Below are 44,600 nucleotides of genomic sequence, written 5' to 3'. Positions count from 1 at the left end.
CGATTTTTCAATCCAGCGTCAGTTCCGATGATTGCGAATCGAAAACTGCTTCCGAGCAGACCGGTGAAAATATGTACCCGTAACAAAATTGCCTTCCCACTTGAAAACCATATGGCAGTCTTCAAAATGCGTGAGCGAGGGATACGTAAAAGAGAATTGATGGCGTTGGATCCCTCGCTGACGCATCGGGTTACGATTAAATCAACAGCCCGGTAGTCCACCGCCTCAAGGCGGCTACGGTCGAATCGTTCCATGCGCGATGCCAGTTTTCTAGCTGCGCATGGCAAACCAAAGGGCCACGAACTCACGTTTAGCCGGTCTCTCCTGCTCGTGCTCAGCCCTCGGCGGTACTCGTGCTCGTGCTCGTGCTCAATATTGTGTTTCGAGTACAAGTCCCATTTCATCAAGCACAAGTACGTTCGACCCGCAACCAGCGGAACTTATAAACGCGTCAGCCGAGTGGATCGCTTCGTTCCGCGAAGAATGAATTTGGCACCTTTCACTTCACCTCAATCGTCCGGCAAGATAAGATACCCCAGGGTAGTCAATACCCCCCTTCATTCAATCTTCATTGAAAGAGTCTGGGATGTCATCTATTTCGCCAGGAGCCTACGACCAAGACGGTTCTTCGTCTTCAACGTCGATCCGGTCTTGCGATTCAGACTCGCCGACTGCGGCGATGCCTTCGACGAAACCCGGGAACGTCTCGGGGGCGATCGACGATAGTTGGTCGGTCGACCATTCGTCTTTGGACGAACGGTATCCCAGTAACCTTCGATCGATCGCTCACTTAAGCGTCGGTACTCGCCTGGACCGATATCAGATCGTGCGGTTGCTAGGGTCGGGTGGTTCATCAGACGTCTATCTCGCTCAGGATCAAAACCTCGGACGCCGCGTTGCGATCAAGATTTTGAGAATGCGATTCGATGCCAGCGACCCATCGAACCTCCGGTTTCGTCGTGAAGCCGAATTGTCAGCGATGCTCGATCATCCGCACCTGATCCGGGTCTTGGACGCGAACTTGATGTCGGATCCGCCTTACATCGTTTCGGAGTTTTGTGAGGGGTTGACGCTACGACAGTGGTTGAGCGAACAATCCGGCGGAACGCTACATCATTCTCTCGTCGCGAAGTTGGCGAGGCAACTTGCCGATGGGCTCGACACGGCGCATCGGCTGCATTTGATCCATCGAGATATCAAGCCGTCCAACGTGATGATTTCACAAGACTCGGACGGAAGCCTTTCGGCGAGACTGATGGATTTTGGGTTGGCTTTCAGTCTTTCGGCAAGCCGGCACACACGCACGGGCATTTGCGTCGGCACGGTCGCTTACATGTCCCCCGAGCAAGTGCTGGGGAACCAAACCTATCCGGCCAAAACGAGCGATGTGTATAGCCTCGGCGTGTTGATGTATGAGTGCCTAACAGGCATCTCGCCATTTGTCGCTGATTCTCCCGCCGCGATGCTTGATCGAGTACGTCGACACGAGCCGACGCCGGTTCACCTCGTTCGTCCCGAGATCCCGAAAGATCTTTCCGCGATCTGTCATCGTTGTCTCGACAAATCGCCCGAACGGCGATACCTCGATGCCGCTGAACTGAGGGCGGATCTTGATCGATATCTCAGCGGCCGCTCCACCGTCGCGCGGAGTTTAGGAGCTTGGGGGCGATCGGTCCGTTGGGCGAGGCGGAATCCGGTCACGACTCTAGCAATGACGATGGTGCTGATCAGCCTGATGACCGGAACAATCAGCTTGGCTTTGTTTGCCTACACCAAATCGAATGTGGCAAGTCGCTTGACCGAGCAAAGTGAGGCTTTAAGTTTGGCGTTGGAACAGGTTCAACTGGCCGAATCGAAGGTCACCAAGCAAGCCTATCAAGCTGACATGCAATTGGCATACATGCGATATGCCGATGGCCAATTCGGCGACGTGGAAGAGATCTTGTCGCGTCATCCGAATGACCGTATCGAAGCCCAATTACTCAAGAAGGCGATTGTCGACCAGTATCGAACGCTATCGATCCAACCTGGTCCCGTGCACGATTTGGTGGTGACGCCGCAACTCGATCGCTATGTGACGGTAGGCGAGGACGGTTACCTCCGTTATTGGGATCTCGAAACAGGAAAGCTGATACGCCAAGCCGGCGGGATTCGCTCTTCCCTCCACTCGATCGATTTGCTCGACAATGGCGATGAACCACCGATTCTGCTCTTGGCCGGGCATTCATGGCCGTGGGGTGGACGCCATCTGATCAAACTGGGGTTCGATGACCACGCAATCAAGCGAGTGCTTCAGTACCACCCCACGACCATCGAATCGATCCGAACCAGCTACGACCAATCGATCATCGCTTCACAATGTCGATACGAAGGGATCAAAGTATGGCACGAAGACACCAAGCGAGAAGTCTTCATTAAGAGTCATCAACGGGGCGAGTCTTTCGGGCTAAGTCCCGACGGGAAATGGATCGTGACCGGAAAAAAACACTACAAGGAGTTGCAAGTGTTTGATTCGCATACCGGGTCGCTTTCTCATCGATACGCGGTCGGTTGCGTCAGCAATCTCGCCTGCTGCGGGAATCGTTTGCCAATCGCCGCGTTCCATTTAGACGGCAAGAATGAACTCGGCTTGGTGGACTACACCGATCCAAATAGCGAGGTCGAAATCTTGGCGGTATCGGATGAAGTATCGCAGATCGCTTTTTCGCCAGATGACCGGTTTTTAGCCGTCGCCGGATTGAGATCCGGCGTCGAATGTTTTCGTCGTGATCCGTCCTCGCCATCGAAATGGAAGCGACTCGGCACGTTCCGTGGCACGCTTTCGCGTGTCAATTGCTTGCGTTTCATTGACACGGATCGTTTGCTCGTCGGGCTGCAAAACGGGCACGTCGAGATGATCTCGCCTGAAGATCAATCCGCCTCGATATCGGATTCTCATACCACCGTGTTCGAGCATTATTACCAAGCGTTGCACCAAGAGTTCGACTTAAACGAAGACATGGTGTCGCCGGGAGGGCGATGCTATTGGATGCCCCGAGATTCGGCGATGGTTTTAACGACCAAGCAAGACAAGCATCTTTTTGCCTACGAGCGTCGCGGTGACCGTTGGATCCCTCGCTTCGACGTCTCGTTCGACAAACAAGCTCAGAGCGTGGGCTGTTATGTCGCGGCTCAGGAGATTTTCGTCGGCACCGAGAATGAGATCGTCATTTTGTCGTTTGAAGGGAAGGTTCTTCGTCGACGTCCGGTTGAATCGCTCGTTCGCGCGATGAAAATCGGCCCGCATGAAGAGAGTCTTTGGATGACGCTGGACGACGGAACCATTCATCGACTTGATCCCGTTACGCTACAAACACTCGAAATCCTCCATGACCGTGACCAGCGAGGGCATTCTGTGGCGTGCTATAGCATCGCGTTTTGGGGCGATGACCGAATGCTAGCCTTGGATATGTATGGGCATCTTCAAGTTTGGGACCTCGACACCGGATCGAAGTTTGGAAGCATCCCCTGGATTCCATCGACGATGGCGTGTGATCGCGATTTCATCCAAACCGATCCTCAGACAGGAACGATTCAAACCGTGTTTCTACGATCCGACGGACGGTATCAACGTAACCGTTGTTCGTTGAACGGAGTTGAATCGACCGATCAATGACACCCAGCCTGTGTCCGGCAACCACTCGCTCCTTCTTTGGTTGTTCGTCGCGTTCCGCTGCTCTAGGCAACTCGGAATCCAGAATGGATCAATCCGATAGGCGATCAACGTAGGCATAGTAAGCCTCGACATTTTCATTTCCTTCGGCATCCAGGAAAGTGGCTCCCAGCTGACGTGGGACGCTTTCCAAATGCATCGCGTCAACGGAAAATTCTCCACTCGGCTCCATACCTTGGTCTTCCGTCATGATCACAATGACATTGGGTTGATCGGCAACCGCCGATGATGCGAAAGCGGCAGCCAACGCGATTAAGGCATACATTGAGAGACTTGAATTCATCATTGTGCTGATGTTGCGAGGGGTTCGGTTCGTATTCGCTTGACGTGATCGATCGCAAAACGCACCATTGTCTCAAGGCCGTTCGTCATTTCCGGATGGGCACTGAAACATACGACACGGCCCTGGCCAAACCGTCCCTCGGCGATTGCGGTTGTCCCCCTCATGACTCCCTGCGGCGCGCCTTTCTTGGCGATTTCAGTCTCGAATTTTGCGATCGGTTGGTAGTCGTCGATGTCTGGTTGGTTTCCGGGTGCTAAGAGTGGTCCCTGTGCGTAGTGAATTGGAAGCATCCGTTCTTCGGTTTGCAGTAGCTGTCGGCCCCAATCGCTGATCGCAATATCTACGGTTCCGGTTCCCCGATTCCAGTGCTCTGTATCAACAACCATTGCATCAAGAATATGAAGCGACCACGGGTAGTGCGAAGATGCCAGATACGCCCCCGCACAAATCCCGATAAAACCTCCACCTTCGCGAACGAATTTGCGGATCGAAGCTCGACCAGTCTCGCCGAGCGTCCGCCCCTGCCCGCGACCGCTACCGCCGGGCAGCATCAACAGATCCAGCCCGTCGAGTTGGCCGGATTGAACGTCGTAAGCCGTCAGTCTCTTAATCGAGACATCTTCATATTTACCAAGAACAAACAACAAATCATTGACGCTCGGGCCCGCACCTTCGTCGACGTAGACTCCGATGTTGATCGGTTTTTCGGCTGCTCGGTGCGATGCGGTACGATTGTCAGTGATTCTGACGTCGTCGATTGCAAAATCGGCGGTCGATCCGGTGATACCGAAATAGAGAGTGTCGAACGCAAGCGTTGGTGACAGCGTCGACGTTCCGGTCAATGCGTCTTCATCTCCGGTTACATTGTTCTGAAGGCTTACGTCAATGGTGCCTCGAGAGTTGCGCGTCAGTGTTAACGAATACGTGTAGTTCTTTTCGCGAGTGAACATCAGAGGGTCACGATTCTTGTCAGGGGCATCGAAGGCGATTAGCCCGCCATTAGCCAAACGTTCGTCGGTGAAGTTATTGGTTTCACGGATGACGGCCGAATCGAAGGTCGTGTTGATGCCGAGATCGAGCATGACGAAATATCCACGGTCATCGAGCGAAACAGGCTCAGAATCTTGGTCACCGTCGTCCGTAAATCGTGTTCCGCTTGAATGAAACAAACCGAAGCGAAACCCGCGATTGATGAAACCGCTGTGGTTGTGTCGGGCGTTGAATCTTAGCTTTATAAAATCGCCGGTCCGTTGAAGAGTCACCTCATCGAAATGAGCCGCAAACGACTTGAGTGACGATTCGTCTGTGGCGGAAAAACTCAGCTCTGAGGAACTTCCCATTTGTCCGCTTCTAGACTTCACCGAAAGGGTTGACGAATCATCATCAAGCTCGAACCAGCCGTCGCGATCTGAATCCGTAAAACGGTCGGCGAAAACGGATGCATTCTTTCGGTTGGAATGCGTCTCGGTTGTTTCGAATGGCTGGCGTGTTGATGTTTGCTGTGTCTGCTGAACACTTTGTTCCTCGCTCGGCATATATTCCTGCGCGAAAGATGCGATCGCATTGGCCATCTTTTCTGCCACCGCCGGTCTGGCGTCGAAAGAGCGAAGATTCCTGCCTACCTCCAGTTGAATTGCATCCATCGTCCCGCCTTTACCGCTTCCATACTTACTTACGATGAAACCGCCGTTGTAGGCTGAATGTTCACGTTCGGCCGAATCAACTTCCGGCACTACCGATAGGGCTTGTTGCGCGATCTGCCCCAACAAACTTCGATCGCCTATCAGGGATTCCAGCCCAAACCGACTCACCAAGTGCGTTGTCGTTCTACCATTGACCGTTCCGCGAAGAATGGCATCGGGTACCTCGGATTGACCATGAATATCTAGCAACAAACCTCGACCCCATCGGTGGATCACGTCCTGACGTGCCTGAGACAACGCCTCGTGGTAGGCGTGGTAGGCTCGCGCGGATTCTTCCGACTCGTACGCCCTTTCTTCGCTTCGATTGGCATCGACAAACTTGCGATGAAATGAAGCGACCACGATGTAAGGTCGTTTGCCTGTCTGCCGCTCGAGAGCGCCGGCGGTCTGTAGTGCAAGCTTTTTGGTACCAAAGTCCATTGTGTTGCTAAACGACCGAACGCCTATCCCTTTGCGAGGCAACGCACCGGGAATCAATTCATTGCCACCATGCGGGGCCGAAAGAATAATCGGCAAGTCGCCTGTCTCGAAGATGACGTGGTTGCTTAACGTCTGTGCTTCCACGTGTTGCAATCCGGCCATTGCAATGAGATGGAAACTGATGCAAACAACCGTGGCGACGTTTGGTCGTGTTTTCATTCGCTTGATTTTCATTGAACGCCTCCGTCGAATTGATGTTGACCGTTGCTTTTTTGTCAACAGGTCGTGTTCGATCACTCGAACGGGTTTTCATCGGATCGTTCTTGCGAGGATAAGAAGTCCTGGTCGGTTTGGCTCAAACGTTCCCGTGGCAATTTGACCGTCTTTCCGGCGTCGGTTAATAGAGTCACCGAATCGGACGATTGCTCTATCAGTCTTGCCGATACTTTGAAACGGCCGGTCGAGTCGGTCCAGATGCGACTGGCTGATTCCTGCGGGGCCTCGCTGCCCGTTGTCGCGAGCAGTGACTTCTTGATGATCAATTCGCTGCGTTTCATCCGGCAATCATAAGCCGCTCCGTAATCATCCCAGCGAACGGTCAGCGTCCCATCGGGATAATGCGAGAGAAACGTGATCGGATTCCATTTCCCTGCATAGCATGCTTGAAGCTTTGTTTGGGCGGGCAGCGTCGCACTATCAGGAATGAACTGAGAATCCGCTGGGACGGTAATCGAGACCGGATAATCCTTCAAGGGCTTGGCTTCCATCGACGTCGACGAACCGGAACCATCGACTGAACCGGATTCACCACCGGTAACGAGAGAGGGATGAACGTCGGGGAACTTACCCTCGGGATGTTCGGCCAATCGTGTCAAATCGGCTTTCGCGATCACGAGTTCCTCGCGAAGCATATTGCAGTCATAGCTTTCGCCCCATTCGTCCCATCGAACAAAAACCGATCCATCCGCGTTTTCAGCAAGCGTCGTAATGGGTGACCATTTTGACGAGTAACACGCTTTCAGTGGAGTTCCTTTGGTCAGTTCCGCAGTGAGAGGAACGGTGACGAATTCAGGCGGCACATCAATGTCGACATTGTATCTTTTGACAGTTGTGGGTTTGGCGTTCAGGTATTGGTTGTAACCCTGCGTTTCCGCATCGGTCCACGGACGCGGTGTGGTGGTGGTCCCTGGATTTCCGATCTGTACGGCGTTGGAAACCATCGAATACAGATACTTTTTTTCACCGATGGTATGCATGGTGACAAAGTACAGCTCGAGATCGATCGGCGAAGACGAATTGGCCGGAAGGAACGACCGCAGGGTGACGATGTCTTCTTCCGCGTACGGGTTCACGGTGGCCGTGATCGAAATCATTCTTCCTTTCGAACGGCCTTGCATGAACACGGTTTTGAATCCGATTGCTTTTTTGGTTCGTTTGAAATTGAACAACAACGAATTGTCTTCGCCACGTCGCAGGTTGCTCAATTGAAAGAACGGATCGGATTCGATTGGCGTAACCACATCGGTCGCAAAGGAGGGTGCGGTCAATAACACGAACAGACAACCGGCACCGAAGAACTGAAACAATCTGTTCATGACTTGATCCTAACGAATGACAATACCTCAGGTCATCTTTGCGATCGGCAACGACGATGGCCGAAAAACGACTGGGGGAGTGTACACCCGGCGACGGCGACGATCAACTTTTCACCGATTGTTGGGATCGAAGTTGGGGTTGGGACATAGCCAAAGTTGCCGAGACTTGTGGCGATTGGTGGTTCAGGCCGAAACTCTTGACGAGTTTCGCTACCTGAAGAATGAGTTCCAGTACTGCACTGGTGGGAACACTCGCTTGCGAGTTTTGACATTGCACTTTTGCTTGTGGCATTGGTTTTTAGTAACCCGCTGCGTAAACGAGGGATGAGTCAATCTCAATGATCCCTCGCTTACGCAGCGGGTTACGAATAAAGTGCAACTTCAAAACGCGCGCGTCGAGCTTGTAACGGGACGGCTTTCGTTGGTTCAGTGTCCTTCAGTATCCGTATCGCTCGAAGTATTCGTTCCAGCGCTTGAGTAACAGCTGTTCTTCGTCGGTGGAGAGTTGGTGGGAGTTGGTTTGGTAGGCTTGGTGTTCGGTATCGGCCCAGGTTTGCAGTTCGGATCGGACGGTTTCGAAATCGGCTAGGCGTAACGATTCATAGATCTTTTGCAGTGTGGCGATCGGGTCGGCGATCAAGTCTTCGTATCGGATGTCGATGATGTGATGCGGTGCGACTTGGTCACGATGAGCGTGAAAAGCGGCGTACATCTGTTCCAAACAGGCCAACACGTATTCATCGATCGGTTCGCTCGCCGCGTCGTCGTGATGTTGGTCCGGTGTGACCGCCTGCAAGCCTTGAACGGCGTCGAGGCTGCGCCACAAGCGGCATGTGCTAGGAAATAATGCCCGAGGGTCGCGTGTAATGTGGATGAATTTTGCGTGAGGAAATGCTTTGGCTAAATGCCCGATCCGCCCGGTGTGGGTGGGGCTCTTGATGACCAGAGGCCGCGTCGTCGAGATGCTGACCCGGTGCAAAAAATCTTTGAGCGTGTCCAGCCAGACCTGTCGATCCTCGTCGCTGATGTTGTCCAGGTCGAGGTATTCCATATCAACCCGGCCTTGATTGGGAAACGCGATCCGACGGTACGGCGACGGCAAGCCCAAGTTGACCAACGCGAATTCATCTTCCTGAGGTCGATCCCATCCGGTGTCCATGTTGTCCATCGGACGTTTGCCCGGCAACAACCAACGCAAGAACGTGCGAAAGAACCACTGCGTCAGTAAGAAGTGCGACGGGGCGAAGCACTGGTAGGTGGTGGGACTGCTAAATCGTTCGTCGCGGACCATCAATTCGTGAAGCAGTGTCGTGCCGCTGCGCCAATGTCCGATGATGAAAACGGGAGGCCCGTGCAATTCCGCTTCCCGCAACTTTCGTCGGAAAAGCAAGCCTTGAATCCACGTGAAGGCCGTGTTGAAAACGGTCGCGATCGAAATGATGATCGCCATCGGCCAGCGTGAGGGGCTGACCTGGAAGTTCCCTTTTTTGAGCAGATTCCACCACGCCCTCGGACGCATCCCGTGCCAAAATCGGGGGCAGTAGAACGGATAGCGGTTGAGCGAACGGTCAGACATGAATCACGGGAACCTTGATCTGAAAGCCTACCGAGAAGGGGGCTGACCCTTTGGAGGCGAGTCGTTATCTGCTGGTTGGACGGCGTCGACCGGTCGAACCAAACCGGCCCGACCTGCGTCGTGTGACCAACTTAACGGTTTTGGAGCGTTTCCGCATTGGATCAATGCGATTCCTCGGGGAGCCTTCGACGGGCTTCGAGGGGCATTGATCAGACCAGCCAGTGCTCACGTGAACCAGTGCCCTCGTGCCGCCCGGTGTGGCAGTTAGAATACCTGACTCCCCGGTATTCAGGGGCAACCTCATTTATCGCGACCTATTTGGCCAACCCCCCGATGGCGAAAACGAACTCCCCCAACGACCTTTCGATCGAGGATCTGCAGCAGCACATTCGTCGGATGTACTACGAAAAAGACGTCGCCCGGGGAGTCGACGGGACGTTCATGTGGTTAATGGAAGAGGTCGGCGAGTTAGCTTCGGCCCTTCGCGGCGACGACCGCGAAAATCTCAAGGAGGAATTCGCCGACGTGATTGCTTGGTTATTTACGATCGCCAATGTGGCGGACGTGAATTTGGCCGAAGCCCTCTCGGCAAAATACGGCAACGGTTGTCCCGGATGTGGCAAATTTGAATGCTCGTGCAGCATCGAGGAAAAGCCATGAGGGTCCAGGCGAATTTCTTCGCTGTCGCGTTTGCCGTTTTCTTATCAGTCATCTTGGGGCTGTCTGCCGGTGCAACGGATTGGCTGGGAATCCAAGGTCACTACCGCGCCGGGCATTGGACGGCGGTCCGACTCGACGGGATGTTGGATGGGACCGGATCAGAGCCATCCGAATTGCCCGCCGGTCCGGTGATGCTCGAGACGACCGACGGCGACGGAGTGGTGGTCCAATACGAACAATCTTTCTTGGCGGCCCCTGATTCATCCGGTGCCCGGTTCGGGTACTGTGTCCCCGGCACCGAAGCGGCCTCGTTGGTGGTTCGGTCGGATGAATCGTCGGCGAGCGAGCAGGCCGAAAACGCAGTGCTGTTGAAGACTCGATTTCCCGAAGTCGGCGTTCCGGCAGACGGGCCGTCGATGATTCCGTTGCAGATGCCTTGGGTGCTTGTCTTCGGTGATCCGATGGGTATTGAAACGATCGGCGCGAACGAACTGCTCGACCGCGATGCGTCGGTCGCGGTGACGCGGTTGACTAGCGCGAAGCCGCTGCCAGATCACGTCTTGGGTTTTTCCGGCGTCGACATGATCTTGGTTACCAGTTCCGGACACGACGTGCTCGAACAACTTTCCCCGGCGCAGTCTCTGGCAATCGCGGGGTGGGTCAAGGCGGGAGGTCGGCTGATGGTTACGCTCGGTGCCACCGCCAAGCAAACCCTTGCCGCCGCGCCTTGGCTCGCCGAGCTACTGCCCGATTCAGTCGTCGAGGCCTCCGTGATCCAGCTGGACCCGTCGGGGATGGAGACGTTTACCAACAGCCAAACCCGCTTGAGCGTTTTCGACGGATTGCGGTTGCCTAAGATCACATCGTTGACCGGCGGTCGATCCTCGCAGATCGGCGAAACGCTGATCGCCGGTCGGACGGCGCGGCGGATCAGCTTGCCGCTTGCCGCTCGTTACGTGTCAGGTTTCGGAAAGATCACCGTGGTGGCGGCTGACTTGGATCAAGCACCGTTTGTCGATTGGCCCGAACGTTTTGACCTCGTGACCAAACTCGCTGGCAAAGATCTTTCGGACGAGCGGGGTGACGTCAGCAGTAGCATTCGTTTGAGCGGTTATTCGGATCTGGCGGGCCAAGTCCGTCGTTCGCTGGATCGATTCGACATCAAACGAGGATTGAATTTTTCGGTGATCGCTTTGGTGATCGCTGCGTTGGTGGCCTTGGTCGCGCCGCTGGATTACTTCTTCGTCAAGCGTTGGCTGGGGAACCCGTTGCTAGGTTGGTTGACGTTTCCGATCGTGGCCGTGTTGATGTCGATCGGCTTGGTAATGGCGGCCCGGCCGCAACTCGAAGCGTCCACGGAGACGTCGGATACCGGTTCGATGTTGCGTTCCAATTCGATGGAGTTTTTGGACATCGACACATCAACCCATACCGGTCGTTTGTTGCGGTGGTCGTTCTTGTATTCCCACACCGCCGAGCAGCTCGATGTCCGATCCCGCGTTGGCGAGTCGCTCGGCGAAATTACCAAATCGGTCGAATACCAAACGATGCGTCCCTTCGGTGCCCCCGGTCAATCGATGGGGGGCATCCAAATCGACGCTTGGAGCGAATCGGTAGTCGTTCCGCTCTCGGAGATCCAATCCAGCTCGAAGGAAAATGCCGATTCGAACAGCGCTTCGTCGCTGACAGGAATCGAGAGTCGCGTCCAATCACTTTCGATCGATCCTCGAGGCAGCAAATCGTTGGCTTTGTCAATGCAGTTCGCCACCAGCGTTGAGGCCGAAACGGTCAAGCGACGAGGTGGCTCGGAACTATTGCAAGGTAAACTGACCAACCCATTGGACGTCGATTTACTCGACGCGATGTTGATCTACCAAAACTGGGTCTATCTATTGCCAACGCGTTTTCCGGCCGGGGCAACGGTGGAAGACGTCGACCGCTTGCGACAAAAGAATTTTCGTTGGCAGTTGTCCCGTCAACGGGCATTGGAAAGTTCCTCCGAAGGCGAAAGCTGGGACGTGACCCGCATCGATCAACCCGAACGTCTGGCCGAGATGCTGATGTTCCACGACGCGGTCGGGGGCACCCGGTACACCGGTTTGCATCATGAAGTACTCGGAACGCTGGACCTGAGTGAACTGTTGACCGACGACCGTTGTTTGTTGGTCGGTCGTTGCCCAGAGCCTTGGACGACGCTTCAGGTCGCGCCTTCGGGCGCATCGGACTCGACCGGTGGTTCAGTTCCGGCTCAATTCAAGTCATCCGAGCCTGCGGGCGACACGTCGTCTTGGGTGCGTGTTTTGATGCCGGTCGAAGAGCTGCGTCGATAAACCAATACATTATCCTTCTTTATTCCCGTTTACTGTTTTGCAAGCCAAGTGATTCGTCGTGATTAAAACCGTTGACCTGACCAAGAAATATGGTGATGCGTTTGCCATTAAGTCGATCGACTTGAACTTGGAAGCCGGAGACCTGTTCGGGTTCATCGGTCCCAATGGAGCGGGCAAAACGACGACCATGCGGATCATCGCGACCCTGCTCGAACCGAGTTGGGGCGAAGCCTACGTGTGCGATCACAGCGTCCACACGAATCCCAAGGAGATCCGCCGGTTGGTCGGTTACATGCCGGACTTCTTTGGCGTCTACGATGACATGACGGTCGTCGAGTATCTCGAATTCTTCGCCGCCGCGTATCGAATTTCGGGCACCGACCGTCGCAAACGAGTCAACGAGATGTTGGACGTCGTCGACTTGGATTTCAAACGGGACGCGTTCGCCAACACATTGTCCCGTGGCCAAACGCAACGTCTCGGTTTGGCCCGCACGTTATTGCACGACCCGCAGGTGTTGTTGCTCGACGAACCCTTGTCGGGTTTGGACCCAAGAGCGCGGATCGAGATGCGCAATCTGTTACGACGACTCGGCGAGATGGGAAAGACAGTGATCGTCAGCAGCCACATCCTGCCGGAACTGGCGGACGTTTGTAACAAAGTCGGGATCATCGATCGGGGTGAATTGAAACAGAACGCCAAGGTCACCGAAGTCATCCGGATGGTCCGCGAGCACACGGTGCTGATCATCCAACCAAGCCAACGTGATCAAATGCAAGCGATCGCGGATTTATTCACCGGACATCCTCTCGTCCAAGCCACTCAGCCCGGTGACGACTCCGTGCGGGTGATCTTGAATAGCGACACGGACGACTACAGCGAACTGCCAAGACTATTGATCGAAAATGGCATCAATTTAAAACGGTTTGCCGAGGAAGAACTCGACCTTGAGTCCGCATTCATGGCGTTGACCAAAGGCACCAGCACGCGGATGTAACCGACTTATGTCTAGCTTACGAACCTTATTCACCCACGAGACGAGCTCGTGGGGGTCAAAAAAGATGTGGAGTATAAAGAGGGCGGGAACCTGGCAAAGAGTTTCGGGTAACCGCACGTAATCGCGTTGCGGCTGATGACTAGACGGGTGAACCACCGATGCCTTCCGCGGTCGCCCAGAATCCGCCTCGGCTGTGATCGAAATGGGGTTTGGTGCCTCGGGCGGATTCATCGAAACCTTCGGCGACCGACCAGACCGATTGCCCGGCGACAAGGGTCAACACCGGCCATCCCGTCAAACGCTCGCCGTGCCAAGGACTCCAACGGGTCTTGGTATGTTGTTTCTCATCTTCGATCAAGCGTTCTTCGTTTAAATCAACAAGCACTAAGTCGGCGTCGTAGCCTTCAGCGATGCGGCCTTTTCCCGTGATGCCCCAAACGCGAGCGGGGGCGTCGCTCATCCAGTGCGCGATCTGCGGCAACTGCACGCGGCCCCGGTGCACTTCATTGAGCATCAATGCGAGCGAATTTTCAACCGCCGGTAATCCCGACGGGCTCGCCGGGTACGGTTGGGATTTTTCTTCGAGCGTATGCGGGGCGTGGTCGGTGGCGATGACTTGGATGACGTCGTCGATGAGCGCTTGCCATAACCCGGCGTTGTCCGCCGCCGTCTTGATCGACGGGTTCATTTGAATACGGCTGCCCAATCGAGCGTAATCCTCGACGTTGAAGAACACGTGGTGAAGACAAATCTCGGCCGTCAAATACGGCGACGGGTCTTGCAGGTAAATCAGCTCAGCGGCCGTCGAAACATGCAACACATGAAAACGATGCCGATGGCGAACGGCCAATTCGGTGGCCCGCTTGGTGGCGATCATCGCGGCTTTTTCGTCGCGAATGCGTGAGTGATCGGTCAGGTCGTTGGTCGGCGACAAGCGTTCGGAGTTGGCGCGAACGGTCGTTTCGTCTTCGCAGTGGGCACAGATCGGCAAAGTCGTTTCCGCAAAGATCCGCTCGAGTGCTTCCTGTTCATCGACGAGTAGATTGCCCGTGCTGCTGCCGATGAAGATCTTGATGCCCGGCACATCGGTGGCTCGGGCGAGTTCGGCCGCGTTGTCGGGAGTCGCTCCGATATAAAAGCCATAATTGACGAGCGATTTTTGGGCCGCAATGCGTTCCTTGTCCCGCACGCCCTCGACGGTGATCGCGGGCGGTTTCGTGTTGGGCATTTCCAGGAACGTCGTCACGCCGCCGGCCGCGCAGGCGTGGCTGGCCGTCGATAGGTCTTCCTTGTGAGTCAGTCCGGGTTCGCGGAAATGGACTTGATCGTCGACCACGCCGGGCAACAAGTGCAAGCCGTCCGCGTCGACCACCCGATCGGCGGTGACCTGGTCAGACGCATCGACGTCGATAATCTTTCCGTGGTCGATGAAAATGTTTCGCTTCTCAACGCGGCCCGAGGCGGATGCGAACCCGTCGCCGGGCAGGACCACGTTCGCGTTGCGGATCAATGTGCGTGTCATGATGGCGTTCCGGAAAGGGTCTCGGGTGGTGGCCTGTTTCGACGATGGCCTTGGGGCCGGGCCTTGGGCCACAGAGGAGGAAACGGGGCAATCAGATCGGAGCCATAGTCTGGGAAGTTGTCGGCGGATCGCAACCCACGGCCGATCGAAAATTTTGAGCGGTTTCGCTACGCTATGGGCCAAACCTATCTACCCCCTCGAGCAGAGACCACGCATGTTTTTTGAAGGAAAGAAAGGGATCGTTTTCGGAATCGCCAACGACCGATCCATTGCCGCCGCGATCGCCAAGGAAATACACGACCAGGGTGCTCAGATGGGCTTCACGCACCTGCCCGACTCCGACCCAGAGCGACCCAAGATGGCCAACCGGCTCAAGAAAGTCGTTGGCGATTGGGGCCCTGCCTTCATGTTGCCATGCGACGTCCAAAGCCCGGCGGATTTGGATGCGATTTTTTCCGAGGCTGTGTCGAAATTCGGCAAAATCGACTTCATGTTGCACTCGATCGCTTACGCGCCGTTGAACGAACTCAAGGGACCGACTCACGAAGTCACGCCGGAAGGTTTCGGGGTCGCGATGGGGATCTCGGCCTACAGTTTCATCGATTTGGCCAACCGAGCTCAAGCGATCATGAACCCGGGCGGATCGATGTTGACGATGACGTATTACGGCGGCGAAATGGCCGTGCCGGGTTACAACGTGATGGGCGTGTGCAAGGCGGCGCTGGAAAGTTCGGTGAAATATCTCGCCAATGAGTTGGGTCCCAAAGGCATCCGGGTCAACGCGTTGTCGGCCGGATACTTGAAAACACTCGCCTCGTCGGCGGTCGGTGAATCCGAAAAGATGAAACTCCTCTACGAAAACTTTTCACCATTGCGGCGAGCCGTCGATGTGACGGAAGTCGGCAAAGCAGGAATGTTCTTGTTGTCCGATTTGGCGTCGGGCATCACCGGCGAAAACCTGCACGTCGATTGCGGCTACCACATCATGGGTGCCCCACCGGTCGATTTGCAGTAGCACCCTGCGTTCAGTTATCGCCGCATTCGGTGTTTTAGTAAGGCAATTGATACAAGCCCGACTCGCGATGGTCTGTTGATTGAATCGTATACCGAATAACAACCATTAGCCGATGGGCGTTAGCCCCGGTTGGCGTCCGATTAACCGCTGCTTACGCGGTACGGCTTTGACCCCCACGAGCTCGTCTCGTGGGTGAATAAGGTTGGCAAGCTAGACAACGACGCCCCCCCAACCATCCGGTTTTCACTTGTGCTCGCCGCTTCAAGCGGCGAGCACAAATGACAATCGGATGGTTGGGGGAATTGCGGCTCGTGTCTAGCTTGCCAACCTCGGCTTCCTGCCAGACGAGCTGGCAGGGGAGCAATACATGAGGACTTGCGGGGTATAAAACAGCTTCCAGCCTGTGGAAACAAAAACACAGGCTGGAAGCCTATGCCACTTTTATGATGCGGCAGTTAATGATCTCGCGATGCTTAACGGCGATAGACCGCCGCGCCGACGACGCGAGCTCGAGGGTTGGTGATTTCTTCGGTGTCGGAGTCCATTTCGATGGGTTCGATTTGAAACTTCCCTTCGTCCGATCGGATCACGACGAATCTCGCGTTCGATGAAGTCGCGCCGGAAATCACCTCGTCGGTTTCAGGCGGCATCACGGTCCAGCGGTCGTTGTCACGAACGACCCAGCCGACCCATTGTGGGGCGGGGGAGCGCGGTTTGCGAAACTCTTGAAAACTTTCACGCATCGCCTTTTCGCGGTTCGCCCAGTCGTCCGTCGTCGGAAAGACCGACGACGCGGCGCGGCGGGATTGATCGACGAGTGGATCACTGTTTTCGGGTGACAACCAATTGCTCGTCCAATCCACATCACTCGCGTCAAACTCATCGATCAAACCGCCAAATGCGATTCGCAGTGGCTCGCTCGCCGGCGTCAGCGTTTCAAGCAGACTACGCAACAACAGCCCGCGAAAGATGGGGTCGATCGTTTGCGGATCGACTTGGCGCAACGAATTGATCAAACGATAGCCCGTTGGTGTGAAGTTCAATTGACCGGACGGCTCGTCGAACGACTGGATCCATTGCGTCGCTTGCTGGGCCCACTGGGTATGTCCGGCGATGATCACGTTGGGAAGAACCATTGTATCGTATCGCAAGCCAAAATTCTTCGACTGCGTCAACAACAACGGATCGGCGTAGTACTCCACGATGTGGGGTGTTTCGCCTTTGTGATCGGGCGGAAGCGGGGAATAGTATTTCGCCTGCGTGCCGGCTTCGGGATAGAGGTACATGGGGCGTTGCAACAACGGCGTTGCTATCAGTTCTTTCAAATCAGTAATTGCCGAAGATCGGTTTGCGATGGCTTCGTAGTAACGCATGAATTGTTCGGGTTGTTCCACCCAAGGGTGATCCGGTGCGAGATCCTTGGCGTTAGCAAACAGCTTCAACCAAGCTGAACTATCCGTCGAATCGGCATAGGCGGGTTTGCGGTAGGCGGTAGCGGATAACACGTCGATCCAAGCTTGGTTCGCGAGCGTTTGCGATCGCGTTTGGTTGACGTCCAGTCCGACGGTCATCGGGTCGTCCGGATGATCTTCGACGAACGCTTCGATTGCGGCGTTGTAGGCGTCTAGGTTACCGATCGCTTGGGTGATCCTTTCAAGCGATTGTTTGCGGTCGATGAGTTGATCGAGGCGTTTGCGTTCGGCGTCGAGAAGTTTGCCAAGCTGGGCGGCCGACGCGGCGGTGTTCGGGTCAGAGGCTTGAAACCGCGAAACGATCTTGGCGACTTCGGTTTGCAGGCTTAGTAATTCGTTTCGTTTGGTATTGACCTCTGAGTCACTTTGAAAGAACGCATCGATGCTGGACTGCAGTTCCTTCATTGCCTTCGAATTGGTTTCGCTGGAGATTTCTTTCTCCTTGAGTCGTAGATCCTCGGCGATCGCCTCCTGCAAGGCAACCTCGTTTTGTTCTTCGTCGGTTTGGGCAAGCTTTCGCAACCGGCTGATCAGTGCGTAGTTGGGGCGATCGGATGGTTCCGCCTTCAGTTGGTCGAGCACTTCGGTAAACGCGCGTTTTCGTTCTCGCTCAGCGTCGAGTGCTTGCCGGATCGTTTGTTGTCCGGCCAAGAACACGGCTCGGTTGCGAGTCGAGTCATCGATCGAATTTAAAAATCCTTCGGCCGCCTCGAATTTTTCGGCCTCGATCAGTTCGGTTAACGTGGCCTCCAAGTCGGCGATGCGGGCGGTTTCGCGTTTTTGAGTGACAACCCAACCGATGCCACCGGCGGCAGCGGCGAGGACCAACACCCCGGCGGCGATCGCCATTGCGGTGCGTCGACGAGCAATCATCTCGAACGAATCAATCCGTTCACGTGCCCGCTGGACCAACCGAACCGGCAACCGTTCCCCTAGACTTTCGGCGGCGGCGAGGCAGCGGGCCAAGGTATCGCGATCGGCATGGCGATCCAGCGCCGATTCCAAGGAACGGATCAAGCCGGCGGCCCGTTGCTCGTCGGCTCGCTCGGCCAACTGTTCGTCGATCCAAATCAGCGCGGGTTGAGCTTCTTGCATCAACGGATCGGCGGCCGCGATGTTAAGTTCGGCTGATGCGGCGCGGACACGATCGGCGATCACGATCGCTTCGTCGACTTCGAACCCAGCGTATGCATTCTGTAATCGATGAATCTCATCTTGAAGTGCAGCACGTCGTGATTCGTTTCGGAACCGTAGCTTGGCGTGTTGAACTTTTGTTTTCAAAGGTTTCGGGACGTCGACCCACCACTTCCCGTGATGTAGTTCTTTGTCGATGGCGTCGAGCGTCAGTTTGTCTTCGGCGGCGATCGCCGATTCGATCTGTTCTTTCAATTGTTCGACGCGAGCTTTTTGAAGAGCAGTGGCGTCGGCCGACCAAATCGGATTCTGGGGGTCTTTCGTATGCAACAGTTGTAACACGGCGATTCGTTGGCTCAGCGGTGCCCGTGATAAATTGAGCAATCGGTGCTGGCGTAAGATCGGCGTCAGTTCGGTTAACCGCGCGTGCGCGGAATTCAGCTTGGTTCCCGATTCGTAGTCCAACGGCGGTGGAAATTGCAGACCGAACTGATTGATGAATACGAGCCATTGGTCGCGTTCGGGGAAATCGATCAGCGCAAACAGTTCGAGTAAGTCACCATTGGCATTGGAAACCTCGATCGCGTCGTCACGAAACCCGCGATCGATCAAAGAGGCGACTTCCGCCAATCGGATGTTCACATCATGGCACAGATCGTTGTATTCGACCGATTCGTCGCGAACGAATTGCGAGTCGGCAGCGTCAGGCGATTGCAGATAACTCTGCATCGTTCGAATCAATTCGCGGACGTGGTGATAGGAAGTGGCCATGGGTTATTTGAACGCGAGCCTGAACTGCGACAACGTCGTCGTGTAATGGCGAGTTTGCCAACGAAACTCGGCGATCAAGTCGACATCAATGTGATTGGCGGGCAACTCATTGCGAGCGGTCTGGACCGAGCCGAGATCGAGTTGATCGGCCGGCAACGCCGAGGATTGACGGCGAGCCTTCTCGCCCGGCTTTTCAACGGTGGCGTTGATGAGCAATCGGGGTTCTTCATTGCGTCTGAGTCGCACGTTGACGCTGACTCGTGTCGGCGGAGCGTTCAATTGTTGCCGCTTTCCGAAGGATCGTTCCAATTCGATTCCCTCGTCAATCCGAACCGATCGCCAGCGATCCGGCTGAGACGAACGCAACGTCACGTCGGCGAGTGAAAGCAGCCCCGGATTGATCGCGCCCAAAGGTACAACGACGGAAGCCTTGTCATTTTGTAAATCCAAATTCACAGTCAGCCGTTCGTTCATACCCGAGACAGGTGTGTCGGCCCCCTGAAGCGTTAGCAATGTTGATTCGTCATCTGCGGTGGCGAACAAAAATCGGTTTCCGATGCGTTGGGCATAGTTCACCTGCAAGATGACTTGACCGGGCTCAAAACGAATGACTTTTGAGGGCGGTTGCAGTATCCCTCGATCTGGTTCGCCCCACACAACGGTGTGAGTTTTGGAGTTGTAGTTGAACTTTTCGTCGACGGTCATTTCCCCATCCGAAGCGAGCGTCAATACTTCAACGGTTGTGGGCGGGATCATTTCCAAGGGGCGGCGGTCGACCGATTGATCCTGATTCCACTGTTCGCCGGACCGTTGCCACTGTCGCCACATGGCCGGTTCCAGCAGGTAAACCAAGCGGATCGATTCTGGGAGTGGTTCGGGATCCGATGTCGGTGGTGGAGGAAGGGAAGGTTTTGGATCCGCAACCAAATCAGATGGGTTAACCGGCAACTCGATGGCGGATTGCGTTTCTGTGTCGGCACTGGGAATCGCCATGGTTGCAGCGGGAATCGCCATGGTTTCATTGGGAATCGCCATCGTTGCGTCGGCCGTGTCGACGGTATTGGGTGGTTCGGAAGTTTGCGGCTCGCTGTCGGGTTTTATTTCGAGTTCGCTCGTTGACTCCGGCGCGGTGATCGATCGCGTGTCCCGTTGCACGATATTCGGATCGGCGGGTCCCTTGGTGATCGGCTCGATGCTCGATGGATGGACGGTGTGCCATATCGCGTACCCGCCAACAACCATGGGGGCCAACAACATACTTGCAACGAAGGCGATCCAAGGCAGCCGAGATTTTGGTCGACTTCGCGATGTCGTCACGATCTCTTGATTGATGATGTTTGTGGCGAGGTCCAATTGAGGAGGTTGATCGTTGGCAAAAGAGAGTCCTTCTCCGCCCGGGATATTCGGATGATTCGATGCGATACCCGATTCACGAGATTGAGGTCGTTTTGTTGGTGCGTCGCCGGAGTGAAACGGCTCGATGCGATCGACAGCCGCCAAAGCGGAAAGTTCGCCTGCCGATACGGCGTCGCCGGTGCGAGCATATTGAACCAACGGACCATCAGGAGCCGCAGCAAGGCTGGCCGTCAAGTCGATGGTGACGACTCGGTTGTGTGGTGGAACGAGGCGATGTTCAGGCGAGCCTTTCAAGATCCCTCGCCACTGGCATGCCATACCCGGTGGTAGTTTGCTGAAGAACGTATTGAACGTGACTTGCCATCGGTGCGAAGGCGGCAACAGCGCGACCGCTTCATCAAAAAGTGCCAGGATTTGATGCTCTTGACCCGCTCCATAAATCACATAGCACTCAGGTTGAGTCGGAGCTTGAGCGGCTTGAGCCAAGACGCCGGCCCAACCCGCGTCGCCGGTCAGAGCGTTCCAAGTCATCGCCGGAATGGAAGCGGGTTTGCCGGGATCCAGTGTGCCGCCGTGGGGGTTGCGCGCGGTCAACCATCTCGCCGGACCCTGCCAAGTCGTCAACAGGTTTCCGTCCTCCCGCAACATCGCGGTAGGCCCCGCATCAGTGCGTTCGTTCGATGACAAGAGCACGTGATGGGCGATTTTATTGGACCGGCCGGAATAGTCCAGTCCTGCGTCGGCGACGCGACTGAGCAACGAATCACCGCCGGAAGTATGCAGGTGCATCCACGCGGTCGGGTTGGCGGGGTTGGGCGATTCGTTGGGCGGAAAGGCATGCCGGTACCCCGACAACGATTCCAGTAAGGTGACCGTACGCGGGGCGATGCCGTTGGTCGCGGCGATGGTGCAGAATCCCTTGCTTCCTGGTTTCAGCCCGGAAGCGGCGGACGTGTAGACGAGTTCTTGCGTCATGGATTGATTGTCGCCGATGAAGAACCCACAAACGGAATCAAGCCCGCCCCGTGTTTGGCCAAGACGGCGAGCAGCGGAACGTCGCACCAAACCGGGGCAACGTCTCGCGGGCGCACTCCGATGATTCCAGTCAGCGGGTCTTTCTCCGGTGCACGCCCGGTAGCGCTGACGGGAATGAACATGACATTGCGGCTGAATGATTCGGCGGCTGACACCAACTCGGGTGTGAATTGAAATAGCAGTTTGCGTACCTGGGCACCGATGAGGTCGACCATGTTCATGTCGATTGCTGATAAACTTCCGTCCGGTTTGGACTTGATCGGCCGAGGAAGTTTTAAACCGGGGCAAAGTGATTGCCAACTGTCCGCTTTGGTCACGATGATGACCACGGGCTTCTCTGTCACGGTTGTCTGGGACGTACCGGTGAGACGACGATACCGTTCGGTCATCTCGTGGAAAACGATTTCTTGTCGCGCCGTGACGGTCTCTTCGACGATTTGGATGTCGTTGGATTTTCCTCGCAGTTGTGCTCGCATACGTGGGTCTTGCGTCGGGTCGAAGCAAAAGAACAACGCGGTTGCTTCGCCGAGGTGACGGGTGACCGGGTTGCTGACCGCGTCGCGTCCGGGCAAGAACGACTCTCCGGCGTTATCGTACAAACACAATAACCGTGAAACCTGATGGGATTGTTCAGCATTGGGATGGCCGGGCATCGGCCGGATACCGAACAGGAACGGCTTGGGATGCAAGATAATCTGGTCACCCATCCGCACGGCAACATAGTGTTCGCCTTGTTCTTCGGTCTTTCGCAGGCGAACGGGGGTATCGCGATCGGCGTTGAAGAATTGCTGTTCTTCATAGTCGTTCAAGATACGATTGCACTGAGGGTCCGCGTCGGTGATCGAAACAGAAAACTCCGACGGCAGATTCTGTCTCAATTGCCAAGCCATCGATGCTAAGAAATACGATTTGCCGCATGACGGTGTCCCGGCAATCGAGAGCATCAATGGTGGTAACTCGGTCGAAGCCCTGGGTAGCAAACGGTGGCAGTGCGGACACGCCAATTCGTTACAAATCGATCCTTTCCGATCGATCGCATTGGCCTGCACGTTGAAACTTGTTGGCAAAAAACGGATCGCCTCATTCTCGCCCAGTCGGGAATCGCCGACCAAGTCCGGATGCGTCGCCACCCATTTGACATCTTCGGGTGCAAAATGATGCCAGCATGACGGGCAAACGACTTCCCGCAACAACTCAACGCGATTGCGAGTGGGACGAACCGATGGAGTCGCGTTCACTCGATGACCACGTTCTGCGACATCACTGAACTTCGCAGCGCCGCCGGCGAGATGACTCCGGCCCCTTCTCGATCGAGCCGCTCGAGGATGCGATCGAGCTGAATTCTCATCGCTTCGATATCTGCGGCAAGGGCCTCTCCATTCGTTCCCTTCGCCTGTCCCATGGCGACGACTTGGGCAGGCGACGGAATCGATTGTCTCGCGGCGATGGCGTCCGTCAATGCCGTTTGGGCTTCATCACCGGACGACTCACGATCGGTTCTTTCGACAACGGCCCGCAATGATTCCGCCAACTCTTCCAGGGACACATCGCCATCACGGTCAGCCGATCCTGACTTGCCGACCGCACGTTGAACCTCAGCAGCCGATTGCATCGAAGGCGACTCGGGTCGCGGCGGTCTCGATTCCGACCCCGAGCGAACCGGATCGGCGGGCTTCGGTTCGGCGGGCTGCGGATCGACCGGCTTCGGATTGGCCGACTTCGGATTGGCCGACTTCGGATTGACCGACTTCGGATTGGCCGGCACGACATCGGACGACTCAATGGTTTGCGATGTTTGCGTTGACTCGGCTTGTTTTTCTTGGCAGCCACTGATGCCGACGATCCACCACGCGAAGCTGATCAAGCCGATGAAGTGGAGTCGTCCGGTGAAGCGACTCGAATGCCCGTGTTGGCTTATCATACCCGCATCGCCTCATGGGGAAGGTTCAGTTTTGACTGAAGTGCAACTTCAACGCTCGATCTTGGCTGAGCGGATTGCGGACGTATTTTTCATAGCACTCTTCGCAGAGATCGAAGTTTGCCGGCAACGAGTTTGTCGGCAAGCCGACCGGCTCATCTTCTTGTCGCGGAGGCGAATGCATGTGGTCGACGAGGTCGTGTGATTTGCAGTGCGAATCGTCACCTCGGCAGAGCAATTCGTTGAGGTAGTCGAGGCTCTGTTCGTGGTCGTCGTCTTCGTCGCCCAAGAAACTGTGATGGGCTTCGGTTTCAAGAGTGTCGTTAAGATCCGAAAGATAGTCGACGGCTTCATCATCGGCGAAGTCGTCGCACATCAACGCGTCGGAATTCGTTTCGTCGCCATCTTCCGCGATTACGTCGACATCAATGCGGATCACGTAGCGAGGCCCCTCGTCGGGGTCGATCGAACGTTGGCAACGATCACAGATGTAATGAATCATTGAAAAGGTGATGGGTCAGGAGTTTGGAATGAAAAGAAACGAAGTCAAAAATGAAAAAGACGAGAAACTTCGTTGACGACCTAACACCATCGTAATTCTCTTCCGAGACGACCCGCAAGTGTTTTCTGACTTTTCATTGGTCTCGACCGGAAATTCTTTTCCCGCCGATCACAACCTGAATGATGAATTGGTACCGAACAGCGGTTGGTGCTCCGCCGGTGAAGACATTAGAATGGTTCTTCACGCGACCGTGTCGGGTTGCGACCGACAACCGGTTTGAAATCGGCTTGGCCGGATTTCCGAGTCAATCACGTTCATGATAAAATCCACCGATCATTCCGTTCGTTCGATCTTGCGGTGGTTCAATCCGATCGCATGGTTGTCGGACCTAAGACGTTCGCTGACGGCCGCCTCGGTCGCGTTGATTTTGGTCAGCATCGTTTCGCTGAACGTCGTATGGGGCTATCCTTGGCTGGGGATGTTGGCGGCCTGTTTGGCGATGTTCGTCGTCGGACGAACTCTCAATTTGTTAAGTCTGCCCAAACTCAAAGCTCTCGCAAACGTTCCCGGTCATGTGCCCGTAGGCGAAGAATTGGGGGCCCCCATTCGGCTCATCAACGTGGGGCGATGGCCGGGGATGGATCTTTGCATCGAAGGGTCGTATTTGTGTCGTTTCTTGGCTCCTGAATCGGACACTTCGGTTTTGCAAACGGTTCGGTTTCTCCGACGCGGCGAACGCCAGTTGCCGCCGCTGTTGGTTGAGTCTTACTTTCCCTTTTACTTGTTTCGAACCCGTCGTTTGATCGATTCGGGCGCGACCGTCGTCGCAACACCGCAGCGACTGTTTGCCGAGTCGGACAAGCAGTGGCGAATGTTGGAGGTAACGCTGAAGGGTATCGCATCGCGATCGTCTCAAGGCGACCAAGTCCACTACATCGGCAATCAAGAATACCGCGAAGGGGTTCCCGTGCGGCGTTGGGACTTCGCCTCCTGGGCACGTCTTGGTAAACCGGTTCTTCGTGAATACAGTACCCCGGCGTCCAAAACGTTGTTGATCGTGGTCGACAACCTTCGACCGCAGTCCGCTCGGCCTCAACCCAAGGGGCCCAACCGATGGTGGAAACGATCCAATGATCGGATCGACGAGCCCTTTGAACGGATCTTGAGTTTGGCAGCGGCTTCGATCGAGACCCTTTCTCGAAACGGCGCCGCCGTTGTGTTGCGATTCGTACGTGGCGAAGACGGTGAAGCGTTAGGCCGAAAGTACCGCTGTGAATCGGGAGCCGATCCCGGCGAATTGCTGATGGCGTTGGGAAATGCAAAATCATTCGCCATGGAGCCGACCGACCAGGCCGTTTGGCCGCTCGATGAGGACGTTCATTTCGGAAGCGACGGCGAAGCCGTGATCGTGTTGAGTTGTCGCGACAGCGAGGAGTTAAGGCGTTCTCGAGAAACCTTATCACTTCCATCAGGAGTGTTATGGGTATCGGCCGATTCGATTGAAACATTGGAATCTGGTTCGTCTGACGTGAATGTGATGCAACGATTACGAGGCGGATCGGATGACAAGCGGGTAGTGATTTGATGGAAACGAACCTCAGGGCAGTGGTTGTCGCGGACAGCATTGATTCGGGTCGTTGGCGGCGGACGCTCTCGGACGATCGCATCGTGCTTGGCTGCCTGATGTTTACGCTGACCTGGTTCGTCGGCGGCACGTTCAGTACCCAACCGGTCCTGTTTGTTTGGTTTGGATTAGCCGTGGCGGGCGCGATGACGATGCGTTTACATCGTCGTCGGGCCGAGAGCGGCTCGGACTTCCAGTCCACCGCGACGAACCGGCCGCAGTGGATCCGGTTGATCGGATTCGCCTTGTTGTTGTGTTTGATGACTACAAGTGTGGTCGCTATTTTTGGTTGGCGGTTTGCGGCGCAAGTCAGCGAAACGTCAAGTCTCTTGGTGCTTGCGGTCGATACGATCGCACACGTCTGCATCGCGTTGTCGTGTATCCTTTGGTCGGTTTGGTCAGCACGAGGACACGTGCTATTACTGCTGCTCGGATTGGTCGGCGTGTTGATGGCGGTCGCTGGGGGGGGTGTCAGCACAACATTGACGGCCCAAACCGCTGTCGGATTGACAACCTGCATTGGTTTTTTGACGGCGGCGCAGGTGATTTTGTCGCGTCGAGAGTCGTCGTCGGCGAAACACATCGATTCCCATCGCGGTGGCGATCGCTTCGTCGAGGTGCTGCGCGAACGAGGTGCCCTCGCGCAATCGAATCGGCTGGCGGGCTCAACAGAAGAGGTGCGTTTCAGCTTTGTGGAAGCGTCTTGGCCTTATCTGCTCTTGTCGGTGTCGCTGATCCTGATTGTCGCTTCCGCGTTTGCTCGGATGGGTGAATGGGTATTGCCCACTGTTCAGGCGGAAGTCTTCTCGCAACTCAAGGATCGGTTCGAAGACCCCACGTCGGTCAGTTTCCTCGCTGGCGGTCGTTACGTGACAGGTAACCGCATCGGCGACATTCAAACAAGTATGTTGAACGATCCACAATTACTAGCATTACGTGGTTATTGTTCAACGATCCCTGGGTACCTTCGGGGAAACGTTTTTGACGACTACAGCGACGGACGTTGGAACACTCAGCGACGTTGGGTGTTTCAGTACGGACGTCGACCCGCGAACGTTTATCGATCCCAGGTCATCTCACCCGTTTCGGAGGCGAAGGTGCCGTTAAGCCAAAGTGCCAATCCGATTCGGTCTAGGTTTTTGCTCGAATTGCCGTTTGATTCCACTTCCAGCCGGAACGACACGACGCCAATCGGGTCTGGTGCAACGAATGGTTTCGGCGGTCAATCGATTATCGGCACGATTGAAATCTACGGTCAGCCTGATCATGGACCGCAGACATTCTTCCCCGCAACATCGGTGTGGATCGAAGCCAAAGCGAACAAGATCGGTTTGACGCCGCACGGTTTGATCGACCGAGGGATCGAACCGACGCAACCGTGGACCGTCGGCGTTGTCGCGAAGCCGCAAATCGAGCCGCTAACTCCAAATGACCGCGGCCTCATGCTTTGGGTGGCGCCCGAGATTCGTCCGACTCTTGAGCGGGTCGCCCGTCGGGCGGTCGGAAACGCAAGCACCGCCGATGCCAAGGCCGATCGAATTGCGAGCTACTTTCAAAATCGATTCACCTACACGCTCCGGACAGAGTTACCACCTTCCGACGTCGACCCGTTGGTCCATTTCTTGACGACGGAGCATCCTGCTCATTGCGAATACTTTGCGTCGGCGGCAGCCCTCATGTTGCGGACCGTTGACGTTCCGTCACGATATGTGACCGGCTACGTGATGGACGAACTCAGCGACTCGCAGGACTACTACCTTGCGCGGAATCGCGACGCTCACGCGTGGGTTGAATACTATGATGAGCAACAACGTCGCTGGAAACCGCTCGAGCCAACACCGGGTCGAACGTTCCGCACGATCGAACCGTCCGAACAGGTCGCCAGCAACGGGATTCAAGGAAACTTCGTTCCGGAATCTGAATCGGGCTCATCGAATTGGCTACAAGGAATGATCGGATACCTCTCGTCCCTTCGCATCACGGATACCTTGTCGGTGGTGTTTCAGTTCTTGCAGGTGCCTGCATTGGTTCTTTTGATCGGATGGCTCGGATGGCGGGCACGCGGGGAAACGCTCGACACCCACTCACAACGTCTTATCATCGAACGTCGCAAGATGGATCGCCGACTGAAGCGGTGGGGATGGGTACGTCGCACGAGCGAGACGTTGCATCAATTCGCCGCCCGCCTCGAAAACGTCTCTCCAGAAGATCCGAGACACGACGAACTGAAGGACGCATCGAATTGGTATCGTGACCATGCGGTTCAGCTGTACCGTCAGGCAAGCACTAAAACCGCCTCGCCGTTACCGGGCCGTGTCCCATCGGCAATCGTCCGATGATCACGGCCGCAATGATGCCGGCGGCGAAGCCACCGGCGTGTGCCCACCAAGCCACACCGCCACCTACTCCCGCACCGAGCGAACCGATTCCACTGAATACTTGAATCGCGAACCACAGTCCCAAGAACACGGGAGCCGGAACGACGAACGTGGTGAAGATGACGAACAAGGGCAGAACCGCCAACACCCGAGCATGCGGATACAAGAACGCGTAGGCTCCCATCACGCCGGCGATCGCGCCGCTGGCCCCGAGCGTTGGTACCGGGCTGTCGGTTTGGCTGATGTAATGCGCTAAACCCGCCATCACCCCCGTCCCTAAATACAGCAAGACATAACCGAAGTGGCCGAGGCGGTCTTCGACGTTGTCGCCGAAGATATACAAAAACCACATGTTCCCCAAGAAGTGCATCCATCCGCCGTGCAAAAACATGCACGTTACCAAGGTCATCCATGGCGGAACGGCGGACGGTCCGAGTTCTTGTCGGACATTGACGACCTCGATGCCTTGAGCCGTGCGAACGGCGGCTTGAGAAGCATGATCTTGGGGACATAGCATCGCAGAGGCTATAGTAGATCTTGGGGACATAGCACCGCAGAGGCTATTGACTTGGCACCCTGTAGCGGTAATCATGACGGGGTCGAGTTTGCTGAGTTGGTAACCACTGAGGTGCGTGATGGCACGGATGAGTCGAGCGGAAGTTTTTGATCCGGGCGAAGTCGCGGTCGGACACGTGTTTAGCCGTACCGTCAGACGGTGCTTTCTCATGGGCGATGATCCTGTCTCTGGGAAGAACTTCGACCATCGCAAACGCTGGATCGAGGAATATTTGCAGCAATTCGCGGCGTATTTCGGAATCGATCTGCTTTGCTATAGTTTGCTTTCAAATCATTTCCATTTGATTCTTAGGTCTCGACCGGACGTCGTTGCGACTTGGAGCGATGAAGAAGTTGCCCGTCGTTGGATGATGCTGTGCCCCAGCCATCGCAAGGCGGACGGGTCGCCGATGGAACCGACCCAGCCGGAAATCAACTCCATCGCCGGTTGTCCGATTAAGCGTGAAGAGATTCGCCGTCGTTTGAGTGATCTGAGTTGGTGGATGCGGTTGTTGTGCCAGCGTGTGGCAATGCGGGCCAACCGCGAGGACGAAGAACACGGTCGCTTTTTCCAGGATCGATACAAGGCGACTCGGCTCACCGATGAGGCGTCTGTGTTGGCTTGTGCGGCTTATGTGGATCTCAATCCGATTCGGGCGGCGATGTGCGAGCGGATCGAAGACAGCAATTTCACCTCGGCTCAGCGGCGAATCCAGGCCGAGCATGAAGAAGTTCACGAAACGCCACCCGACGAAGCGACACGTAACGAAACGCCACCCGACGAAGCCACGGGCGAGCGATCCGAACCGATCGCGAAATTGCGGCATCGTCGCGATTCGTTTCTGTCGCCTGTTTCGATCGACGAGCTGCTTGATCCGATCGGCCCGTGTGGCAGTGCCAAGCCGGAGCGTTGCAGTGACAAAGGATTCTTAGCGATGTCGCTGGCGGACTACTTGGAACTATTGGACTGGACGGCCCGTCAGGCGGCCCCAGGCAAACGTGGCAAGACGCCCGCAAGTGTCCCGCCGCTTCTCCAGCGACTCGGTTTGGATCAAGCGTCTTGGTGTGAGTTGGTTAGCGACTTCGGCAAGCTGTTCTGCACCGTTGCCGGTAGTCCCGACAGTGTCGACTCCATGCGGAGTCACGGGACTCATCGACGTTATCATTTGCGTCGCCGGGCACGCGAGCTATTCGCGGTCACGGACTAAGGTCCGGGATCAGCTTCTTATTTGCTTCAGCTCATCGGCCCAACGGGCCGATCGTGGGTGAGGCATGCACTTTTCTCATCGCAAACGACGCCAGGCGAGGCAAAACCAAAGCCGTCGAGGCTTCGGTGCAGGCGACTTTTGTTGAATCAGGGATGTAGCTTTGTTGAGCTACATGCGGATAGAATGGCAAAAAGTCGTGTCCCCAAGCTCGGCTTTTTGCTTCCAATCGTTTGAAAACTTTGCGAAATGAAAACGTTGGAGAGCAGGAAACTGTTCCGAGGCACACACTCACCAATTGGGTGTTGGAGGAAAGAGAGATGAGAACTGCTTGTTTTCTATCATTGTTCGCGATTTGTCATTTGTCGACCAACGCGACGGCCAACGATCAAGAAGACTTGGTGCCCGCTCCGGGAACCGTGACATTTGCATTCACTTACTTCCCTCAACCATTGGATGCCGACAAAGGGGAGGCTCCCAAACAGGAGACTCGCAGCGTTACGGTCCCGATCAATTTCATTGACAAACAAGGCAGCAAGACCGTTCGTTTTGGCGATATCGATTGCATCGTGAGCTACGGAGTCGATATGAGCATCGTTGACATCTACTCGCGGAACCCAAGTCGAAGCCTGTTCCGCCGCATGCATTCGTCCGCACAGAATGGATCCGACAACGGGATCATGGGTAAGAACAAGGTCTACCATCCGACGACCGGATCCTGTGTTGAGTTTACGGCGTTCAGCGGAACAAGTGCAGCCGACACTGGCGAGCCCGCTGACAAGCCAAAGATCAACATCGCAGATCTAAATTTGGCGAAGACGATCGATTCGTTCGCCCGCGACGAACTCGAAGCCGCAAGGAAGCACGCCAACTATGGAGTCTTCGGACAGTGCGATCGAATTGTCATCGGGCGGCTCAGCGTTCATGAGATGATGGTCCTTGAAAGTGACCCGCCAATCTACCAATACGACCTGCATATCTTGCTCGATGGAATCATCAAAGGTCCAAAGACCAAAGCTGGACACATTGAAGCCGGGTACAGTCAGTCCGAAGGAGCGTTGCCTACGTTTGATAAGGACGTTGTCTGTGTGGTCGGGCTCGCCGGCAATTCACTGCAAACTTGGACTCCCGCCGATCAAGCCGTCGTCAACACTGCGATCGTCGCAACGTTGGATCAGGATCAGGCAAAACGCGATGATTGGTCGGTAGCCAAGAATCAACCTGAACAACACGAGCATTTCGACTTTTTCCGCAATTCGAAAAGCCTAGCCTTGGTTCGACTCCACGGTTCGGCGCACTCTGTCGTATTCACGACGGCCACGAAGCTTGAATCGATGAAGTACAAGATCGTTCATAACTATCGAGGTAGTCTTTCGAGTGGCGATCAAGTTGCGCTCTCCGCAAAGTCAAGTGTCCGGGAACTAAGCTTTGTTTCCTACGAAAAACGCGGCAACGACTGGGTCATTACCGAAAGCGTCGCCGTTTCCCCGTCAGCTCTTTTAGTCGCAGCGAAAGCGTTGGGCACCAGTGCCGAGTCGCTCAAAGAACGAATCGCTGCAGACAAGCTGGAATTCAAAAAGGAGGAAGCCAGATACGCCAAGCAGCTTGAGGGTGGTCCTGAGCACGGCCATTCACAGAGTAGCCAAGGATTTGACCCGACCGAGGATCACACGCACGGTAGCGATACCCCTGGAAGAAACGGAACCCGCGACGATCGTCCCGAGTAAACAGCTGATCCAGTTTCAGCTCCATTGACACTCAACCGATTCACGAGCACCAAGAATGAAAGTCTCCAACATGCTACTGATCACAGCGATTCTTTGTGTCGTTGGCGGTTGCTCCCAAAAGGTTTCAACAGAGAAAGCGTCCGCGGCAGACCCGAATCGCTGTCGCGTTCAATGTCACTTGTTCTATCGTGATATGCGAGCGGAAGTGATGGAGGAGATGATCCCACCCAGCGAAAAGGCCGATGTTTTTATCGATTTCGACTTCAACAAGAAGCCCAAAGACGCGCCCCCACAGGTCGTTCAGCTGCCCAAAGCGAAGCCTATGTACCAGGCAACGATTTTCAAACGCGGTGGTGAATTCGTTCTTGAAATTCGCAACTCGCACAAGGGCACTCAAACGGACGCAATGATTTGCGAGACCTCATTCGACATAGAAACAATTCGAGAACGCCATCCAGCGGGAGAACGCGGTTTGTCGGGGCTTACTTACGTTCCCCATCCAACCGTCGAGGGTCTCGAACTGCAGTTCATTTGTACGCTCAAGCCGGTCGAGTAGTCGATCAGCCCAGCAATCGTTTTCGGCGCGTTGGCTTGAATCGGTGGTCAACAAAGTGAACGAGTAAATCGTTCGGTACCGAAACGGAAGAAGAAGCTCGTCGGGCCGCTCGCTTCCGATCCCAAGGCGACCACAAGCATTTTCGACCAGCCGTCGCTTTTTCGAAATGACACTTGTAACAATGTGTTAACCCATTAACATGTGTTAGTGCATTAACACATTTACCCCGTGAGTAGGTGGCAGGTGACAGCATGGGAAAGACCTCTTTACAGGATCTTGGCAAGCGAGAACGGCAGATTGCCGAAGCCGTTTATCGGCTGGGAGAAGCCAGCGTGGCAGACGTCCGGTCGGAAATCGCCGACGCGCCGACCTATTCCACCGTCCGGACGATGTTGACTCTGCTGGTCGACAAGAAAGTGCTTCGCAAACGCCAGGAGGGGAAAAGGCACCTTTTTAGGCCGGCCACACCGCATGAGACCGCTCGGAAATCCGCATTCCGCAATCTGGTTTCGACCTTCTTTGCTGAGCAACCTGTGGAAGCGCTTGCCACACTTCTGGATGTGTCCGGCGAGCTGAACGACGAAGACCTCGATCGCATGAATCAAATGATCGAAGAAGCTCGAAGGGAGAACCGCTGATGCTGTTTGCAACGAGCTTCCCTTCCAACCTGAGCGAATTCGCTTCGACACTTCTGATAATTGTGGCTTTGACGGCGACCTTTGTGTGGACTTTTGCCGGGTTGATTGCTCTCACTTGGTGTCGAGCATCTGCGGCAGCACGGCATCGCACTTGGGCCTTATCAATGGTCGCTGTCCTAATCGCGCCGCTGCTTGTCCCGTCAATTCCATTGCCAAGGTGGACTGCGTGGCAGACGCCGCGAGACTCAGCACCGGAAGCGTTGCGACAAACCGTCCTGCGCGTAAATGCGTTCGATTTGAACACTCGAGTTGATGCCGTTGACGAACAACCTCCGCCAATATCAATCCTGATTGAGTCAGTGGCATCCGATCAGTTACCGATGCACGCAACTCCCGCCACACCGGCGGTGAGTTCATTGGCAGTGGCGTCGTCGTCGGCATCGCCGGAGCAGGCCGCTGCAATTCTGCCTGAGATCGATACGAATTGGCACGTGATCGAGGCGACGCTGATCGTTGTTTGGGCAATGGGAATGTTTGTCGGTGCGTTGTTGTTCCTTCGATCGACTCGTCGAGTCCGACAGCTCATTCGCGGCAGCTTGTTGATCGAAGAAGGACGCCATTGCGACCAGTTCATCGCCCTCAGCAAAAAACTTGGACTGCGGAAACATGTCAAACTCGGGGTCTCGTCGGAAGAAATCGTTCCGTTTGTCACGGGTTGGGCGTCACCCGTGGTCGTGTTGCCCGCCGGATTCGGAAACTGGACCTCCGACCGGCTGAACGTGGTGCTTGCCCATGAATTGATTCACATTCGCCGAGCCGACTTGTTCTGGCAGACGATCGCTCGTTGGTGCCTGATCGTCGCGTGGTTTCATCCCCTGGCGTGGATCGCCACGTGGCGATTGCGAGTTGAACAGGGGGAAGACCATGGGGACATAGCACCGCAGAGGCTATTGACTTGGCACCCTGTAGCGGTAACCATGACCGGGTCGAGTTTGCTGAGTTGGTAACTATTGAGGTGCGTGATGGCACGGATGAGTCGAGCGGAAGTTTTTGATCCGGGCGAAGTCGCGGTCGGACACGTGTTTAGCCGTACCGTTAGACGGTGTTTTCTCATGGGCGATGATCCTGTCTCTGGGAAGAACTTCGACCATCGCAAACGCTGGATCGAGGAATATTTGCAGCAATTCGCGGCATATTTCGGTATCGATCTGCTTTGCTATAGTTTGCTAGCAAATCATTTTCATTTGATTCTTAGGTCTCGACCGGACGTCGTTGCGACGTGGAGCGATGAAGAAGTCGCCCGTCGTTGGATGATGCTGTGCCCCAATCATCGCAAGGCGGACGGGTCGCCGATGGAACCGACCCAACCGGAGATCAACTCCATCGCCGGTTGTCCGGTTAAACGTGAAGAGATTCGCCGTCGTTTGAGTGATCTGAGTTGGTGGATGCGGTTGCTGTGCCAGCGTGTGGCAATGCGGGCCAACCGTGAGGACGAAGAACGCGGTCGCTTTTTCCAGGATCGATACAAGGCGACGCGGCTCACCGATGAGGCGTCTTTGTTGGCTTGTGCGGCTTATGTGGATCTCAATCCGATTCGGGCGGCGATGTGCGAGCGGATCGAAGACAGCAATTTCACCTCGGCTCAGCGGCGAATCCAAGCCGAACGTGAAGAAGTTCACGAAACACCACCCGACGAAGCGACACGTCACGAAACGCCACCCGACGAAGCCACTGGCGAGCGATCCGAACCGATTGCGAAATTGCGGCATCGTCGCGATTCGTTTCTGTCGCCTGTTTCGATCGACGAACTGCTTGATCCGATCGGCCCGTGTGGCAGTGACACGCCGGAGCGTTGCAGCGACAAGGGATTCTTAGCGATGTCGCTGGCGGACTACTTGGAACTATTGGACTGGACGGCCCGTCAGGCGGCCCCAGGCAAACGTGGCAAGACGCCCGCAAGTGTCCCGCCGCTTCTCCAGCGACTCGGTTTGGATCAAGCGTCTTGGTGTGAGTTGGTTAGCGACTTCGGCAAGCTGTTCTGCACCGTTGCCGGTAGTCCCGACAGTGTCGACTCCATGCGGAGTCACGGCACTCATCGACGTTATCATTTGCGTCGGCGGGCACGCGAGCTATTCGCGGTCACGGACTAAGGTCCGGGATCAGCATCTTATTTGCTTCAGCTCATCGGCCCAACAGGCCGATCGTGGATGAGGCATGCGCTTTTCTCATCGCAACCGCCGCCAGACCCGGCAAAACCAAAGCCGTCGAGGCTTCGGTGCAGGCGACTGTTGTTGAATCAGGGATGTAGCTCCGTCAAGCTACATGCCGATGAGCTGGCAAAGTGTCGTGTCCCCAAGCTCGTCCCGCCGCAATCACGGCACTCGGTCCTTCCATCGGCCCAACCTCATCTCCGTTGCGAACGTAATTGGTCGGGTTCATGTGGTTCGGCGAAGCGTTGTTCTGAGTCGCCAACCAATGGTCGTAGCCATGATCGTCCGGTTGTGGTTGTTCATCGGAATTGAACTTACCATTCAAGTGCCATTTACCGGCATGGCAGGTTTCGTAGCCACGGTTTTTTAGCAGTTCGGCAATGGTGATCTCGCTCTCACGCAGATGGTACTGAGATCCTGGTGGAATCCAACGCCACACGCCATTTCGATAAGGAGTCCGTCCCGTCAAAATCGCCGATCGCGAAGGAGAGCAAACCGAACAGGCAGCATAGCACTGTGTGAACCGCAGCCCTTCAGATGCAAAGCGATCTAGATTCGGAGATTTAATGACGGGATGACCATAACATGCCAAATCCCCCCAGCCTTGATCGTCCGTCAAAAAGACGATGACGTTTGGCTGCTCCGCAGCGCTCGCTGAGGATGGCGAAAAAACGCTGCTAATAATGGAAGCGGTACAGAGCATGAGCAACACGACGCAGCTCACATAACTGATTCTCGATTTAGACTGACAACTCATTTTTCTTTGATGGCTCGTGATGAGGATCTCATTGTTTGAACACTGGGGAAATGACGCCAAACCGAATGCATCGATATTTGTTGACTTTCCTACGGTGCGATCGCTTGCTTGATTTCCGACAAACGCTGCGAACCCGCGTCATTGACTTCCATCAAAAAGCGGATCAGGTCCAAAAATTGCCCGCGATCGGTGAGCTGATTGATCAACCCGGCAGGCATAGCCGATGTCGTTGATGGCTTCATCGCGTCAATATCGTCCTGCAAGAGTTTAATGATCTTACCACCTGCCGGTTCACGCAACACTAATTCGTCGTCGCTCTCGCTGACCACGAATCCCGTCAATGCAAGCCCATCGGCAGTCAACACCATCATCTGCGAAAACTCTTTGCGAATCGCCTTGGACGGATTCAAGACGGACTCGACGATAAACGGATCGTTGACGTCGTCTCGCTTCGAAGCCAAATCAGGTCCCAAGCGATCACCGCTAGAGGGATCGTGACACTTCGCACACGACAACGATTGATTGTAAAACAGTTTGGCACCTCGCAATGCGTCCCCTGAGGCACGGGCTTCCCGAGCCAGTTCACTCGCATCGACCTCACTGAGCTGTTCACTCAGCGATACCGGCGGACCATCACGCAACGAGAGACCTTTAATCGCCAACTCGTGAATCGACCAGTACTTATTGCTCGAAGTCCCCGTTTGCTCAATTCGAATGTGTTGGACCGGATCAGAACTATCGATTTCAATTTCCGTTACCGGTTCATCACCGTTTCCTTTCGCCACTGGTTCGCTCCACGTCTTGCCATCGCTAGAAACCACGACCGCGAATCCACGTGGGTAGTCCGTTTTCGATCTTGCCGCGTCCAACGTGATTGACAATAGTTTCACTGGCTCCGGAAGCTCGATGCCGAACCACATGCCCGGTTGCTGCTTTTTGCCAGTGTCCCAGCGACTCTTCGCATCGCCATCGACAGCCGCCGATACCTTGTCCGCATCGTGGCTTGCGGTCAGCTTCCATCGCTCGCGATTATCGAGCGGAGGTGGGTCAAAGTACGTCAACTCGTTCAATGTCCATGGTCCTACGCGGCCCGTGGACTCCTCTCGAATTCTTGCGATGTCGGACGACTCAACGAGTCCCGCTTTGTTGCCCCACTCGTTCCGAATGTAGTTCGCCGCATCGCTGATCCATTGATCTGTATTTGCGCCCATGGGCAACATCAAACCCGCCGTGTAAGTCTTTTCATCAATAGGCCCCATCAGGCCATGCAACATAATCCGAGACAACCGCTCCTTGTGACCTGTCACACGCGGGGATCCGACCAACGAGGGTGCGACCATCATTCCCGTGTGATCGGGTGAGGTAACGCCTTTGCCGTCGGGACCGTGGCACGTCACGCAAAGCGTCGTGTAGATCGTTTTTCCGCGAACCACCGAGTCCGCGAGTACTTTGTCGCGTCGCCTCAGTTCTTCGAGCTTCTTCGCCTCGGCAATCATTGCTGCAGCACGAGCCTTCAATTGGTCTGCGATACGCGTCACCGCTTCATTCTCATGATGCCGCGACACGATCTCAGCCGACAACGATTCCGCATTGGGGTGTCCCGTCCGGGAAAGCGAGAGCAGCGTTTGGATCGCTACTTCGGGACTCTCGTCCGGAACCGCTTGCGTCAGTAACTCGTCTACAGATCGGTCGTCCTTCATCCATGGTTCCGCAATACGAATCGCAGCCGAGCGAACTCGATCATCCGAATCGGTAATGCGATCCTTCAACATCGCGATGTCAACAGCGTCGAGTCCTTCCAATGTCCACAGTGCATGCAACCTCGCTAACGGGTTGTCGCTTATTTTCGCAAGTTGCTTGAGCGCCGGGACGACACTCGGATCGCTGTGCAAGACAATGAGTTTTTGAGCCTCGCTGCGCCACCATCCGTTGGGGTGCGAAAGATGAGCGACAAGTTGAGCTGGGGACTCTTCCAACATTCGAGGTTGCGGGCCACGTTGGGTTGTTTCATGGTCAATTCGAAAGATCCGTCCGCGGCCCACGTTCTTATCTAGCTCGTACTCTTGGACGACGCCACGAAGATAGGAACCGTCGCGAACCCAGTTTCCCTCTTGGATGATGCCGCGATACATGTCGACTAAATACAAACATCCGTCTGGGCCCGTAGCACTGCTAACAGGACGAAAATTGGGATCCGTCGCTGCGATAAATTCGGACTGGTCATACGCGTTAGAAACAACGATACGGCCTTGATCGTTGGTAACCTTGGCGCGGCGAACCAAGCGCCCAACTGGCTCGGGAATGATCAAATCGCCGCTGAAGTCCGCCGGCATCGCGTTGCCACGGTAGATCGATTGTCCACAACATCCCGTAAACCGATTGAGTGTGTTATCGTCTCGAACTCGAGCGCGACCGCCTTGTACATCAGGCACGTTATCGATCGGAAAGCACTCACGAAAACCTTCGGCTTGTTCGCCCGGCAGCGAGAGCTGGCCATAAATGATCGGACGCTGAAAGTCCATGGCCGGATTTTCACCACCCGCCGTCGAGTAGAAAATGCGACCTACGTCATCATGCGTAATCCCCCATTGTCCACTTCCGTGCGGCAGTGGTTCGCGTACGACCTCGCCCCCGGTGAAGCGATATCGGTGCTGCGAATAGGTAGTGTAAATCCAATTGTCAAGGTTCCAAACCAATCCGCTCGGCTGATGCTCTAGGTTACCGCCACGTTTGCCCCCTTCATGCCACATTTCGATTTTATCAGCAACACCATCGTCATCCGTGTCTTGGTAACTCTTCAAATCGAGCGTATTCGTCTCGCGAATGATCACCCGATCAAGCAAAGGCAACACCATTCGAGGCAAGATCAAATTGTCCGCAAACACGGTGTGTGTTTCGTAGACGCCATCGCCGTCTCGATCCTCATGCCGAGAAACGCGGCTACTGGGCGCTAATTGATTTTTGCCATCGATGTCCTGCATGTAGGTTCGCATCTCGATGACATACATGCGCCCGTTGCCATCCCAAGCGACCGCCGATGGTTCATGAATGTGCGGTTCCGTCAGCACTGGGACCACGGCGTACCCATCAGCAATCTTCATGGTTGCGATCGAATCGGCGGGTGAAAGAGGTGGTGCTTTCGAGCTAGCCTCTTCGCCCATCGCGAGCGGGCAAACAAAGAGAATGAAGCAACTAAAAACGACCGATCGAAACAACAAACACATCAGAGGAAGAAACCATCATGCAAGAAGGGAATCGGTAGTGAACGAGGCAACGAGTCCTGTGCCGCAGGACTCGCTGCCTCGCCCACTACGAAAGTAAATGTTTGACCGATGCCTACGGTTTTCTGATTTGGAAGATGTACTTCATCAAATCATCGAACTCGCTACGGTTCTTGAGTTGTCGAACCAAGTTCTCTGGCATCAGTGACACTTTCGAGTCTATGACTTCTTCGATGTCGTTCTGTTTGATCGTGATCGGATCGGGTGCGGCCAGATTGCGTAAAACAATTTCCTTATCGTTCTCGGAGACACGCACCCCCGTTTGCACCTTTCCATTAACATCGAGCACATTGACTTGCGCGAAATCTTTGTCGATCAATTCGGACGGGCGAAGAAGCGAATCAACCAGTTGCTCTGCCGTGAGCTTCGTCGTCATCTTCGTGAGGTCTGGACCAAGTCTAGCGGCACCCTTCGGTGGATCGTGACAGCCAAAGCAGGCCGCACCCGATTGATAGAAGAGTTTCTTGCCTCGCTCTGCATTCCCCTTTTCCATCGCGATTCGAGCTAGTTCAGCAGTCGATATGCCTAGCAGTTCCTTTTCCAAAGCCTCGTTGGAGAATTCTTCCACAGCGATGCTCTTACCTTCGAGTTCAGGCTCCAATGGATGCTCCGCGAGCAGTTCCTCCGGTTTCCAGAATGTGCTTCGGTCGCTCGATTCTTTGCGAACTCTTTTAACGGTCTCAGTCGAGATCGGAGAGGCTTGGTTGCCCCAAGTGTTACGTACAAACGTCAAAACTGCGGCAAGTTCGTTGTCCTTCAACAAGGATCGAAAAGCGGTCATCGGCGGAACGCCTCGTGACGGATCGTAAGTTTTTCCGTTGACCGTCATTTTTCCCCACACGCCATGCAAAGCCATCTTGATCAATCGCTCTTCGCTTCCGTTGACCCACGGGCTGTCAACGAGCGGCGGATAAATGTTGGCGCTTCCTAGGCCGTGTGCCAAGTGGCACGTCGCGCAGTGCGACTCTCGTTGGTATACCTGCGACCCCAATTTGTATTCGCTCTTATATTTACGATCGAGGTGCTTGGGGTGACTGAATTTTACGAATTCGACTTCCGCAGCCGCAGCAAAATCGGTCGCACCATTCACATCCACGTTCTCCCAGAAATGCTTGACTGTGCTCGCAGCGACAACGGCATGCTTCACGCTCGAACCTAAGAGTGAATTGAGCAGCGTTTCGTTCTTCACACCGTGCTGCTGGTGCAACCACAGCGCTTCAAGTAGATGATGGGCTTCGATTTCATCGTTGGGATCAAAGCCTTTGATCCACTGCTGCGCCGCAGCGATTACAGCGTCTGAATCGCGAGCGCTCAGTTCGACTCGCGAACGATGACGGACACCGTTGACGGGGTGTTTTAAATTCTCTAACAGCACCGCGATCGGTTCGCCGTCGATTTTGACAGGCTCTTGCAATGGTCGGTCTTTCACGGTCAACCGGAAAATGCGACCATGTTTGTGGTCACGATTAGGGTCACGAATATTGTGCTGCATGTGACCGATGATGGCATTGTGCCAGTCGGAAACGTACAAAGCACCGTCTTCACCAACAACCGCATCGGTCGCGCGGAAGTTTCGATCGTCGCTGTTGAGCAACTCAAGCCCAGGAGTTCCCCAAACCTCCCCAAATTTTCGGGTTTTACCGTCCCCTTCGCGATCAAGCGAGTACTGCTTGACACCCAAAAAACCGATTGTGTTGCATATCAAAAAATCATTCTGAATCTCTTCGGGGAAATGCTGGGACGACAGAATTTCATCCCCAGCAACAGGGCGAAACTCTTTGGTCAAAAGCATGTGCATTTTGAATCCCTTGCCTTCAGGACGCACTTGATACGACTTTCCACCGGTGCCGTCGTTGGCATAGCAATAACCCCAATAGTCAAAGCTAGTTCCATGCGGATTCGGACTGTTCGCAGCATGCGGAGTGATCGCAAAGGTGCGTGGATCAAATCGGTACATCCCCGAGGCGCCGATCGCGAGGTTCGACTTCCAGGGTGTTTCGTGATTGTGAACCAGGAAGATACCACTTTGCCAATAGATCCCGCCGTCCGGTCCCATGATCAAGTTGTTCGCGGCGTGATGCGTGTCTTCGGTTCCCAGTCCTTGCAGAATCGGGTAGCGCATGTCCGCCTTGTCGTCGCCATCGGTATCCTTCAAGAAAAGGAGATCGGGTCCCGAAGTGACAATGACGCCGCCACCCCAAAACTCAAACCCCAGCGGGTTGTGGACATGAGCGAAGATTTTGCGCGTGTCCGCTTTGCCATCGTTGTCAGTGTCCTCAAGAATCATGAGGCTGTCGTTCATTTCTTTGCCGGGTTCCCACTTGGGGTACGTGTTCCAGCTTGCCACCCAAAGACGGCCCTTGGCGTCGACTTGCATTTGCACGGGGTTGGCAAGATCGGGAAACTGAACTTCCGAAGCGAACACGTTCAGCTGATAACCCTCAGGAACGTTGATCTTTGCGAGGGACTCTTCGGGGCTAAGGTAGTCAACGCTACCTTCTTTTTCTGCACTCGAACTTCTGCTGCCACCGCCGACGTTGGATATCACTTTGATGGGTGGTGGAACGTTGCTGTCGTCGACAACATATTGCTTGCCCTCGGATGCCGCCCAAATAGCCTCGTCGCGGTTCGCAGTCATCACATCCAACATCACCAACTCGTGCTTGAGGACTTCAGCGTTGCTTTGACCGTCCACAAAAGTCAACGTCGATCGTCCACCCCAAATGTCGTTACCATCGGTTGCGCGATAGCGGTTGTGCCAATGCCAATTCTTGTCCTCGACGGCTTTGTAGATATCGGCAAGTTTGCTCAGGTCGGGCGCTCGCTTTCCGAGCAGCGCTTGCGAAATGATGTCGGCGAGCTTTTTGTAGCCATTCGCATTCAGATGAATGCCGTTGATGGTGTATCGCTCGGTACTCGATGAAAACAAATGCATGGTCGGCGTGAAGAGATCAACAAACGTCGCGTTCGTTTCCGCAGCAGCTCTGCGTGTCGCCTCGGTATAAACAGCGAGATTCGCATTCAACTCCGATCCGTCGGGAAGGTTGCGATCGCCCGTATTCTGATACGCTATGGGGCTGAACAGAACAAACCGAACTTCCTTGCCTGCTTCCTTTCGCAGTTTCGTGTACCGATGAACCAATTTCACCAATTCCGCTTGGTAGGCATCCGCTCCGCCCTGACCGGCAAATGACTCGTTGTATCCGTAGAAACAGAAAACGACGTCCGGTGCAACATGCTGTAGGTACTCGTCGTCGTTGGTAAACCCCTGGCTGCGTGGACGTTTGTTAACCATGTCACCCGAGAAACTCATGTTTCGGAAACGAACATTTTTTCCCGCGAGTTGACTCTGAAGTACGGTCTCGACCCACGGATCATGCTGCATTCGGTCGGCGAGTCCATTGCCGTAGATGGCAACCACGTCATTGGGTTTGAACTCAATCGGTTCTTCAGCAGACGCAGAAGGGACTGCAATGACGGCTTGTAAAATACAAAGGGTCAGGAGCAGCGAGAGTTTTTTCTTAAGCATTTCAGGGACGCTGTGATTCATATTGCTGAAATTTGGGTTTGAACCGCGTTTGACGCACAAGCCGAATGGCAAGGTGACGCAGTGTTGGGTGGAGGGGTGGGGAAAGGTGGGATAGCGGGCATTTCCAGAGGGTGGAATTCAAAGATTGTAGTCTAATCGCCAGGGTTCGTCATTGCGCTCTTTTGCGGAAGAAGTTGAGGTCGATTTCAGCACTTCCCTACGATCGTTGTGCAAGATAAAGGCTGCTGATCGATGAATAGTCGAGACGCGTCGCGAGACTGTTAATTCAGCAATTCGTAAGCTGCTGGCACATCCTCGAGTTCAGCAATTGCGCGAGAGCAGGGTCGCAGCGGGGACCCCTGGTCTCGCATAAACGCGTGTTCGCCATTGAATTCGTGCCACGTGAATCGTGTGCGGGCTGAGGTCATCGTATCTTACGATCAATCGCCTTCCTTCGCTGGGGATGCGGGGATCGTGGCGGCCCACTTTTTCATCAGTGCGATGTTGGCTTCGATTTCCTTTAGATGAGCGGGATCGTTTTTGCGTCGCATTGCATTGAGATAGACATCCATGTCGCTGTCATACATCGTCGCCGACTCGGGCGTGCGACCTCGATCGTTCGTTTCATCCATCCATCGATCGAGTTGGCCGCGCATTTCCACGAGCGTATCTGCAAAATTCGAATCGCCGGCAAGATTGCGAATTTCATGCGGATCTGCTTTCACATCGTACAGCTCTTCTTCCGGACGCACGTTTCGGAACACCAACTCCTGGACGGCATCTAGCTTTCCAGCATCGTGCCATTCCCGCATCGCAATTAAAATTTGCTTTTTGTCTTTGTAGGCACAAGGCTGGAGGTAAGGTCGATTCGGCAGAAAATTGCGAATGTATTTAAACTCCTTTGTTCGAACCGATCGCATGTGATCAACTGTTTCATCGCAACGATCACGTGCCGAAAACACAGCAATTCGTGGCGTGTATTCCGTAGCGAGAATGTCTTTGGCTTGCATGTAGTCTGGAATCGCAATTCCAGCTGCTGCAAGCGATAGCGCCGCGATATCGATATGCTCGACAAGATCCTCACGCACCGAGCCAGCCACAATTCCTGGGCCACGGATCACAAGCGGCACATGCAATCCCTCGTCATACATGAACTGCTTCCCGCGCGCGTGACTAATCCCATGGTCGGTCATGAAGAGCACGAGTGTGTTGTCGAGCACACCTTCCTTCTCAAGTCTGGCGATCACCTCACCCACCATCACGTCCGTCATGCGAACAGAATCCAAATACGCGGCCCAATCTCGTAAGACATCGGGGTGTCTCGGATAATATGGCGGCAACTTCACTGACTCGATGCCAGTGCGATCTCCTAGCTTTTTCTCTGCGGCAGCCTGACTCTTCTCCCAACCCGATTCGTTACTCCCACGCAGCTTGCCCCCTTGTGTTTGAATCTGTGCAAAAAAGGGTTGACCTCGTTTGCGTTTTGACCAGTCCGAACCGTCGTAGACGGATTTGTCCCACTCAAAGTTATAATCGGTCTTGCCCAGCCCCTTCGCTATTGGCCAGCCGGAAATGGACGTGAAGTACCCAGCTTCTTGAAATAGTTTTGGCAGCAGCTTGATAGGCTCCGGCAATCGAATTTTCTCGTCACCACGACCGCTGCGATGATGATGTGCACCGATGCTCGTTTGATACATCCCTGTAATGAACGCGGAACGACACGTCGAGCATACAGGAGCAGTCACGTAGGCATTCGTGAACTTCACACCGTTAGCAGCGAGCTTATCCACATTCGGCGTCGCAATTGCCGTTTCGCCATAGCAAGCAAAATTCGCGGACATGTCGTCTGGGATGATCCACACGATATTCGGACGATCCGCACTCGCAGGACTAGCAAAAACAAAAGATCCAAGCCCCACAAGGAGGATCTTGGGGACATAGCACCGCAGAGGCTATTGACTTGGCACCCTGTAGCGGAAACTATGATGGCGTCGAGTTTGCTGAATTGGTAGCCACTGAGGTGCGTGATGGCACGGATGAGTCGAGCGGAAGTTTTTGATCCGGGCGAAGTCGCGGTCGGACACGTGTTTAGCCGTACCGTCAGACGGTGCTTTCTCATGGGCGATGATCCTGTCTCTG

Annotated in this window: 29 protein-coding genes; 14 read left to right on the top strand and 15 right to left on the bottom strand. The window is 54.9% G+C overall.

The annotated features are described in order from the left end of the window. Together Pla100_RS32005 and Pla100_RS28225 are read left to right on the top strand one after the other, a co-directional pair. On the top strand, positions 1-216 hold a 216-nt coding region (locus tag Pla100_RS32005; RefSeq protein ID WP_231603726.1), incomplete at its 5' end, for a hypothetical protein. A gap of 370 nt (positions 217-586) precedes the next feature. Further along, positions 587-3,655, top strand: coding sequence for a serine/threonine-protein kinase (locus Pla100_RS28225; RefSeq protein ID WP_146582376.1), 3,069 nt, complete (start codon positions 587-589; stop codon positions 3,653-3,655). An 88-nt stretch (positions 3,656-3,743) separates the two neighbouring features. Here the strand turns inward: Pla100_RS28225 and Pla100_RS28220 are convergent, their stop codons facing one another. The 4 genes from Pla100_RS28220 to Pla100_RS28205 form a co-directional block, all read right to left on the bottom strand. Next, positions 3,744-3,977 (bottom strand): hypothetical protein, encoded by a 234-nt coding sequence (locus tag Pla100_RS28220; RefSeq protein ID WP_146582374.1) that lies wholly within the window; start codon positions 3,975-3,977, stop codon positions 3,744-3,746. A gap of 17 nt (positions 3,978-3,994) precedes the next feature. Then, the gene (locus Pla100_RS28215; protein WP_197168303.1) at positions 3,995-6,337 is read right to left on the bottom strand and encodes a BPL-N domain-containing protein; all 2,343 of its coding nucleotides are present in this window, start codon (positions 6,335-6,337) and stop codon (positions 3,995-3,997) included. Between the two features lie 74 nt (positions 6,338-6,411). Next, a complete protein-coding gene (locus Pla100_RS28210) occupies positions 6,412-7,713 on the bottom strand; it encodes an SHD1 domain-containing protein (protein WP_146582370.1) in 1,302 nt (433 codons plus the stop codon). 436 nt (positions 7,714-8,149) lie between these two features. Next, positions 8,150-9,289, bottom strand: a complete 1,140-nt coding sequence (locus Pla100_RS28205; RefSeq protein WP_146582368.1) for a sulfotransferase family protein — start codon at positions 9,287-9,289, stop codon at positions 8,150-8,152. 333 nt (positions 9,290-9,622) lie between these two features. On the opposite strand from Pla100_RS28205, the gene Pla100_RS28200 reads away from it, so the two are divergent. From Pla100_RS28200 to Pla100_RS28190, 3 genes are read left to right on the top strand one after another with little or no spacing between them, the layout of a single operon-like run. Further along, complete coding sequence (locus Pla100_RS28200) at positions 9,623-9,949, top strand: MazG nucleotide pyrophosphohydrolase domain-containing protein (protein ID WP_146582366.1); 327 nt, start codon at positions 9,623-9,625, stop codon at positions 9,947-9,949. Next, positions 9,946-12,279 (top strand): PrgI family protein, encoded by a 2,334-nt coding sequence (locus Pla100_RS28195; RefSeq protein WP_146582364.1) that lies wholly within the window; start codon positions 9,946-9,948, stop codon positions 12,277-12,279. The genes Pla100_RS28200 and Pla100_RS28195 overlap by 4 nt, the downstream gene beginning before the upstream one ends. Before the next feature lie 58 nt (positions 12,280-12,337). Continuing rightward, the gene (locus tag Pla100_RS28190) at positions 12,338-13,276 is read left to right on the top strand and encodes an ABC transporter ATP-binding protein (protein WP_146582362.1); all 939 of its coding nucleotides are present in this window, start codon (positions 12,338-12,340) and stop codon (positions 13,274-13,276) included. A 139-nt stretch (positions 13,277-13,415) separates the two neighbouring features. On the opposite strand, the gene Pla100_RS28185 is transcribed toward Pla100_RS28190, so the two are convergent. Beyond that, entirely contained in the window at positions 13,416-14,798 is a 1,383-nt protein-coding gene (locus Pla100_RS28185; protein ID WP_146582360.1) for a dihydroorotase, read from the bottom strand. Between the two features lie 214 nt (positions 14,799-15,012). Here Pla100_RS28185 and Pla100_RS28180 point away from each other — a divergent pair, with 214 nt between their 5' ends. After that, positions 15,013-15,813, top strand: coding sequence for an enoyl-ACP reductase FabI (locus Pla100_RS28180; RefSeq protein WP_146582358.1), 801 nt, complete (start codon positions 15,013-15,015; stop codon positions 15,811-15,813). 473 nt (positions 15,814-16,286) lie between these two features. Here Pla100_RS28180 and Pla100_RS28170 read toward each other — a convergent pair whose 3' ends face one another. The 5 genes from Pla100_RS28170 to Pla100_RS28150 are packed head-to-tail and all read right to left on the bottom strand — an operon-like array spanning position 16,287 to position 24,001. Continuing rightward, positions 16,287-19,190, bottom strand: a complete 2,904-nt coding sequence (locus Pla100_RS28170) for a coiled-coil domain-containing protein (RefSeq protein WP_146582356.1) — start codon at positions 19,188-19,190, stop codon at positions 16,287-16,289. Between the two features lie 3 nt (positions 19,191-19,193). Continuing rightward, positions 19,194-21,521, bottom strand: a complete 2,328-nt coding sequence (locus tag Pla100_RS28165; protein ID WP_146582354.1) for a GAP1-N2 domain-containing protein — start codon at positions 21,519-21,521, stop codon at positions 19,194-19,196. Beyond that, positions 21,518-22,819 carry a hypothetical protein gene (locus Pla100_RS28160; RefSeq protein WP_146582352.1) on the bottom strand — a complete coding sequence of 434 codons (1,302 nt, stop codon included), beginning with the start codon at positions 22,817-22,819 and terminating at the stop codon, positions 21,518-21,520. The genes Pla100_RS28165 and Pla100_RS28160 overlap by 4 nt, the downstream gene beginning before the upstream one ends. Then, positions 22,816-23,502, bottom strand: a complete 687-nt coding sequence (locus tag Pla100_RS28155) for a hypothetical protein (protein ID WP_146582350.1) — start codon at positions 23,500-23,502, stop codon at positions 22,816-22,818. Before Pla100_RS28155 ends, Pla100_RS28160 begins: the two co-directional genes overlap by 4 nt. Positions 23,503-23,527: 25 nt before the next feature. Then, complete coding sequence (locus Pla100_RS28150) at positions 23,528-24,001, bottom strand: hypothetical protein (RefSeq protein ID WP_146582348.1); 474 nt, start codon at positions 23,999-24,001, stop codon at positions 23,528-23,530. Between the two features lie 316 nt (positions 24,002-24,317). Here Pla100_RS28150 and Pla100_RS28145 point away from each other — a divergent pair, with 316 nt between their 5' ends. Together Pla100_RS28145 and Pla100_RS28140 are read left to right on the top strand one after the other, a co-directional pair. Then, complete coding sequence (locus tag Pla100_RS28145) at positions 24,318-25,586, top strand: DUF58 domain-containing protein (RefSeq protein ID WP_146582347.1); 1,269 nt, start codon at positions 24,318-24,320, stop codon at positions 25,584-25,586. After that, positions 25,586-27,964: a transglutaminase-like domain-containing protein gene (locus Pla100_RS28140; RefSeq protein WP_146582344.1), complete on the top strand. Its 2,379-nt coding sequence runs from the start codon at positions 25,586-25,588 to the stop codon at positions 27,962-27,964. Before Pla100_RS28145 ends, Pla100_RS28140 begins: the two co-directional genes overlap by 1 nt. On the opposite strand, the gene Pla100_RS28135 is transcribed toward Pla100_RS28140, so the two are convergent. Continuing rightward, positions 27,912-28,520, bottom strand: a complete 609-nt coding sequence (locus Pla100_RS28135; protein WP_231603725.1) for a rhomboid family intramembrane serine protease — start codon at positions 28,518-28,520, stop codon at positions 27,912-27,914. The two genes, Pla100_RS28140 and Pla100_RS28135, sit on opposite strands and share 53 nt — an antisense overlap. Positions 28,521-28,638: 118 nt before the next feature. Here Pla100_RS28135 and Pla100_RS28130 point away from each other — a divergent pair, with 118 nt between their 5' ends. The 6 genes from Pla100_RS28130 (at position 28,639) to Pla100_RS28105 (ending at position 34,834) form a co-directional block, all read left to right on the top strand. Beyond that, entirely contained in the window at positions 28,639-29,766 is a 1,128-nt protein-coding gene (locus tag Pla100_RS28130) for a hypothetical protein (RefSeq protein WP_146582340.1), read from the top strand. A gap of 317 nt (positions 29,767-30,083) precedes the next feature. Continuing rightward, the gene (locus tag Pla100_RS28125; RefSeq protein WP_146582338.1) at positions 30,084-31,490 is read left to right on the top strand and encodes a hypothetical protein; all 1,407 of its coding nucleotides are present in this window, start codon (positions 30,084-30,086) and stop codon (positions 31,488-31,490) included. Between the two features lie 55 nt (positions 31,491-31,545). After that, the gene (locus Pla100_RS28120) at positions 31,546-32,046 is read left to right on the top strand and encodes a hypothetical protein (protein WP_146582336.1); all 501 of its coding nucleotides are present in this window, start codon (positions 31,546-31,548) and stop codon (positions 32,044-32,046) included. Positions 32,047-32,297: 251 nt separating this feature from the next. Further along, positions 32,298-32,684, top strand: a complete 387-nt coding sequence (locus Pla100_RS28115) for a BlaI/MecI/CopY family transcriptional regulator (RefSeq protein WP_146582334.1) — start codon at positions 32,298-32,300, stop codon at positions 32,682-32,684. Between the two features lie 380 nt (positions 32,685-33,064). Then, positions 33,065-33,691: a M56 family metallopeptidase gene (locus Pla100_RS28110; RefSeq protein ID WP_231603724.1), complete on the top strand. Its 627-nt coding sequence runs from the start codon at positions 33,065-33,067 to the stop codon at positions 33,689-33,691. A gap of 15 nt (positions 33,692-33,706) precedes the next feature. Then, on the top strand, positions 33,707-34,834 hold the full coding sequence (locus Pla100_RS28105; protein WP_146582330.1) for a hypothetical protein: 1,128 nt from the start codon (positions 33,707-33,709) through the stop codon (positions 34,832-34,834). A gap of 163 nt (positions 34,835-34,997) precedes the next feature. On the opposite strand, the gene Pla100_RS28100 is transcribed toward Pla100_RS28105, so the two are convergent. The 4 genes from Pla100_RS28100 to Pla100_RS28080 form a co-directional block, all read right to left on the bottom strand. Then, positions 34,998-35,597: a sulfatase-like hydrolase/transferase gene (locus tag Pla100_RS28100; protein WP_146582380.1), complete on the bottom strand. Its 600-nt coding sequence runs from the start codon at positions 35,595-35,597 to the stop codon at positions 34,998-35,000. A 143-nt stretch (positions 35,598-35,740) separates the two neighbouring features. Then, on the bottom strand, positions 35,741-38,812 hold the full coding sequence (locus Pla100_RS28095; protein WP_456238275.1) for a PVC-type heme-binding CxxCH protein: 3,072 nt from the start codon (positions 38,810-38,812) through the stop codon (positions 35,741-35,743). Positions 38,813-38,987: 175 nt separating this feature from the next. Then, positions 38,988-42,482, bottom strand: a complete 3,495-nt coding sequence (locus Pla100_RS28090; RefSeq protein WP_231603722.1) for a PVC-type heme-binding CxxCH protein — start codon at positions 42,480-42,482, stop codon at positions 38,988-38,990. Positions 42,483-42,901: 419 nt separating this feature from the next. Further along, positions 42,902-44,380 carry a sulfatase family protein gene (locus tag Pla100_RS28080; protein ID WP_390620672.1) on the bottom strand — a complete coding sequence of 493 codons (1,479 nt, stop codon included), beginning with the start codon at positions 44,378-44,380 and terminating at the stop codon, positions 42,902-42,904. Positions 44,381-44,600: the final 220 nt, after the last annotated feature.

Source organism: Neorhodopirellula pilleata (genome assembly GCF_007859915.1).
Lineage (GTDB): Bacteria > Planctomycetota > Planctomycetia > Pirellulales > Pirellulaceae > Rhodopirellula > Rhodopirellula pilleata.
Note: the sequence above shows the minus strand (reverse complement) of the source record. Positions and strands in the feature narration are given on the sequence as shown.

Bases quoted from the DNA above. Each gene is read 5' to 3' on its own strand.
- Pla100_RS28225 (WP_146582376.1), top strand. From the start codon at position 587: ATGTCATCTATTTCGCCAGGAGCCTACGACCAAGACGGTTCTTCGTCT.
- Pla100_RS28220 (WP_146582374.1), bottom strand. From the start codon at position 3,977: ATGTATGCCTTAATCGCGTTGGCTGCCGCTTTCGCATCATCGGCGGTT.
- Pla100_RS28215 (WP_197168303.1), bottom strand. From the start codon at position 6,337: ATGAAAACACGACCAAACGTCGCCACGGTTGTTTGCATCAGTTTCCAT.
- Pla100_RS28210 (WP_146582370.1), bottom strand. From the start codon at position 7,713: ATGAACAGATTGTTTCAGTTCTTCGGTGCCGGTTGTCTGTTCGTGTTA.
- Pla100_RS28205 (WP_146582368.1), bottom strand. From the start codon at position 9,289: ATGTCTGACCGTTCGCTCAACCGCTATCCGTTCTACTGCCCCCGATTT.
- Pla100_RS28200 (WP_146582366.1), top strand. From the start codon at position 9,623: ATGGCGAAAACGAACTCCCCCAACGACCTTTCGATCGAGGATCTGCAG.
- Pla100_RS28195 (WP_146582364.1), top strand. From the start codon at position 9,946: ATGAGGGTCCAGGCGAATTTCTTCGCTGTCGCGTTTGCCGTTTTCTTA.
- Pla100_RS28185 (WP_146582360.1), bottom strand. From the start codon at position 14,798: ATGACACGCACATTGATCCGCAACGCGAACGTGGTCCTGCCCGGCGAC.
- Pla100_RS28180 (WP_146582358.1), top strand. From the start codon at position 15,013: ATGTTTTTTGAAGGAAAGAAAGGGATCGTTTTCGGAATCGCCAACGAC.
- Pla100_RS28170 (WP_146582356.1), bottom strand. From the start codon at position 19,190: ATGGCCACTTCCTATCACCACGTCCGCGAATTGATTCGAACGATGCAG.
- Pla100_RS28165 (WP_146582354.1), bottom strand. From the start codon at position 21,521: ATGACGCAAGAACTCGTCTACACGTCCGCCGCTTCCGGGCTGAAACCA.
- Pla100_RS28155 (WP_146582350.1), bottom strand. From the start codon at position 23,502: ATGATAAGCCAACACGGGCATTCGAGTCGCTTCACCGGACGACTCCAC.
- Pla100_RS28150 (WP_146582348.1), bottom strand. From the start codon at position 24,001: ATGATTCATTACATCTGTGATCGTTGCCAACGTTCGATCGACCCCGAC.
- Pla100_RS28145 (WP_146582347.1), top strand. From the start codon at position 24,318: ATGATAAAATCCACCGATCATTCCGTTCGTTCGATCTTGCGGTGGTTC.
- Pla100_RS28140 (WP_146582344.1), top strand. From the start codon at position 25,586: ATGGAAACGAACCTCAGGGCAGTGGTTGTCGCGGACAGCATTGATTCG.
- Pla100_RS28135 (WP_231603725.1), bottom strand. From the start codon at position 28,520: ATGCTATGTCCCCAAGATCATGCTTCTCAAGCCGCCGTTCGCACGGCT.
- Pla100_RS28130 (WP_146582340.1), top strand. From the start codon at position 28,639: ATGGCACGGATGAGTCGAGCGGAAGTTTTTGATCCGGGCGAAGTCGCG.
- Pla100_RS28125 (WP_146582338.1), top strand. From the start codon at position 30,084: ATGAGAACTGCTTGTTTTCTATCATTGTTCGCGATTTGTCATTTGTCG.
- Pla100_RS28120 (WP_146582336.1), top strand. From the start codon at position 31,546: ATGAAAGTCTCCAACATGCTACTGATCACAGCGATTCTTTGTGTCGTT.
- Pla100_RS28115 (WP_146582334.1), top strand. From the start codon at position 32,298: ATGGGAAAGACCTCTTTACAGGATCTTGGCAAGCGAGAACGGCAGATT.
- Pla100_RS28110 (WP_231603724.1), top strand. From the start codon at position 33,065: ATGCACGCAACTCCCGCCACACCGGCGGTGAGTTCATTGGCAGTGGCG.
- Pla100_RS28105 (WP_146582330.1), top strand. From the start codon at position 33,707: ATGGCACGGATGAGTCGAGCGGAAGTTTTTGATCCGGGCGAAGTCGCG.
- Pla100_RS28100 (WP_146582380.1), bottom strand. From the start codon at position 35,597: ATGCTCTGTACCGCTTCCATTATTAGCAGCGTTTTTTCGCCATCCTCA.
- Pla100_RS28095 (WP_456238275.1), bottom strand. From the start codon at position 38,812: ATGGGCGAAGAGGCTAGCTCGAAAGCACCACCTCTTTCACCCGCCGAT.
- Pla100_RS28090 (WP_231603722.1), bottom strand. From the start codon at position 42,482: ATGAATCACAGCGTCCCTGAAATGCTTAAGAAAAAACTCTCGCTGCTC.